This window comes from Nocardioides sp. YJ-D4 (genome assembly GCF_054031495.1).
In genome coordinates this window covers 4,972,501-5,030,171 of the sequence record NZ_CM132932.1, presented here as the reverse complement: position 1 = coordinate 5,030,171, position 57,671 = coordinate 4,972,501, and the positions used below count along the sequence as shown (strand labels likewise).

Below are 57,671 nucleotides of genomic sequence, written 5' to 3'. Positions count from 1 at the left end.
GGGGGCGGCGACGAGCGCGAGCTTGGGAACCGCCCGGGCGACGGCATCCGGCGTCGGGGCGAGCCCCATCAGGACACCGGCTTCCCGACGTACGGCATCGAGGCGGGCCAGGAGGCCGGGCACCAGATCGAGGTCGGCGATGTCCTCCTCGCCGCGCACACCGAAGTCGGCAGCGTTGGCCGCGACGACCGGCGCGCCCGCGTCGATGAGCGTGACGGTCACCCCGCCCACGGTCTCCGGCAGGACATCGCGCTGATGACCCGTCGGGAAGAGCTGTCCGGTGCTCCGACCCGCCGGATCGACGAAGCCCATCCGCACCGGCGCGCCGAGGAAGGGAACGCCGGGGATCGCCTCGGAGGCCTCCTCGTCGAGTACGCCTCCGGGGGTCGGCACGCGCTGCACGATGAGCTGGTCGGTGTTGGTGTTGAGGACCCGGACGGCCGTCTCCGGCGTGCCCGTGCTCACCCATCCTTCGCGGATCGCGAACGACGCGACCACCGCGGAGCAGTTGCCGCAGTTGCTCCCCCAGTCGACCTTGGCCTCCTCGATGCCGACCTGGGCGAACGTGTACTCCACATCCACCCCGGGCGTCGCCGAGGGCGCGAGGATGACCGCCTTGCTCGTGGTGGACGTACCGCCGCCGACGCCATCGACCTGGCGATGGTCAGGGCTGCCGTAGATCCTCAGCAGCACCTCGTCGACGGACAGGTCCGGGACGTTCAGGTCGTCGCGACGGAAGACCCAGCACTTGCTGGTGCCACCCCGCATCCATGTCGCGGCGATCTCGCGCATATTGCCTCCTCAGCCGAGTCGTCCGGGCTGTCCGGACTCACACAGACTGGAGCGAGGTGACTTGTAGCACAATCACGAGTTCGAACATCATCGTGAAGCAAAACTGCACGCTCAGCAGACGGCTCCGGGACGCCTTCGCGTCCCGCCGCGCGTCGTCGCGGCTGAAGCAGCACTGCACGGCCCTACATGGCCATGTAGCACGACTTCATGCAGACTGGGGCCGTGCTCGACATCAAACGGCTGCAGATCCTGTTGGCGATCGTGGAGGAAGGGTCCGTGACCAGCGCGGCCGCGGCGCTGGGCTACACGCCTTCGGCGATCTCGCAGCAGCTGCTCAGGCTCGAGCGCGAGGCCGGACAGCCGCTCCTCGACCGCCACGCCCGGGGCATGACCCCGACCGACGCGGGCCTGGTGCTCGCCACCCACGCGCGCAAGGTCCTGCGCCAGCTGGCGGCCGCCGAGTCGGACCTCGCCGACATCGCCGGCGTACGTCGCGGCAGCGTCACCCTGGGCACCTTCCCCACCATCGGCAGCTCGTTCCTACCCCTGGCGGTGCGGCGCTACAAGGAGCTCTACCCCAACATCGCGCTGACCATCCACAGCGGCCGCGAGGACGATCTCGTACGCATGCTGGAGGAGGGCAAGGTCGCCATGTCCCTGCTGTGGGACTACGCCTGGGAGCGGGTCGACAACGACGAGCTGGTGCTGACCGAGCTCTTCACCGACCCCACCGTGCTCCTCGTCGGCGCCACCCACCGCCTGGCCCGGCGGCGTACGGTCCGGATGGCCGACCTCGCCGAGGAGCCGTGGATCATCCGCGCGGGAGGCCACCCGGTCGTCGAGGTCCTGCAGCGCAGCGCCGTCGCCGCCGGCTTCACGCCGACCATCGCGTTCCAGGCCAACGACTATCAGGAGGCCCAGGCCATGGTCAGCGTCGGACTGGGCATCGCGCTCGCTCCCCGAACGGCCACCGTCAACCAGCACCCCGACGTACGCGTCATCTCCCTGGGCGACTCCGCGCCGCCCCGGCGCGTCCTCGTCGCGCACCGGACGGGCCGGGTCCGCAGCGCTGCCGAGCTCGCCCTGCACGACGTGCTCGTGGAGACCTCGTCGACCTACTCCTGAGGACGAGCGGGGGGTCAGGCTTGATCGCCCTCCCAGACGAGCGGCTCTCCGATCCGAAGCGGCGCGGTGAAGCCGACGCGGCGGACCGGGTCGAACTCGGTCTCGGTCACGGGGTCGTCGGTGTGGACCCGGTCGGGGCCGCCGGAGTGGCTGACCGAGGTCTCAGGAAGGGGAACGTCGTGGTGGAGGACCTCGATGGTCCCGTCGAAGTAGCCCCGCGGTGAGACGTCCTGTCGTCCGGCGATGTTCCGACCTGCCATGCGCTTCATGATGGCACTGCGCGATCTGGTGCCGCACCGATTTCACCGAGGAAGCGGGATGATCACCCCATCATGGGACGCAGGCCGATCTCGGTCAGTCGCCGGCCCCGCCGCCGGAGCAGGTCCTGGAAGGCGGCGGCGAGCGTCGAGGGACGGCGGTCGAGCCAGCAGGCACCGATGTGACGTACGGCCTCGGGGTTCGTCAACGGGACCTCGACGCAGCCCGTGGCCCCGTGCGGGTCGCGGGGTGCCAGGCTCACCCCGAGGCCGGCCGAGACGAGCCCCCGGAGCGTGGCCAGGTCGTCGCCCTCGAACCCGATCGTCGGCGTGACGCCGCTGGCCTGAGCCAGACCCTCGAGGAGCGTCCGCATTCCATAGCCGCGCTTCATGCAGATGAACGTCTCCGCGCCGGCCTCCTCGAAGCCCACCCGGGCACGTGTCGCCAGGCGGTGTCCGGGCGGTACGACCAGGACCAGCGGCTCGGTGTGCAGCCGCCACCGGCGCATGTCGGAGCGATCGTCGAGCGGCGAGATCAGCGCGACCTCGGCGGTGCCGTCGGTGACCGCCTCGAGGCACCGCGGACGCGAGGTCTGGATCAGGTCGACCGATGTGCCCGGATGCTCCTGCAGGAACGCCTTGACCAGCGCCGGCACGACCCTCTCGCCGAGCGTGCTCTGGAACGCGAGGGCGATACGTCCGCGGGCGCCTGACTCCTGGGCCTGCACCGCCTCGATGCCCGCGGTGGCCGCCGCGACCGCGGCGGCGGCGTGCGGGGCCAGCGCCTCCCCCGCCCTGGTGAGCCGCAGACCTCGCCCGTGTCTCTCGACCACGTCCACGCCGAGCTCACGACCGAGGCGCGCGAGCATGCGGCTCACCGTGGGCTGCGGCATCTGCAGCAGATCAGCGGCGGCATGCGTCTGCCCCGTCTCGGCCAGGGCCGCGAGGGCCGGGAGCATCGGCAGGACGTTTCGCGCGGTGGCATCCACACCCGACATCGTATGCGAATCCGCATTGTTGGTGCGTCACCGATGCATTGGACGCACGGTTTCGGGCTCCTTAGCGTGACAAGGGTGAGCGATCAGGCTGCGACCGACCCGGGACATCGACGCGTGCTGGTCGCGCTGGTCGCGATCGGGATGACGACGTTCGTGCAGCTCTACTACCCCCAGGCGCTGATCCCTGCGATCAGCCGCGACTTCGCCGTCGACCCCTCCCAGGCCGCCCTGACCGTCTCCGGGGCGACGATCGGTCTCGCCGTCGCCGCGCTCGGCTGGTCGTGGATCGCCGACCGCATCGGCCGGGCCAGGGCGATGACGATCGCCATCGTCGGCGCCGCAGCCATCGGCCTGGCTCTCCCGCTCGTGACCTCGTTCCCCCTCCTCGTCCTCCTCCGCGTCGCCCAGGGCATCGCACTGGGCGGCACCCCCGCGCTCGCCCTCGCCTACCTCGGCGAGCAGGTCAGCCGACGCGACGCGATGGCCGCGGGCGCGACGTACATCTCCGGCACCGTCCTCGGCGGCGTGGCCGGACGGCTGATCGCCGCGCCGATCGCCGACGTGAGCGACTGGCGTGTGGCGGCGTTCGTCGCAGGATGCGTCAGCGCGCTCGGCGCCGCCGTCGCGGTCACCGCACTCCCGCCCGAGCGCCCCCGCCCAGCGACGACTTCACGCCCGGCCGGCGTGCGAGCCGGGATGGTCGCCAACCTCACCAACCCCGGCCAGCTGGCGCTCTACGCACAGGCGTTCTTCCTGATGGGCGCACAGGTGGCCGTCTTCAACTACCTCGGCTACCGGCTCGAGCTGGAGCCGTTCTCCCTGCCGGCGGCGCTGACCGCGGTGATCTTCCTGGCCGGGCTCTCCGGCGCGGTGTCGGCCCGGCTGGCGGCGACGTTCGCGGATCGCCTCGGCCGCCGACGCGTACTCCTGGTGTCGTCCCTGACCATGGCCACCGGAGCCGCGCTGACGATCCCCGACCGGCTGCCGACCATCCTGATCGGGCTGCTGCTGTTCGCGACGGCGTACTTCGCCGCGCACTCGACCGCATCGGGCTGGGTGGGCCCGACGGCGACCAGCGGGATCGCCCAGGCCACCTCGCTCTACACGCTGTTCTACTACGCCGGCTCCAGCCTCTTCGGCTGGCTCGGCGGCCTCGCCTTCGCAGCCGGCTGGACCGGCACCGCAAGCATGGTCATCGCGATCACCCTCATCGCCTTCGCCGCCGCCCGCGCGCTCCTGCCCCAGACCTCGGTTACGCGATCACCATACTGAAGATGCCGATCGAGAGGCTGACAACGTAAGCGCGAAGGCCAGTACGAGCGCTCCCTCAAGGACGCGGGCGACCGGTCGCCAACGTCCTGCCACGTCGGATAGCAGCGCGCGGAGCCGTTTGACGCCCCATCGCATGGCAAAGAGGAGTCCAACGAGAGCGCATGCGGTGACGAGGCCAAGCAACCATTCGGGCACGGTCGGCATCAAGGGCGAGGTCTCGGACATGGGCGGAACGCTAGCGGCTCCGTGCAGTCGAGGTCGGAGCAACGGATGATCGTGAGTCCCGCGAACTACTCAGGACCCGGCCGAACCCACTCGAGAGTGGCGAAGCCCACCGGCTGCAGCGCACCCAGACCAGTCGCACCGGTCCCACACCCACCGACCGAACCGATCCGGGTTCAACGCCGTGAGTCGAACGGCCGGCTGGATCCTGGTCGCCGGGCAGAAGGTCGCCCTGGGACAGGAGCACCGGCACCAGGACGTGACCGCGCACGTATCCGACACGACCCTGGTGGTGCACCGCACGACCGCTCAGCCGGTACGCAGCGTCACGGGCCAGCGACCGCGAGCCAGCAACACGCCTGCAGTGTCAGCGGAATCGGAGCTATAGCCCGGGCCCCGGGGCCGGTTCCGGGCGTGGCGTGCCGAGGTCTCGTGGTGACCAAGCGCCGAGCACGATGCAGTAGTGCCGGACGGTGTCCGGTGTCGGACCATCCGCCCACACGGAGGCGGGATAGTTGCCGGGGCGAATCGGAACCGTGCGGTGCTCCTCACCGGCCGCAAGCCAGACCTGATCACCGAAGATCAACTCCGTCGCGAAGATCTGCCGCATCGAGGACCCGGCCACGTGATCACTGAGCCGAACCGTCACCGACTCACCCGCCGGCACCACCGCACGGATCAGCAGGCCGGGCCACGGGGCGCCCCCGTAGACCAGTTCCGGCGCGTCCGTAGCGACCCACTGCGTGTCGTCATCCCAGACCGGCCCGCCCTGCCAGGCCGCATCAAGCAACTCGACCTCATCGAGCGGTCCTACGGCTGTAAGGTCGCACTGCCACGTCGAGTCCTGGTCGCGCTGATCCACGACGGCAAGTCTGCCGTCTAGAGCAGCATCGATCACCAGGACCCCATCTAGCATCGTGCCCAGCGGGCCACGGACCGCTGAACGCTGAACGTTCTAGACCACCCGTCGCAGATCAGTTATCGAAGATCTGTCGCACATCCGTTGGCGGATTACACGACCCGACAAGCCTGTGATTCGCTGCTGATGCGCGACAGACCTCCGCCACCTGATCTGAAACTCCTGGACCGCGCTTAGGGTCGCACGTTGCCCCCGCCCTGGTCGCTGGCGTCCTGCCGTGCCTGGCGGCCGGCGCAACGTTCATCGCGGGTCGAGCGGAAACCGTGCGGCACCGCGCGTCCAACTGCTCCTCGACTTCCAAGGTCGGTTGTGTCCTCGAGGTTCGGGGCTCCTACGGTTCGGCATGGACTTGGAGGAACGCAAGCGACTGGCTCCGCGCCTGGAGCCGGGCATGATCTATGAGGACTGCTCCTTTCATCCGTGTCTATGCACGTACGTCGGTGAGGATGGCGAGGTGAACGGGATCTCGCTGATCGACGGCACCGCTCCGCGCGGCTGCGATCTGTACTACTGCGACGTGATCGTGCTGAGCGTCGAGGATGTGCTTGCGATCCGGCACGACTTCGACGGGTACGTGGCTCGGCGTACGGCTGATCTGGACGTGGACGGCTAGCGGGTCGGACCGAACTGTTCGACGGCTTGGGGAGTGAGCGCTTGGTCTACGGGCTGGGCGCTCTTCTTCATTTGCGCGGCACGTAGTGGGACCGGCCGACAAGCCGTACGGCCCCTGGAAGCCGCGCGCGTTGCGGGGGACGCCTTGAGGCAGTAGAGAAAGTCCTCGCGACGCTATGTCAGGAGCGAGGTAACGGCTGAGCCTGCGATGGCGGCGCATGCACCCGCAAGGGTGGCATACACCAATGCACGGCCTTCTGCTCGCGACGCGGCCTCTTCGAGAGACGCACGTACGAGCGAAAGGTCGATATGCTCAACGAGAGCGGTGCCAGGATCGAAGAACTCCTGAAGTTCGCTCAGATCGCCGGTCTCAAGCCTGTCGACGAGCGCGCGATTGTTGGCGACCCAGTCGCCGCGTGCGGCCTCAACCGTCGCGAGGGCGAGCCACAGCCCAGCGATTAACTGGCGGGCCTCTTTGTGGTCGCCACGGTGTTTCCATGCCGTCTTGGTCATCGCGATAACCCGGGGAAACCTGGGCCGGGCTGCCCGATCGTAGGATATTTCGAGAACGGCCGCGGCGTCTCGCCGGGCGCGCCACTCAAGGAAGAGCAGATAATCGGCAAGGGATTGTGTTGACGCGAACGCATTCAATGCCGAGTGAAGCGCGTTGTAGGTTCGAAGCAGGTTCTTTCGGTCATCCGGATCAAATCGGTAGGGCGCTACGACGGTTGACCCGACGGGCGATCGCCGCCCTCCTACATGAAAGTGCTCCCGATGGCGGTGGGCATGATCAAACGTAACGATGTCAGCGTGCATAAATTTGTGCTTGCACCCCGGTGAGCATGCCATGATCTGGACTGGGTACCCGGCTGCGCGTCCGACATCCTCGAGGATGTCGAAGATGACGTGGCCGCCCGATCCAGTCGCCCTGGCGGTTTTCTGCTCCCACTGAATCGCCAGAGAGACTCCGTCCCATACGACGAGATACTCGTCAGACGGGACGTCGTCCATGCTCCGGTACTTTGGTTGGTTCTTTGCTGGGACGCGTACACGGAATGAGATCAGCGCGTTGAGACGAAGGGCCTCAAAGTCATCAATGGCTTTGACGAAATCCGCCTCATGGTACTTGGGGTCGTAGAACGTCAGGGTACGTGCGTTGTCGATCTCACGGGAGTTTAGGTTTTCAAGGACTTCGCTGACTCGCGTGTCGCTTGAGAGCGCCGACCGCAACTTGCCGTCCACGGTCCGCGCCAACGCGGTTGCTTCAGGCGAGGTGAAGATGGCCTCTTGGCCGGGTGGAAGCCGTATCAGGGCAATGGCTACACGGGTCACGTATATGCGAGACGTTCCCGTATCGGCCGTGTCGCTTGATTCATCTGGAGAGGGGTCGCTTGATTTGGCGACAAGTGTCATTACGGCTCCGCAGGGATGGGTCAGTCGTCGACAGGGGCATGAAGGTCAAGTGGGGAATCACGAGCTCTATCAGGAATCAATCCAGTTGGTCGCAGATCCGACCCTGGCCGTGGTGCTCGGCGTTCCGTCGTTAAACATTCGGAGGTGTCACCAATTTTGGCGAGTCGTTTGACTCACACAGCTCAGGCGACCGTCGGACGTGCCAGCCGCGCTATGGGCCCTTACGGAAAGGCACACCCGCGTCGGTGGCGCCAGCGCAAGAGGCTGCAAGTTCATCGGGGTCCCGTAGCCCAAAAGCATCGACCCTCGCAGCGGCGGGCCTCTGAGCGAGGCCAACTGGAAGCGGTCGGTCGACTGGGCCGAGGCGATCAAGGCCATCGGTCGCCCGACGCTGCGGGTTCACGATCTCCGCCACACCTGCGCCTCGCTCTGGCTGGGGGCCGGCGCTGATCCGAAGGTCCTGCAGCGCATCCTGGGGCACGCTTCCGCAGCCATGACGATGGACCTCTACGGCCACCTGATCGATGACGACCTCTGGGACTCGGCTAAGCGGCTCTGGGGCATCCTGGGGGCATCTGAGGCCGACGAGGAGCTGGGAGAGGACGAGGACGATGACGAAACAGGGTCCTGACCTGGCGGAACAAGGTGGTGGACGCAGAGGGACTCGAACCCCCGACATCCTCCTTGTAAGGGAGGCGCTCTACCAACTGAGCTATGCGTCCGAAGCGCCCCAAGAGTACGCGATCAGGGGCGGGCCGGACTAACCGGGCCTGCGTACCAACCCTGAAATGGAAGTTGAGCCGCTGACGTCTCGGGTCATCAGCGGCTCAACACCTCAAGAGTAGATCCCACCCAGGGCATAGGAAAAGCCATGTAACCAGGCTGTTAACGGACCTTTGATGACCCGTAAACTACTTCCTCACGTCGCCGCGTGGAGATGCCGGAGATGCTCCTCGAGGTCGCGGCCGTCGGCGTTGTCGTTGTGCACGGCCCACCGCACGACGCCCGACTTGTCGATGATGTAGGAGGATCGCCGCGGGGCACCGGTGCGGTCGTTGAAGACGTCGTAGGCCTGGGCGACCGCGCCGTGCGGCCAGAAGTCGGAGAGCACCGAGAAGTTGAGTCGGTCGGTGTCGGCGAACTGCCGCAGGGCGTAAACCGGGTCGCAGGAGATCGCCAGGACCTCGGTGTCGAAGGTGACGAACTCGTCGAGCCGGTCACGCAGTCCGCTCATCTCACCCGTGCACACGCCGGAGAAGGCGAAGGGGAAGAAGAAGATCGCCACGGCCTTCTTGCCCTGGTAGTCCGAGAGGGTGACGTCGGCGCCGAACTGGTCGCGGAGCGTGAAGTCCGGAGCCGGACCACCGATCTCAAGTCCACTCACTGCCCTGCCGCCCTCTCGCCGTTCGATTCTGCCGCCTCGATGTCCCAGGTGGCCAGCTCGCGACGGAGCACCTTGCCGGTCGCGTTACGCGGCAGAGCGTCGGTCACGACGATCTCGCGCGGCACCTTGAAGCGAGCCAGATTCTCCTTGACCCAGTCCTTCAACACCGCATCGACGTCGCCTTCGGCGCCGGGAGCCAGGACCACGAACCCGCGCAGCCGCTTGCCGAAGTCGGCGTCGTCGACCCCGACACAGGCAGCATCGGCGACGAAAGGATGGCGGATGAGGCAGTCCTCGACCTCCTGCGGGAAGACGTTCTCGCCACCGGAGACGATCATGTCGTCGTCGCGGCCCTCGACGTACAGCCGGCCGTCGGGCCCGAACCGCCCGACGTCCCCGGTCGCCATCAGACCGTCGACGACCTCCTTGCCGCCGCCGCTGGTGTAGCCCTCGAAGAGGAGACCGTTGCCGACGAAGATCCGACCGGCCTCACCGTCGGGCACCGGGACGCCGTCGCCGTCGAGGATCTTCATTCGGGTTCCCCACGGCACCTTGCCGGCCGAGGTCGGGGCCTCGCGCAGGTCGACGGGGTCGGCGATCGAGGCGTAGGAGACCTCGGTCGAGCCGTAGACGTTGTAGAGGCTGTCGCCGAACCGGTCCATCCACTCCAGCGCGAGGTCGCCGGGCAGCGCCGAGCCGGAGGACGCGACGGCCTTGAGCCGGGAGGCGATCCCCTCGAGGTCGTACGCAGCCAGCGTCTCCTCCGGGAGCGACAGGATCCGCTGCATCATGACCGGGATGACCACGAACGAGTCGGCCTTGGTCTCCGCGAGGGTCGCCAGCGCATCCTCCGGGTCGAACCGGCGGCGCAGGATCATGGTGGTGCCGAGCAACTCGGCGAAGAGCAGGTGGGCGATCCCCCAGGTGTGGAAGAGCGGCGCGGCGATGAAGCAGCGCCAGCCGTCCTTCATCGGCATCCGCGACATCAGCGCGATCGCCGCGTCGACGCCGGCCTCCTGACGCGGCGCCGACTTGGGCGCTCCCGTCGTGCCGGAGGTGAGGATCACGATCCGCCCGTGCCGCTTCGGCGGCGCTACCGGCCGCGCATCGCCGGAGACCAGCGACTCGAGAGTCTCGCCAGGATCCGAGGAGTCGACCCAGGCGACCAGCCTCGTGGCCGAGGTCGCCGAGGACAGCAGCCCGGTGAACTCCTCGTCGTGGATGATCAGGGCGGGCTTGTCCCGCTCCAGCACCCCGACGAGCTGCGGACCGGCGAAGGCGGTGTTGAGGTAGAGCGCGTCGGCGCCCAGCTTCGCCACCGCCAGGGTCGCGTCGACGAACCCGCGATGGTTGCGGCACATGATCGCGACCCCGTCGCCCTCACCGACCCCCCGGGCCGCCAGGGCCCGGGCGATCGCGTTGGAGCGCCGGTCGAGCTCGGCGTATGTCAACGATCCGAGCTCGTCGATGAGCGCGGTGCGTCGCGGGTAACGGTGGGCGAGGCCGATGAACCCTCCGGCCGGCCCGGTGCCCCAGCGCGCCAGCGCCAGGCCGGTCCGTGCGAGCCCGAGGGGGTTGACCGGCCGGACGATGCCCGAGCCGGCCAGGATCTTCGCCGCGGATCCGGCGGTGCGCGCCTTGGCAGCCGTAGTCGAGAACACCGTTGGGAGTGTAGCCACGCTCACGCTAGGTCTCCTGTGGGTGTCCAGCGATCCCGAGAATCGCGGCCATCAGACAGGAGTCTTCGGCGCCAGCAGACGCGTCGCGGCCCAGTCCTTGCTCACAGATGCGGTGGTGGTCTGGGACAGTCCGGCGATCGGCGCGGCCTCGGCGATGTCGGCCGGGTCGACCGCACCAGGGCGGCCCACCTTCGGCGTCAGCAACCAGATGACGCCGCCACCGACGAGGTCGGTCAGCGCGTCGACGAGACCATCGACGAGGTCGCCGTCGTCATCGCGCCACCACAGCAGCACGGCGTCGACCACGTTGCCGTAGTCGCCGTCGACCAAGTCCGCGTCGACGGAATCTTCGATGGCGACCCGCAGCTCGTCATCAGTATCGTTGTCCCAGCCCAGTTCCTGGATGACCATGCCGGACTTGAGGCCCAGCCGGTCCGCAGGCCCTGTGGCTGCGGTCGAGCTCACGTGTCGTTCCTCCAAAAGCTTGATGTCCACGCCGCTTGCATGAACTTGGTTGGTGGTAGTCCAGCGGAGAACGCTGGTCCACGCAACCCCACCCGCCTGTCATTCGCTAGATAACGGCGTGTCGGAGGCCTTTCAGGCCCTCGGATCGAGCAGATGGAGCAGTACGTTGCGATCCTGCGCCGTCCCTGCCGACGGGTGCTCGGCGAGGCGCACCTTCGGTCCCTGCCAGTCGTTGGCGGACAGCTCACGGGAGAGCGAGGCGAGGTGGCTCACCTCCTCGATCGAGCCGCTCCAGCGCGCGGGACCGGCGTGGTCGAGCATCGTGGTGGCGATGGTGAGCACGTCTCCGTCGGAGATCAGCTCGACGATCCGGCCCTGCTGCGGCCAGTCGATCAGGGACGGAGCGGTGACCTCCCACCACGAGCCGCGGGGCTTCACCGACGTACGGTGGGTATGCCCGTTGAGCCAGAGCACGGCGCTCTCATGGCGTGAGACGGTCTGCTCGATCTCGTCGCTGAGCACCCGGCGGCTGCCGCCGGCGCCGCTCATGTCGTTGACCAGCGAGGCCACGTCGTGGTGGCTGGCGATCACCGCGAGCCGCTCGTCGTAGTCGGTGGAAGCGAGCACGGCGTCGAGCCACTCCAGCTGCTCGGCGTCGATCGATCCCTGGAACCCGCCGGCCGGGTTGACCGTGTCGAGGACGACGAAGGTGACCTCGTCGTTGACGTCGTAGCGGTAGTAGGGTTTGCCGCCGGCCTTGAAGCCGTGGCCCGGCGGCTTCGCCTCGTCGTGCACGTGGGAGTCGACGAACTCCTGCAGCGTCGTCTGCCGGCGACGCCGGTCGGAGGTCACCTCGTACGGCTCGAGCTCGGCCAGCATCCCCAGCGCCACCGGGTCACCGGAGATCAGCCCGGCGATGAGCTTCGCCTTGGCCTCGTCGGTCCAGTGCTCGGGCATGGCGATCGCCTTCAGATCACCGACCGCGATCTCACCGATGGCGGAGCTGCCCGGCACGGTGCCCTGCAGCAGCCCATCGTGGTTGCCGTTGACCGCCAGCCACGGCACCTCCAGCCCGGGCGAGTCGATCGCCTTGCGCACCGCCTTCAGCAGCCCGGGGACGAGCGGGAAGCCGTGGTCCCCGCGGCGCATGTCGTACGTCTCGCCCTGGGGGTGCCAGAAACGCTTGTCCGGCAGCGTGGCGACGCCTTCGTAGTGCAGCATGTCGCCGGAGTCGGGGGTAAGCCGGCCGCCATCGAGCAGCGTCAGATACCAGTCGAGCTCGTTGTACTGCCCGTTGTCGGTGTTGTCGCCGGTCGCGATCGCCAGATCGAGCGGGCCACCACCGACGGGACCCTCGGTGATCTCGTTGACCGCCTCGACCATCGCCGCGCCGACCTGTGCGGTCAGCAGCTCCTGGGCCCGGTACGTCCCGATCTCGTCGATCAGCTCACGGGTCGCGGTGTCGGGGTCCATGAGCCGGTCCAGGACCTCGACCCGAGCCGGCGACTGGTGGTCGCAGATGTGCATGTCGGACAGGTGCGCGACGGTCAGCACCGGGTCGCCCAGCTCCTCGGGCTTCCGCGCCAGTTCGGTGCGCGAGATGTGGCGCTCCTGCGGCCCTTCGGCCAGACGTACGTAGGTGCCCTTCCGGCCACCCGCGACGATCCGCCCGCTCTCGCTCGTGACACCCATCTAAGCCGCCTCTTCTCCCTCACGACCGGCCGCCGCGGTTCGTGCGCGAACGATACTCCCCCTGGCCTGATCGGCGCGGCTCCGGTGGACCCGCTCCGACCTCACTACCTGAATGTCTGCGCGGCAAGGTCCAGGCTGAGCGAAGCCAGACCTTCGACAGGCTTGAATCCGAGCCTCCGGTAGAGACCGAGCGCAGCGTGGTTGTCCGGCTCTGTCACGAGGGACAGTCGTGTAGCGCCCGCCGTCAATGCCGCCCCGCAGACTGCATCGACCAGCGCAGCGGCCACTCCTTGGCGACGAGAACCGGGGAGCACGAATAGGTCGCGCAGTTGCCAGAACTGTCCCATGACCAACGATGCGGGCATCGCATGGCTGGTTGCCAGGCCGATTGGAGGTGCGTGCGCCGGCGAGTCCCCGGGCACCGCCGTGTAGAGCGTGAGCATGTTCGACCGAACCATGTCGGTGAGCCAGCCGAGGGTGCGATCGTCCCCGTCTGGCTGACCGTAATGGCGCCGGTACTGGTTGAACAGGACGCTGGCCGCTGCGAGGGTCTCCGCGGTGTCGCAGGTCAACACCCGCAGCGTGCCTCGAAGGGTCGTCACACGTCGATGATCGCAGGGATCCGCACGCCCCGAACAGGATCAGCCGCGCACGGTGCTCGAGACGTTCGTCATGCGGCGAGGGTGAGGGGTGGGTCGAGGTCGTTGCTGACATCGACCGTGCCGGTCGGGGTGACGAGGTACTGGTAGCCGTGGGGGCTGTGCCATCTGTAGACGCCCACTCTGAGGCGGTGGTAGCGCCAGCCGTGGTGGGTCTTCATCCGGTGGTGTTGTCGGCACAGCGGGGTGAGGTTGCGGCTGCTGGTCGGGCCGCCAGCGGCGTACGCCACGCGGTGGTCGAGGTCGCAGTGCTCGGCGCGGGCTTCGCAGTAGGGGAAGGAGCACTTCTGGTGGAGCAGCTCGGCCTGGCGCCGCTGCCGCGCGGTCGGGACGTAGCCGGCGGCTTCGATGTCCTCGGCCAGGTCGACCACGATGATCGGCTTGATCACGGTGCCCGGGGTGGTGGCCCACTCCTCGAGGCGCTCGATGCTGGCCAGGCCACGGGTGTTGGCGAGACGTACCAGGCCGGTGCCCGCGAGTTCGCGGGTGTCGGTGTGGATGACCAGCTCGACCACCCGAGCGACACCGGGGACTCCGTCGAGGGAGCCGGAGTTGTAGGCCCTCCCGAGGACCCCGAGCGCGGCCGCGCGTCGTACGTCCAGGCTCGCGGTCGCGTAGTCGTCCTGGTCGAGGAGCCCGTGGGCGATCGCTGCGACCGCGTTCTCCAGATCCAGGGCGTCCGCGGCGTCGAGCACGCCGTCGAGATACCCCAACGCGAGTACGGCTTGGCCTTGTTCGGCACCGGTGGCAGCGAATGGGGTGGTCTCGGTGGTGGTGATCGTGACGGAACGGTGCTCGACCGCATCGTGCTCGGCGATCGCGGCAGCCGCATCGGGTTCGAACAGGGCGGCGGCCTGGGTGATCATCCGCTCTAGCTGCCGGGTGCCGACCTGGTGGGCATGGGCCCCGATCTGCTGGTCGACCCATGCGGCGGCATCGGCATCCAGGTCCCTGGTCAGGTCCGCGATCCGACGGGCACGCCAGGCCAGCAGGGACCCGTCCAGGATCCGCGCCCACACGTGCTTGAGCCGGTAACGCAGCTCGACCGCGTCCCCGAGAAACTTCTTCCCCACCTGGGTGGAACGCCCCAACACTGCCGCGAACTCCACGGCGGCCGCCTCGGAGACCAGTGGTGCCCCGGGCCCGGCCAGGGGCAGCATCCGATCTCCAAAGGTGTCCCCGTCCAGCCGCGCAGACTCCTCCGTCGTGTCGACCGAATGCAGCGCCGCGAACCGTGCGGCGGCGATCAGCACGTCCCGGTCAGCCTGCTCCGCGACCGCCCGCGACGTACGCACCGCAGCCAGCAGACTGCTGGTGGTGTCGTCGGGGTCCAAGAGTGCTTCCATGCCCCATATTTTACCAGGCCCCGCCGACAGGATTCGACTCATTTTCCCTGGTCAGATCGCATATTGACGCCAACCTCAGGCCTCGGCACAGGCACCAGATGCGCCACTCACTGATAGGCGTGGCCCGAGCCCGTCGAAGGCCGCTACTAACCCAACCGAAGCTCGACGTGGCTGGCCGCCGACCCCAACTTGGGGGATTCCGATTCTCCGGCGACCATTCACCGACGCCGATTCCAACATCCTCCGCACGTGAGTTCTCTTTGGACGACATTGATTGCCGTTTTGGTTCCTGTGGTTGTTGTCGCTGCAAGTGGGATGGCCAGATACATGGCACCGCGAGCTCGAGCCCTGCGTGCGCTTGACGCGGAGATCGCCACACTCAACAGCTTGCCTTCGGATAGCGTCGCGTACGCCGAGATGGAGGTCGTCGTTCGTCGGCGTGCGAGCGAGTATGCGAGAGCAGCCACTCACAGCCGTCACTGGACCCGCGCGCAGGCAAAAGCGCTGAATCGCGGCCTGCTCATCGGCCTGATCGGCACGATCGGCGGCGCGACAGCAACCTCGTCCGTCGCGTATCGGGTCGGCCAAGACAATTCGGCTCCGGTATACGTGGCTGCGCTTCTCACATTCGTCCTGTGCACCGGATTCGGCGTTGTGATGCTGACCCTGGCCGTCCTGGGCGCCGCCAATCGTGCGGCCGCGGTTGCATGGGCCGAGCTAACGTCCGAGGGGCACAGCCATGTCGACGATGCGAAGGGTGAACGGGAGGCGCAGGACGCAAGTTCCTAACCGTGCCGGACTGGTCCGCTTCCTGATCAAACTGTCAGCATCGTCGGTATCAGGGACTCGGCACGGCCACCGACGCTGATTCGGACCGCACTCCTTCTTCGCAACGTCGTGGCGCGCATCAGGCCGGTTGCGAAGAAGGAGCGGTCATCAGGGGCATAGCCGACAATCACCTCACCAACGGGTAGCGCCCCTGATGTGGCTCAGCCGGTGTAGACGGTCGCCTTGCCGTACAGGTTGCGGGTGACGGTGGAGAGATAGACACTCGCGTCGGACGAGCCCAGGTTGTAGGTGTTGAACACCCCGTACCCCTGAGAGACCGTGCGAGAGGCGAGCGAAGCGGCGGTCGAGGCGGACGTGCCCTGAATGTTGATGGCAGCCGGAGCCAGCGACGCCTTGCCGAGCCCAGGCACGTCAGGCACACCCCAGGTCCCGTAGTAGGGGTTCCAGGCGTAGTCGAGCAGGTCACCGGCGTTGACCCCGCCGTACGAGAGCCGCGAAGCGGACGGCCCGATGAAGTAGAGCGTGATCAGCTTGTCGGGGATCCGCGAGCGCAGCGCTTCGAGGAGGTAGACGAAGGAGAAGTCGTTGGGCTGGCCGGTCCCGTTGGCACCGTAGTTGGACCACTCGTCGTCGAAGTCGATCCCGTCCAGGCCGTACCGGGTCACCACCGAAGCGAGCTGGTCGGCGAACGCCTCGGCGGCGGCGCGGTCGGGGAAGTTGGCGAACCCGGCGCCCTGGTGGTTGCCGAGCACCGAGAGCAGGATCTTGATGCCCTTGGCCTGGGCCGGGCGGATGTGTACGTCGGCGGCGTCGAGCTGCGCCTGCACCTGCGAATTGTTGTAGAGATAGGCCCGCTGGCCGTCGTAGTTGATGTTGGCGGCGAAGATCAGGCCGATGTCGAAGACGTTGCCGCCTCCGGCGAGCTCGTACTTGGCGACGTTGCCGACGCTGTAGTTGTTGACCTCGACATAGCCGGTCATCAGCGTCGGCGACGCGAGCGGGCGTGCCGCGTTCGCCGCCGTGGCCAGACCGGTGACCGCACCGGTGGCACCGATGGCGGCCGCTCCGGCACCGAGGAGCATGCGTCGGCGTGAGATGTGGGGAACTGACATGGCTGATCTCCTTTAGTTGCGGTGGAACCTCAGGGTGCGGACCTCGAAGGCACCGAGACTGAGCGCGACGACACCGCCGTCAGCACTCACCTCCGCGATCGGGTCCTCCACGAGCGAGATCTCTTCGACCCGCCCGAAGCTCTCTTCGACGCGCAGCTCCCCCTGCGTACGCGCGCCGGTGGACTCGTAGACACGCACGACCAGGTCGCCGGAGCGGTCGGCGGCGAGCTTCACGCTCGAGACCACCAGGCCCTCCCCGGAGACGGTCACCAGCGGCTCGACCGCACGGGCTCCCGTTACCGAACGGGGAGGCGTGTTCAGCGCAGCGCCCGCCTCGGTCGCGGCCGCGACCGAGGCGCCGATGACCAGGCCGTAGCGGTGGGTCTGCACGCCCTGGTCGGTCTCCGGGTCGGGGAAGCGCGGCGCGCGCAGCAGCGAGAGCCGCACCTCCGTGGTCAGGGCCGAAGGACGGGTGACGTCGAAGCCGTACGTCGAGTCGTTGACCAGCGCGACGCCAAAGCCGGGCTCCTCGGCCAGCACCCAGCGGTGCATCGAGGTCTCGAACTTCGCCGCCTCCCAGGAGGTGTTGGTGTGGGTCGGGCGGCGGTGGTAGCCGAACTGCGTCTCGGCGAGCGTCTGCTCGGCCTTGACGTCGAGCGGGAAGGCGACCTTGAGGAACTTCTCGGTCTCGTGCCATTCGGTGCTCTGCGAGATCTCCAGCACGCGCGACGCCGGCGCCAGCGACAGCACCTGCGTGGTCGAGGAGTCGGCCGAGATGGGCCGCTCGATGACCAGCCCGTCGGGCGTCACCGAGATCGAGGTGACCTCGCGCAGGTCGGTGACCCGGTTGCGGTAGAACCGGTCCACGTCCCAGGCGTCCCACATGTTCGGGAAGTCCTGGTGGAGCTGGAGCAGGTTGGCCTCGGCCCCGGCCGGGATCGCGTCGCGCCCGGTCGCCAGATCGAGCGCCGAGGTGATCAGTCCCTCGGTGGAGACGGTGACCCGGACGATGCCGTTGTCCAAGACGTACGTCCCGTCCTGCTCGACCACAGAGACCGCCGCCACGGGCTCGGCCATCGTGACCGCACCCGAGCGCCCGTCGGCACGCAGCGGGACCGTGCCTTCGCCGGCGAGGGCGGTGAGCGCCCGGTCGATGAGGGCGGTGGCCGCCTCCGCGACCCTGGCATACTGGGCAGCTGCCTCGCGGTGGACCCAGGCGATCGAGGTGCCCGGCAGGATGTCGTGGAACTGCTGCAGCAGGATCTGCTGCCACAGCGCGTCCAGCTCGTCGTAGGGGTAGTCGACCAGGCCACGCAGAGCGGCAGTGGCCGACCACAGCTCGGCCTCGACGAGCAGGTGCTCGCAGCGCCGGTTGCCCTGCTTGGTGAGGTGCTGGGAGGTGAGGGTGGCGCGGTGAAGCTCGAGGTAGAGCTCGCCGACCCACACCGGCGGGTCGGTCAGCTCCTCCCGGGCCGAAGCGAAGAAGTCGTCGGGGTGGCGCCAGGACACCTGGGCGGAGCCCTCCAGATCACGGAGCCGGCGGGCCTTGCCCGCCATCTCGCGGGTGGTGCCGCCACCGCCGTCGCCCCAGCCGACCGGGGCGATCGACCCGGTGGCGAGCCGGTTCTCGCGGAACTGGCGCGACGCCTTGGCGACCTCCTCGCCGGAGAGCCGGGAGTTGTAAGTGTCCATCGGCGGGAAGTGGCTCAGGATGCGGGATCCGTCGATGCCCTCCCACTCGAAGGTGTGGTGGGGGAACTTGTTGACCTGGTTCCAGGAGATCTTCTGGGTGAAGAACCACTCGAACCCGGCCCGCTTCATCAGCTGCGGCAGGGCCGGCGAGTAGCCGAAGGAGTCCGGCAGCCAGACGCCCTTGCAGCGGATCCCGAACTCGGCCTCGAAGAAACGCTGGCCGTAGAGGAACTGCCGCACCAGCGACTCCCCCGACGGCATCGTGGTGTCGGACTCGACCCACATGCCACCCAGCGGGATGAAGCGACCCTCCGCGACCGCGGCCTTGACCTTGGCGTAGACCTCGGGACGGTGCTCCTTGAGCCACGCATACTGCTGGGCGCTCGACATCCCGTAACGGAAGTCGGGGTCCTCGCCGAGCAGCTCGGTCATCGAGGAGGTGGTACGGGCGACCTTGCGGATCGTCTCGCGCACCGGCCACAGCCAGGCCGAGTCGATGTGGGCGTGGCCGATCGCGGCGATCTGGTGGGCGGAGTCGTGCGAGGTCGCCTCGAGCACTCCGGTCAGCACCGAGCGAGCCGAGGCCGCCGTCTCCGCGATGCGCTGCAGGTCGACCCGGTCGAGGGCGTCGTCGATTGCCTGCAGGATGCGGAATTTGCGCGGCCCCTCGGGCAGCTCGACCTGCAGCTCGTGGAGTGTCTCCAGGTCGAGGCAGAGCTCGAAGACGTCCTGCTCGAAGACGGCCAGCTCGATCCGCCGGGTCGTGTAGAGCTTCTTGGGCGAGGACGTCTGGATGTCCCCTTCCTGGGTGGGCAGGAAGGGGTGGTAGTCGAGCAGCACCGGGTTGGCCGCGGCCTCCAGGAAGAGCTCGACCTCCTCACCACCGACGGCCTCCGACGCCACCAGCACCCACTGGTTGCGCGGGTTGAGGCTCTTGATCGGCTCGCCATCGGGTGTGTAGGCCAGCCCCTCGCACTGGAAGCCGGGCATGTTGACGTCGAAGCCGAGATCGCAGACCAGCTCCACCCGGCGTCCGGCCCACTCAGCCGGGACCGTTCCGGTGATCCGGAACCAGGTCGTTCCCCAGGCCGGACCCCAGTCGCTGCCGACCTCGAAGGGCTCGTAGGTCAGGCCCAGCCCGTCCGCGGGAGCGATCGGCTCCCCCGGAAGCTCGTGCCACTCGACGCTCACGGGCGCCGCGGTGGTGTGGACCGCCGGCCACAGGCGCTCCTTGAGGACCCGGCTCACGCGGCCTTCGGTGAGGTGTACGTCGTCGTGCATCAGTGCTCGTCCTGTCTGTTATCGAGGTCGTCTTCGATGAGCTCCAGCTGCGTGAGCACGCAGTCGGACAACGCGGTGAACCGTACGGCGCCCGCCACGACCGGGTCGCCGCGCCTGATCCGGAAAACCCTGGTCTGACCAGCCCAGACGTACGTCTCGCCAGCCCGCTCCTCGCGGGCGACCGTCACGCCGCCGGCATCGAGGTACTCCAGCTCCCAGCCGATCTCGCCCGTCAGGGCCGAGGTGACGGTGTAGAGCGACAGCCTCCGCTCGCCGGCCAGCGTCACCTCCACCTGTTCCCCGGCCGACAAGGCCACCTCGGTCTCGCCCAGGTCGTCCACCAGCGCCGAAACCGCACTTGTTGCGGCCGAATCGGTAGTTGTGGGCGACGAAAGTAGAGCTTCGTCCCCCACAGCTGCGGACTCGGCCACCAGTTCTGCAGATTCGGCGAGATCGACGATCGGCTGACACGTTCCGGAGACCACCGAGGCTGAGGGTGGGCGGGAATCCTTCGCCCAGCCGCACGGCACCTCGGAGAGCTCGATGACCAGGTGGCCCCCTTCGACCAGCCTGGCGTGCGGGATCGAGATCTCGTCCCAGGGCGCGCCGTCGAGCATGACCGAGCGGATGTGTCCCCCGGTCCCGACCGCCTCGATCACGATCTCCTTGCCGCCGACCGGCCGCAGCACGGTGCGTCGCACCGACGGCGGCACGATCACGTACGAGGCCGTGCCGGGCACCAGCGGGTAGAGGCCGATGGTGGCGAAGACGTACCAGGCCGACATCTCGCCGTTGTCCTCGTCACCGGGATAGCCCTGGCCGAGGTCGGAGCCGACGAAGAGGCGGGTGAGGCACTCGCGGACGATCCGGTGGGCGTCGTCGTGGCGCCCGGCGAACATGTACATGAACGGGATGTGGTGGGCCGGCTGGTTGGAGAGGCCGAGCATCCCCATCCGTACGTCCCGGGCCTCCGTCATCTCGTGGATCGCGAACCCGTAGTGACCCGAGAGCGATGCCGAGCCGGTCTCGGGACGCGCGAAGAAGGCGTCCAGCTTCGCGCCGAGAGCCGCCTCGCCGCCGTGCAGCTCGGCCAGGCCGGCGCCATCGTGGGGCGCGGTGAACGCGGTCCCCCAGCCGTTGGTCTCGGTGTAGTCGTGACCCCACTCGTCGGGATCGAAGCTCTCGCGCCAGCCGCCGGCGGACGTTCTCCCGATGAAGAACCCGCGAGAGGTGTCGAAGACGTGGCGATAGCCCAGCGCGCGGCGCGCGAAGTAGATCTCCTCGGCGGCAAGGTCCTCATCCGCCCGGTCCGGGTTCAGGACACCTGCCAGGCGCGAGATCGACCAGTCGTTGATCGCGTTGTCCAGGGTCCACGACATTCCCTCGTGGGTCTCGGTGTCCACGTACCCACGGAAGATCGCGCGCCGCAGACCCTTGCGCCCGACTCGTACGTCATCGGCGGGCAAGGTCGCGTTCTTCAGCGCCGAGGCGTACGCGGTCTCCAGGTCGATCCCGGGGACGCCCCGCAGCGCCAGGTCGGCGAGGACCGTGTCGAAGGTCGTGCCGGTCATGCAGTCCTCGGCGGCCGGAGCGCTCCAGCGCGGAGTCCAGCCACGGTCGCGGAAGTGCTCGACGAAACCTTCGGCGAGCGAGCCGGCGCCGGCCGGGTCGAGCAGCGCGAGCAGCGGCCAGGCGGTGCGGTAGGTGTCCCAGAATCCGTGGGTGACCGTCATCGGCGCGTGCCTGACCGTGGTCAGGTCGTAGGGCGAGGTGTGCGCGTGCGTGGGCCCCTCGCCGTAGCGGTTCGGGTAGAGGAAGAGCCGGTAGAGGCCGGAGCGGATCGAGACCAGCTGGTCCTCGCTCGCCCCCTCGACCTCGACGGTCGCCAGCGCCTGCTCCCAGGCCGCGCGTGCCCGCGCCGCCATCTCGTCGAAGCTCCCGGCAGCCTCGAGGTTGGCTGCCGCCTGCTCGTCGCTGACGGTCGAGATCCCCAGACGTACGTCGACTGCCCCGGCACCATTCAGCGCGATGTGGCCACGGAGCCGGCCGGCACCCAGACGCAGCTGGGAGGTCCCGGCGACGCGGAGGTGGATGTGCTGGGCAGGCTTGCCCTCGCGATCGGCGAGGAGAGCGCGCACGATCGCCTCTCCCCGGTCGTTCTCGCAGGTCAGCGTGCGGATCTCACCGTGGTGGTCGAACACCAGCGACCGGGCACCGGTGAACCGCATCCCGAGCGCGAAGTCACCGGGGACGAGCTCGGCGGTGACCCCACCGTCGAGCGTGACCGCGTAGCGGTGCGGCCCTGCCTCCTCGTCGGCGTGGTCGAACCCCAGCGCTCGCGCGCGCCGGTCGTCGTCGGGCTCGGCGAGCGGACTCGGCATCAGCTGGAAGACCCCGTGGTCGCCCATCCACGGGCTCGGGATGTGCGAGGTCGCGAACGCCTCGATCGCGGGCCGGTTCGGTCCGCCGGTGGTGTCGCGGTTGTGCGCGTGCCACGCGTAGGGCCAGTTGCCCGCAGCGGCATCGGTCATCGGCAGACCGAAGACGCCCCCGTGCGGCAGCCCGACCAGCGGCGCGTTGTTGCCGCGCGAGAACCGGTCGCTGGAGTGGGTCCCCCGGCGGATGTCGACCAGGTCGAGCGGCGCCGCCGGGAAGGCGCGGACGGGACGTACGCCGATGTCGTCGACCCACACCCGCAGCGGCACCTCCGCGGCACGGACCACGACCAGGAGCCGTTCGATCCGTCGCCCGGCCAGCCCGGTCAGCGCCACCCGCCGCAGGTTCCACTGGTCGACCCACGCCCGCTTCCCCTCCCCCTGCGCAGCCGGCGTCAGCGCCTGGCTGTACTGGTCGACCAGCCCGACCTCGCTGAGCCGCCGCCCGTCATCGAGCAGCCCGTCCACACAGACGTACGTCGAGTCCCACCGCCGCTCATCCGTCGACGCCGACTCGGGCAGGACGACAAAGCACAGTTCGTCCCACTCGGCCACCTCGATGGCCGCCTCCAGAGGGAGCTCGGCCTCGACGTCACCACCGCCGGGCGCCACCTCGAGAAGCCAGGCGTCCTCCGACGAGTAGCCGACCCCGGCCCGGGCGGCGACGGGATCCCGAGGACCGGTCACACCGAACCCTCGACCAGCGAGACGGCCGCACCGACGAAGCTCGCGCCCACTGGAAGCAGGGGCAGAATCACCGTCTGGTAGGCGTGGTAGACGTCCGGCTTGCCCGGCCAGACTGTCGCGGAGGGCCGGTTGGACGGATCCAGCTCGTGATGCCACGAACCACCCTCTCGGTCGACCAGATGCTCCTCGCAGTAGGCCCACCAGCGGCGTAGGTCCGCCAAAGCCTCAGCAGAACCGGTGTCACGGAAGAGCGTCCAGGCCGCCGCGACCGCCTCGGCGGCGACCCAGTGCATCCGCTCGCGCCCCACGGGCTGGTCGGCGAAGTCGGTCGTGTAGACGAAGCCGGGCGCCCCGTCGACCGACCACCCGCGCGAGGCCGCCGCGGCGAGCAGCGACTGCGCATCCTCGAGCAGCCACGACGGAGCCTCCGCCCCGAGCAGGGTGCGCGCATGCAGCGCCAGCCGCGCCCACTCGAAGAGATGCCCGATGGTGACCCCGTACGGCCGGAACGGATGTCCCGGCTCGTCGATGTTGTAGTCCAGCTCCACGGTCCATGCCGGGGAGAAGTGCTCCGGCAGCCGCCAGTCGTGCTCGCGCGCGAAGCCGTGCACGACCCGCTCCAGGATCCGCAGCGCACGCTCGAGCCAGACCCGGCGCCCGGTGACCTCGGCGACCGCGAGGAACGCCTCGACCGCGTGCATGTTGGCGTTCACGCCGCGATAGCCGTCCAAGGTGGACCAGTCGGCGCTCCACACGTCGAGGATCATGCCGTCGTCCTCGCGCCAGAACCGCTCCTCCATCACGCTCAACGCCTCCTGGAGCAGCGCCGAGGCCCCGGGGTGACCGGCGGCGTACGCGGTGGTGGCGGCGAGCACGACGAAGGCGTGGGCGTAGCCCTCCTTCACGGTGCTCATCACCTCGCCGGTCTCCGGGCAGACCGCGGAGTGCCAGCCGCCGTTGTCGTCGTCGTGGAGCAGCCCGGTCAGGGCGGCGACCCCGTGCTCGACGTACGCCGAGGCCCACCCCTCACCGCGCAGCTGCGCGAGCCCGAAGACGTGCGTCATCCGGCAGGTGATCCAGGTCTCGACGGGCCGGTCGGGAGAGAGCCGGCCGTGCTCGTCGAGCCAGCCGAAGCCGCCGCCCTCGTGACGGGACCCCCGCGCGAAGGCCAGCAGGCGCGAAGCCTCCTCCTCGAAGCGGGCGATCTCGGCGGTGGTCAGTTGCAGGTCGGTCATCCCTTGATGGCCCCTTCCTCGACCCCGCGGAAGAAGTAGCGCTGCAGCACCGCGAAGACGATCACGATCGGGACGAACGAGATCATCGTGCCTGCCGCGATCAGGCGGGGGTTGTTGGTGAATGTGCCCGACAGATACTGCAGGCCGACGGTCAGCGTGAGGTTCTCCGGGTCGGTCAGCACGATCAGCGGCCACAGGAAGTCGTCCCAGGCCCCGATGAACGCGAAGATCGAGATGACGCTGAGCATGCCGCGTACGCCGGGGAGGTTGACGTGGATCAGCCGCTGCCAGGCGTTGGCACCGTCCACCTTGGCGGCCATCTCGAGCTCGTCGGGGATCGCGGTGAACGCAGCCCGCATCAGCAGGACGTTGATCATCCCGATCATGCCCGGCAGCGCGACGCCCAACAGGGTGTCGGTGAGCCCGAGCGAGCGGACCGTGACGTACTGGGCGATGATCGTCGCCTCGCCCGGCAGGATCAGGGTGGCCAGCAGCGCACCGAGCACCAGCCGGCTCCCACGGAAGCGCAGCTTCGCCAGCGCGTAGCCCGCCATCGTGGCCCCGATGACGTTGCCACCCACGACCAGGATCGCGACGATGATCGAGTTCATCGCGTAGTCGACGACCGGGACGACCTCGGCGACCTTGGTGTAGTTGGCGAACGTCGGATCCTCCGGGATGAACCGCGGCGTCGCCGTGTAGATGTTCTCGTCGATCCCCTTCAGCGACGTCGACAGCTGCCAGAGGAACGGCAGGATCGTGATGACGAGCACCACCGCCAGCAGCGCGTAGCGCAGCACGACCTCGCCCATCGACATCCGGTGGAAGGCGTACGCCTTCTGCTTCGCAGCCATCGACTCAGCCGTCCTTCCTGTTGAGACGGACCAGCAGCACCATCGGGACCAGGGTGAGGACGAAGAGCAGCAGGCTCAGCGCGGAGGCGTAGCCGAGGTGGCCGGTGAAGCCGGTGGAGTACATCTGGATCAGCATCACCACGGAGCTGACCCGGCCTCCCGGTCCGCCGGTGCCGCCGGTCATCACGTAGAGCTCGGAGAAGACCCGCAGCGAGGAGACCGTGATCAGGATGGTGATCAGCAGCATCGTGCCGCGTACGCCGGGCACGGTGATGCTCCAGAACCGGCGCACCGGGCCGGCGCCGTCGACGGCGGCGGCCTCGTGCAGCTCCTTGCCGACGTTCCCGAGCGCGGAGAGGTAGATGATCATGTAGTAGCCCAGGCCCTTCCACACCGTCAGGCTGATTGCGCTGAACAGCAGCAGCCAGCGGTCGGTGAGGAACGGCAGCGGCTCCTGGACCACCTGCAGCGCCTGCAGGATCGCGTTGATGGCGCCGCGGTCGTCGAGCATCCAGTTCCAGATCAGCGCGACGACCACCGCCGAGGCGACGACCGGGGTGTAGAACGCCACCCGGAAGAAGGTCAGGCCGGGGAGCTTCTTCTCCACCAGCACCGCCAGCAGCAGCGGCAGCATGGTGAGCAGAGGTACGCAGACCAGCATGTAGAGGACCGAGTTCGTCAGGGCGTAGACGAGCTGGTCGTCGTCGAGCATCCGCTCGAAGTTGGCGAGCCCGACGAAGTCTCCTCCGCCGAGCGGCTTCTTGTCGGTGAAGGCCATGTAGACCGTGTTCAGCGCCGGATAGAGGTTGAACACGCACAGCCACAGGGTCGCGGGCGCGACGAGCAACCAGGGCGTGAACCACTTGTGTTCACGCACCCGGCGGCTCATCCCGGTGGAGTCGGGCACGGTGGAGACCGTCACTGCGCCAGCAGCTTGTTGCACTCCTCGACGGCGTTGTCGAGGGCTTCCTGTGGCGTCGCGTCACCGCTGATGGCGAGGCCGATCTGCTGGTCGATGATGGTCGCCATCGCCGGCGAGACCTTCGGGTTGTTCGGGATGGCGGTGGTCAGGGTCTTCAGGCCGGTGACCTTCGCCTTGGCGGCGACGGTGCCGTCGTCCTCGGTGAAGTAGGGGTCCTCCTGCGAGGCGACGGTGCTCGGGTAGACACCCGGGGCCAGCTTGGCGAACTCGCGCTGGTTGTCCGGGTTGGTCACGAACTGGGCCAGCGCGTTCGCAACGGCGAGGTTCTTGCTGTTGGCGTTCACCGAGAGGCCTTGGACGTAGAGCGGGCCGTCGCCGAAGGCCGGCGAGATCTCGGTGCCCTTCGCGAGGGTCGGGTTGGCCTCCTCGAGGCCGGAGATGTTGGAGCTGCCCGTGGTCCAGGCGGCCTTCTCCTGGTTGTAGAGCTCCGCGTTGCCCTGGAAGGTGTCGGTGAGGATGTCCTTCGGCAGCAGCCCGTCCGCATAGGCGTCGGCGTACTTCTGGACGAGCTCGACGGCCTCGGAGGTGTTGAAGGTGAGCTCGGTGCCGTCCTCGTTGAAGATCGGTACGTCGGCCTGCTGGAGGTCGTTGAGGCCGGGCTTGCGGGTCATCAGGTAGACCTTGCCGCCGGACTTCTCCTTGAGCGTCCGGGCCTGCTCGATCAGCGAGTCGAGGTCGGTGGGCAGGTCGGCCGGGTCGAGCCCGTTCTCGGCCAGCATGTCCTTGTTCCAGTAGTTCACGTCGGTGCCGAGGTACCACGGGTAGCCATAGGTACCGTCGAGGCCGTCGTACCGGTAACCCTGCAGGCCACCTTCGACGAAGGTCCCCTCCAGGTCGACGTCGGTCTTCTCCAGGTCGAGGAGCTGGTCCTGCTGGGCGAGCGGAAGAGCGAAGTCCGGCGGCAGGTTGGTGACATCGGGGAGGTCGCCGGAGGACGCCTGGGTCAGGACCTTCTGGTCGTAGCCGTCGCCGGGCTGATCGAGCCAGGTGACCTCGACGCCGGGGTTCTCCTTCTCGAAGTCGGCGATCACGCCTTCGACGTAGTCGGTGAACTTGGGCTTCAGCGCCCAGGTCTGGATCGAGACCTTGCCCTCGATCTTGCCTTCGAGGTCACCGGCGGACGGCTCGTCACCGGCCCCGCAACCCGTCATCGCAGTGATGCCCATGGCCAACCCAGCGGCGACCCCCACCAACCGGCGTACGCTCATTTCTGGCTCCTTGCTGAAAGCTTTAGATAAAGCGGTTAAGTTCGGGCCGTACTATTCACCGAACGAGGTGTGCCGTCAAGGCATCCGTGTGAGGGGCGCCACAATCGCCTCCGGCCTCGCCCCAGGAAGGACTTGTCGATGGCACGACCCACGATCGCGGACATCGCAGAGCGCGCCGGCGTCTCCAAGGGCGCGGTCTCGTTCGCACTCAACGGGCGGCCGGGGGTCAGCGAGGAGACCCGGCGGCGCATCCTCGCCGTCGCCGACGAGATGAACTGGCGCCCCCATCGCGCGGCCAGGTCCCTCGGCAACGCGCGCGCCGGAGCGGTCGGCCTGATCCTGTCCCGCCCCGCACGTACGCTCGGCCTCGAGCCGTTCTTCGGCCAGATCGTCTCCGGCCTGCAGGCCGGCCTGGCCGAGGACGGCACCGCGCTGCAACTGCTCGTGGTCGAGGACCCGGAGGCCGAGATGGCGGCCTACCGGAACTGGACCGCCGAGAGGCGCGTCGACGGCTTCGTGCTCCTCGACCCGCTCATCGACGATCCCCGGTTCGCGGCGCTGGAGGCGCTCGAGGTCCCGGTGATGGTGCTCGGCGGGCCGCTCGAAGACACGTCGCTGAGCTTCACCTGGGCCGACGACAGCGAGGCCATGCACGAGGCGGTCGACTACCTCGCCGCGCTCGGCCACCGCCACGTCGTCCACGTCGCCGGCATGCCGCAGTTCCTGCACACCAAGCGCCGGATGGACGTGCTCACCGAGGCCAAGGAGCGCCACGAGCTGGCCGAGGTGGTCTCGATCCCGACCGACTACAGCGACTCCGAAGGGGCGGTCATCACCCGTCGGGTGCTGTCCCGGCGGGATCGGCCGACCGCGATCGTCTACGACAGCGACGTGATGGCCGTGGCCGGTCTGGGCGTCGCCCTGGAGATGGGCGTACGGGTGCCGCAGGACCTCTCCATCCTCTCCTTCGACGACTCGCTGCTGGCCCGGCTCACCCATCCTTCGCTGACCGCACTGACGCGGGACACCCAGGGATGGGCCGCCGAGGCCGCCCGCGGGCTGCTCCGGCTGATCGCTGACCCGACCCTCGCCGTCCGGCATCAGTCGAGCACCCCGGTGCTCGTCCCGCGGGAGAGCACGGCTCCGCCCGCCGGACACTGATTGCCCCGGTTTACTTAATCGGTTTATATTGCGCGGGTGCCAGCTCTCCCGACGCCCTCCGCCCCTGCCCCGTTGCGCTTCGGCGCCAACCACGTGCCCTCATCCGGCTGGTTCTACTCCTGGCTCGACTTCGACGCCGACCAGATCGCCCGCGACTTCGACGACCTCGCAGGTCTCGGCCTCGACCACGTACGCATCTTCCCGGTCTGGCCGTGGATCCAGCCCAACCGCTCGCTGATCCGGTCCGCGGCGGTCGACGACGTGCTCACCACCATCGACCTGGCCGCCGCCCGCGGGCTCGACGTCTGCGTGGACCTGATCCAGGGCCATCTGTCCAGCTTCGACTTCCTGCCCTCGTGGGTGCTCACCCACCACCAGCGCTCGCTCTTCAGCCACCCCGAGGTGCGCGCGGGCCTGCGCACCTACGTCGACGCGCTCGCCGGCGCGGTCGCCACCCGCGACAACGTCTTCGCACTGACTCTCGGCAACGAGGTCAACAACCTGTGGCCGTCCAACCCGACCACCATCGCCGAGTCCCGCTCCTGGGCCCAGGAACTCCTCGAGACCGCACGCAAGGCCGCCCCCGGACTGCTCTGCCTCCACTCGCTCTTCGACGACGCGTTCTACGCGCCCGACCACCCTTTCGGGCCCGCGGACGTCACCACGCTCGGCGACCTCAGCACCGTGCACTCCTGGGTCTTCAACGGCGTCGGCGCGATCGACGCGCCTCTGGGTCCGGCCACGCTCACGCATGCCGACTACCTGGTCGAGCTCGCCGCGGCGTACGCCGCCGAGCCCGGGCGCCCGGTCTGGCTCCAGGAGATCGGCGCTCCCCTGCCGGAGATCGGTCCTGACAGCGTGCGCGAGTTCGTCACCGGCACCGTCGACCACGTCGTCCAGAACCCGGCCCTGTACGGCATCACCTGGTGGTGCTCCCACGACCTGGACCGATCGCTGGTCGACTTTCCCGATCGTGAGTACGACCTCGGGCTCTTCACCGTCGACCACCGCCGCAAGCCTGTCGCCGAGGCGCTGGCGGAGGCGATCGCGGCGCACAGCGGTCCCCGCGCCGAGCCGGTCCGCCGTCAGCGGATCGAATGCCCTGTAGACCTGATCCGCGAACCCGAGCGCCGCGCCGAGGTCGCTCCCGGCAGCGACTTCCACCGCGCCTGGGTCGCCGCCCGCGTCGACGGTCCGGTCGAGATCGTCCCGCCCGCCCCCTCCTCCTGACCTCCGCCGGGGGTCTTCGTCAAGACCCCTTGACACGGCGCGTGACATTGATCACACTCTAGTCACTCCAGTGTCGAACCGGTTCGAAAGTCAGGTAGCGAGTTGGCCACCATCCAAGACGTAGCGCGGCACGCGGGCGTCTCGCGGAGCACCGTCTCCTACGCCCTCTCCGGCAAGCGCACGATCTCGACCGAGACGCGAGAGCGGATCGAGCAGGCCATCCGCGAGCTCGGCTTCACACCGAACGCCGGCGCACGCGCACTGGCCACCTCGCAGACGATGGTGCTCGGGCTGCTGCTCCAGTTCCACGAGGACGAGTTCGCGCCGGCCATGCTGCAGTACGTCCTGCCGATCTCCATGCGAGCCCGTGAGCTCGGTTACGACATCCTGATGGTGACCGACCCCGACGGCCCCGCCGCGATCCACCGGATCGCGGACTCCCGCATGGTCGACGGCATCGTGCTCCTCGACGTGACCGCCGAGGACCCCCGCCTCGAGGCGCTGAGAGCGGTCCGCAAGCCCGGCGTGCTGCTCGGCCTCGCCCGCGACACCGCCGGCCTGGACTTCGTCGACCTCGACTTCGGCGAGGCGGCCAGGATGCTCGTCGACCATCTGCACGAGCGCGATCACCGCGAGCTGATCCTGATCGCGCCGCCACACCACGTGGTCGAACGCGGTGGGACGTACGCCTGGCGGTTCCGCGACGCGGCCGTCGAGCGCGCGGCGCGACACGGCATCCAGATCCACTGCTACCACGGCGAGTCGCGTCAGCCCGCGATCGGCGAATCGGTCAACCGCATCCTCGACGCACACCCGACCGCGACCGGCCTGATCGTCCACAACGACGCGACGGTCGCCGCGCTGCCCTCGATCCTGAGCGACCGCGGGGTTCGGGTCCCCGAGGACCTCAGCGTGGTCAGCCTCTACTCGCGGGACTTCGGCGAGGAGTTCTCGCTCCCCTACACAGCCGTGGACTCGGCCGCGGACGAACTCGGACGCCAGGCGGTGTCCCGGCTGATCGGCCGGGTCACCGACCCGGCCACGGCCGGACCACCGATCGTCCGGTTCGTCACCCCGGTGCTCCGCGACCGCGGCAGCACCAGCTGACACCACCGCCGGGATCGTACGGAGCGCCTCGTCACGCCCACTGTCGAACCGGTTCAACAACTCCACGCAATGATGCGAAAGGACACGAGATGAACAGCACCCCCCACCAAGGCCGCCCCCACGGTCGTACGGCCGCCCTCCTCACCGCGGCTGCCCTGACCATGTCTCTGGCGGCGTGCGGCTCCTCGGACGAGTCGGGCGAGGTCACCGAGATCGGGTTCTGGGACCCCTACCCGCAGTACGACGACAGCTCGGACTGGGCCAAGTACGTCCAGTCGTGCGCGCCGGAGGGCACCACCATCAAGCGCACCGCCGCTCCGAACACCGACCTGATCAACAACCTCACGACGGCTGTCCGCGAGGACAACGCACCCAACGTGGTGTTCCTCGACAACCCGGCGATGCCCGAGGCCTCGGCCTCCGGCCTGCTGGTCCCCATCGACGAGGTCGGCCTCGAGGCGACCGACGCCGATGCCAACCTCGCCGGCCCCGGCACCGTCGACGGCGAGACGTACGGCGTCCCCGTCGGCGCCAACACCCTCGGCCTCTACTACAACGAGAAGGTCCTCGCCGACGCCGGCGTCGACCCGGCGAGCATCACCGACTGGGCGAGCCTGAACGCCGCGCTGAAGAAGGTGACTGGGGCCGGTCACCAGGGCATCACGTTCGCGGGCGTCCCCGGCGAGGAGGGCACCTTCCAGTTCCTGCCCTGGTTCTGGGGATCCGGCGCCGACCTGTCCGACCTCGGCTCTGCCGACGCCATCGAGGCGGGCCAGCTCGTCTCGGACTGGATCGGCCAGGGGTACGCCCCCAAGTCGGCCATCACCGACAACCAGTCCGCGTCCTGGGACCTGTTTCTCACCGGCGACTACGCGTTCGCCGAGAACGGCTCCTGGTTCGCCCAGGCAGCGACCGAGCAGAAGTTCCCCGTCAAGATGATGCCCATCCCGAGCCAGGACGGCGGCGCAGCGCCGGTGCCGACCGGCGGCGAGTTCGGCGTGGTGCCGCTGCACAAGGAGAACAGCGACGCCCACTACGCCGCCGCGAAGGAGGTGCTCGACTGCCTGCTCAGCTCGGAGACGCAGGTCGAGACCGACGACATGCTCGGCTACTTCACCGCCGCCGAGACCACTCGCGAGCAGCAGATCGCCTCCACGGAGCACTACCAGCCGTGGGCGGAGGCCATCTCCAGCGCACAGGGCCGGACCACCGACCTCGGCACCGGCTACCTCGCGACGTCTGCCGCGTTGTCGAAGGCCGAGCAGGCCGCGCTCAACGCCGCCGGCGACGCCGGTGAGGTCGAGGACGCGTTCGCGACCGCGGCACAGGAAGCCCAGGGCAACTGACCCGCGCCCGGATCCCGGAGAACGGACAGAGAACAGTGACCAGGATTCCCGCAGTCTCGACGTTGGAGCGCCGGACGGCACCGGAGACGGTGCCGGCCGCGGCGCCCCCGCCCCGACGCCGACATCACCGCAGCCGCTGGGCCGGCGTGGCGTTCGTCGCGCCGCTGGTGACGTACCTTGTGGTCTTCTACGCCTACCCGCTGGTCGAGAACGTGTCGATGAGCCTGCACCGCTTCACCCGGGCGACGTACGTCACCGGCGAAGCGCCCTTCGCCGGGACCGACATCTACCGCGAGGTGCTCACCGCGCCGCAGTTCTGGCCGATCATGCAGCAGACCGCGATCTTCGTGGTCGGCTCCCTGGTCTTCCAGTACGTCATCGGGCTGGCGCTCGCGACGTACTTCCATCGCCACTTCCCGCTGTCGGTGCTCCTGCGTGGGCTCTTCCTGGTCCCGTGGCTGCTCCCGATCATCGTCTCGGCGACGACATGGCAGTGGATGATGGACGCGGACTCGGGCATCGTCAACCGGTTCCTCGGCGCTTTCGGCATCGACTCGGTCTGGTGGCTGAGCGCCGACAACTCGCTGTGGGCCGTGATGATCGCGAACATCTGGCTCGGGATCCCGTTCAACCTGGTCATCCTCTACTCCGGGCTGCAGAACATATCGGCCGAACTCTACGAGGCGGCAGCTCTCGACGGCGCCGGCCCGTGGCGCCGGTTCTGGTCGATCACGTTCCCGCTGCTGCGGCCGGTCAGCGCGATCACGCTGCTTCTCGGCTTCGTCTACACGCTCAAGGTCGTCGACATCATCTGGATCATGACCGCCGGCGCCGGGTCGTCCCAGACGCTGGCGACCTGGGCGTACGGGATGGCGTTCGGGAAGGGCACCTCGGCAGTCATCGAGTACTCCCAGGCGTCCGTCGTCGGCACGATCCTGCTGCTCGTCGCCCTGCTCATGGGTCTCGTCTATCTCGCCGTGCAGCGCAAGGAGGAGGCCTGAGATGCACACCTCGACTCCGACAGCACGGACCGCCTCGGCCTGGGTGAAGACCGTCATCGGCCTCGTCCTCACCGCACTGATGCTGTTCCCGCTCTACTGGATGGTCAACGTCTCGCTGACCCAGCGCGACGCCATCCGCAGCGGCGGCCTGTTCCCGAAGTCGTTCACCCTCGACCACTACCGGGTGGTGCTGCAGGATCAGCTGCCGTATCTCGGGACGAGCCTGATCATCGGCATCGGGACGGTCGCGCTCACGCTGCTCGTCTCAGCCCCGGCGGGCTACGCGATGTCGTCGCTGTTCGTCCCGGGCCGGCGGGTGCTCAACTTCTGCCTCATCGTGGCGCAGATGGTCCCCGGCGTCGTGATGGCGCTGGGCTTCTACACCGTCTACACCGACCTCGGGATCCTCGACACCGTGCCCGGCCTGATCGTCGCCGACTCCACGATCGCGATCCCGTTCGGCGTCATGCTGTTCTCCGCGTTCATGGCCGGCATCCCACGGGACCTCCTCCACGCCGCGGCCATCGACGGTGCGAGCCCCTGGAAGACCTTCACCCAGGTCGTCCTGCCGATCTCGCGCAACTCGGCGGTGACCGTCTCGCTGTTCGCCTTCCTGTGGGCGTGGTCGGACTTCATCTTCGCCTCCACCCTCAACCGCGAGGGCGGCTCGCTGCGCCCGATCACGATGGGGCTCTACGACTACATCGGCTCCCAGAACCAGGAGTGGGGCCCGCTGATGGCGACCGCTGTCGTCGCCTCGATCCCCACCGCCATCCTGCTCGTCGTCGCCCAGCGGTACGTCGCCGCCGGCGTGACGGCGGGCGCCGTCAAGGACTGAAGGACACCCCACGCATGCCGCTGCACGACACCTCGACCGAGGCCGCCTTCGACCTCCGGGAGATCCCGTTCTCCCGGCGCGGCTCCTGGCTCGACCTCTCCCCCGTTGTCGCCCTGCACACCCGCACCGACACGATCCACCTCGTCTCCCACCGCAACGGGTTCCACGGCGTGCTCGCGCTGCGTCCGGAGCGCGACGGCCTGCCGGCCGAGACGACCTGGTCCGCGGACCCCGCGGTCCTGACCTGGGCGCGCGAGGACGGCCGAGTCGAGGCGGCCTTCGCCGGCCCGGACGCCGTACGCCTCCGCGGCTCCGGCCTCGCGCTGCGGCTCGGCGATGCCGCTGCCGGGCTCACCCCGTTCACCGGAACCTATCTGTTCACCGACCCGAGCGACGGCGCCGCCGTCTTCACCAGCTACGAGACCGGCCACCGCTACCGCGTCACCGTGCTGCGCGGGGAGCACTCGATCGAGGGCTCCGAGGCACTGGGCGAGGCGACGAGGTCGATCCTGCTCGGAAGCGACGGCGGCGACTGGGAGGCCGAGGTACGCGAGGCGACCTCGCAGCAGACAGCGCCGGCGGAGGCAGCGACCTTCGAGGAGGTCGTCGCGGACTCGACGGCGGATTTCGCCGCCTACCTCGACGACCTCGCCCCGTGGCGTGACGCGCGCACGCCGGCGGCCGCACTGGCGGCGTACGTCCTGTGGTCGGCGACGGTCGCCCCCAGCGGTCTGCTGGGTCGGGAGTCGGTGCTGATGTCCAAGCACTGGATGGACAAGCTGTGGAGCTGGGACCACTGCTTCAACGCGATGGCGCTCGCCCCAGGCCGTCCGGACGCCGCGCTCGACCAGTTCCTCGCCCCGTTCGACCACCAGGACGACCACGGTGCACTGCCCGACTCGGTGACGCACACCGAGGTCCTCTACAACTACGTCAAGCCCCCGATCCACGGCTGGGCGCTGAGCCGGCTGCGCGCGACCTCGGCACGGGCCCTCGACCCCGATGAGCTCGAGCGCATCCACGACGGCCTGGTCCGCTGGAGCAGGTTCTGGCTCGACTCCCGGCGACGGCCGGGCCACGACCTGCCCTACTACCAGCACGGCAACGACAGCGGGTGGGACAACTCCACGACGTTCGACCTCGACCGGGTCGTCGAGTCACCCGACCTCACCGCGTTCCTCGCGGTCCAGCTCGAGGTCCTCGCCGACCTCGCCGACGAGCTCGGCCACCCCTCGGCCAGCTGGCGCAAGATCGGCGACGAGCTCGTCCGTACGCTGGTCGACCAGCTCTGGACGGGCGCCGAGTTCGTCGCCGTGGGGGCGCTCTCGGGCCGCCGGAGCACAGGGTCCAGCCTGCTGAACCTGCTGCCGCTGGTGCTCGGGGACCGGCTCCCGTCCGACATCCGTACGACGATGGCGGACCGGCTCGGCGATCACCTGACCGACTACGGACCCGCCACCGAGCCGGTCTCCTCGCCCAGCTACCAGGACGACGGCTACTGGCGAGGCCCGATCTGGGCGCCGTCGACCGCGCTCATCGAGGACGGCCTGCGCCGAAGCGGGTTCCCGGCCGTCGCCGACGTCGTCAGCGAGCGGTTCAGGGCACTGTGCGAGAAGTCCGGCTTCGCCGAGAACTTCGACGCTCGCACCGGCGCGGGACTGCGTGACCGCGCCTACACCTGGACCGCCGCGGTCTACCTCCTCTTCGCCGCCGATCACGTTCGGCGGTCGTGACCCCACAACAGAAGGAGCTACCGATGAGATCACCCTTCACGTCCACACCACCCAGGACGGCCACCGCGGCCGCGGCCGCCGCGGTCGCCGCCGTCGCGCTGGCAGCACCCGGCGTGGTCCCACGCGCCGGTGCCGCCGAGGTCACCGTGCCCGATCCGGTCGTCCACTACGCCTTCGACGACGACCCGGCCGGCGGGACGGTCGCCGACGACTCCGGCAACGGGCTCGACGGCACCTTGGTGAACGGCGGCACCGCCGACACCGTCCCCGGAGACGGCGGCGGCCAGGCTCTTCACCTCCCCGGCGGGCCGTCCACGTCGGACGGCGCCTACGTCACCCTCCCCAAGGGCGTCCTCGAGGGACGCACCGACCTCACGGTCACCGCGCGGGTGAGCTGGGACGGAGGCGGCGGCTCCTGGCAGCGGATCCTCGACCTGGGCAAGGACACCAGTCGCTACCTGTTCCTCACCCCGTCGAACGGGTCGGTGCTGCGTACGGCGGCCGTGGCGGGAGCCGGCGCCGAGGCGACCAACTCGGGCTACGCCCCGCTCCCGGAGAAGTCCTGGCACACCCTCGCCGTCACCCTGGACACCGAGTCGGACCGGCTCACCACCTACCTCGACGGCGCAGCCGTCGCGGCCACCAGCACGAAGATCACCGCCTCCGATCTCGTCGTCGGCGCGTCCACGAGCGGGTTCCTCGGCAGGTCGATGTTCCCCGCCGACAATCTGTTCGGCGGCTCGATCGACGACGTGACGGTCTACGGGGCGGCACTCACCCCGGAGCAGCTCGGCCAGGCCACCGGAGTCACCCCTCCGACGATCGTCGAGCCGACCGAGACGTCCTTCGACGTCTACACCGACGTCGGAACGGAGCCGGACCTGCCGGCCACGGTACGGGCCACGTTCAGTGACAGCTACGACCGCGACGTACCGATCACCTGGGAGGAGGTGGATCCGGCGAAGTACGCGGACCGCGGCAGGTTCACGGTGGCCGGGACCGCCGCCGGGCGGCCGGTCTCGGCCGAGGTGACCGTCCGCTACGAGAACCAGGTCGACATCGACCTGGCCGAGCCCACCGGCGACGTCATGGGTGGCGCGTCCGGGACGCTCTACGGGGTCTACGGCAATGATCTTCCCTCGAGCAACCTGATCGACGGGATCAACCTACGTACGGTGTCGACCAAGGCCCAGGACGGTCCGCAGCACCCGGGCGCGGACGCCCTCGAGGTGCTCGAGCCGCTCGTGGACGGCTCCGGCGGGGACGTCTACATCTACATGACCGACATCTACCGCGGGTTCCCCTACCAGTGGCCGGGCGATACCCCGCAGGCCAAGCTGGACGACTTCAAGGCCAAGATCAGGACCCAGGTCGAGCAGGTCAAGGCGCTGCCGGAGAAGTACCGCAGCCACGTCGTCTTCGTGCCGTTCAACGAGCCCGAGGGCAACATGTTCGGCACCGGCGAGTGGAGCTACAACAGGGTCAGCTGGCTCAACGACCCGCAGCACTACTTCAAGGCCTGGGACGAGGTCCACGCCCTCATCAGGAGCGAGCTCCCCGACGCCCGGATCGCCGGTCCGAACACGAGCATCCTCTACGACCAGGTGCAGGGCTTCATGAAGCACGCGCTGGCCAACGACACGATGCCGGACGTGATCACCTGGCATGAGCTGAGCAACCCGGCCTCGATCCGGACCAACGTGGCTAGGTTCCGCGGGTGGGAGGACACGATCTACCAGGGCACCCCGTACGCGGGGAAGCATCTGCCGATCAACATCAACGAGTACGCGTTCAACTACCACACCTCGGTCCCGGGTCAGATGATCCAGTGGGTCTCGGCGCTCGAGGACAGCAAGGTCGACGGCGACATCGCCTACTGGAACATCGACGGGAACCTGTCCGACTCCGCCGTCGAGGCCAACAAGGCCAACGGGCAGTGGTGGCTGCTGAACGCCTACAGCCAGATGACGGGCCAGACGGTCAAGCTCACCCCGCCGCGCCCGAACGAGAGCTACACGCTGCAGGGCGTCGCGGCCCTCGACCGCGATCGACGACGGGCCGAGGCGATCATCGGGGGCGCCGACGGGGAGTCCTACGTCGACTTCGACGGGGTCGACCCGACGACGTTCGGGTCCAGCGTGCACGTCGCCGTCAAGGAGATCGGCTGGTCGGGTCAGCTCGGCGACAACAGCGGCCCGGCCGAGGTCGCGGAGATGAACCTCCGGGTCAGTGACGGCGGTGTCGGGTTCTGGTTCGGCAAGGACGGCGTCCCCGCCCTCTCGGCCGAGTCCGCCTACCAGATCATCGTCACGCCCGGCGCCAACGCGACGGCCGAGGCCGCGCCGCCGCAGCTGTGGCGAGCGACGTACGAGGCCGAGGACGCCGCGCACTCTGGCTCGGGCTACTCCCGCAACGGGCCCGAGGGCAGCCCCTCCAACCTGGGCGGCTTCTACACGTCGAACTCGTACAACGTCGGCGGCATCCGCACCGACTCGAACGTGAAGCTCGATTTCGCCGTAGACGTGCCGAAGGACGGGACGTACGACCTGAGCGTGTTCGCGAACTCTCTGAACACCTACGGCCTGGTCAAGGACCAGGGTCCGACCAACGCCTTCATCACGGTCGACGGCAAGCAGGAGCAGGAGATCCATCTGCCACTCGGCTACAAGTGGGTCGTGTGGGACCACGCCGACACGACGGTCGACCTGACCGCCGGGAAGCACACGATCTCGATCGCGGCGCGGAGCCTCGACGGCACCGAACGCACCCGAGGAGACGCGATCATCGACAAGATCGACCTCTCCTTGTCGAACCCTGCCGCCACGCAACGCACCTACGAGGGTGAGGACGCGACGCTCACCGACGGAGCACGGGCCGACTACTCGAAGGCCGGGGTGTCCGGGTCCGGCGCCGCAGACCTCGCCCGGGGGACGGCGACGTTCTGGGTCTACTCCCCCGACGACGGCGAGCACCGCCTCCGGTTCGACACCCTCGGGTCCGGGCGGATCCGGCTGGCCCTGAACGGACAGAACCTCGGCGTCGTCACCCGGCCGGTGTCGCGAGACGTGTTCCTCTCCGGCGGCATCAACAAGATCACCCTGACCGCGGAGCAGGGCCGGCTGCTGGTCGACCGGTTCCGTGTCGGTCCGTCGGCGAGCACGCTGAGATCGGTGACCACCCAGGCCGAGGACGGCGCGCTGAACGGCTCGGCGAAGGTCGCGTCCTACTCGCTCGCCGACGGCGGCAAGGCGGTCACCGGTGTCGGCGGCGACCCTGGCAACGGCAACACGCTGACGCTGACCACCACGGCACCTCGGGCCGGGACGTACGCGATCACGGTGCGCTACTCCAACGGCGAGCAGTCACCCGCCTCGCACTACAACCCGGACCCACTGGCCCGGCACGCCGACGTCAGCGTCAACGGCGAGAAGGCCCGCCGGGTCTGGTTCCCGCACAGCTTCCACGACAACGGCTTCTGGACGTTGACGTTCTACGCAGAGCTGAAGGCGGGCGAGAACACGCTGTCCTTCCGCTCCGAGGAGCTGCCGGACTGGAACGGTGAGACCTACATCTCCGACCGCTATCCGGAGCTGGGTCTTCGGTCACCGTGGGCCCCGAACCTCGACCGGATCACGGTGACACCGCTGGCCGCGGACTGAGTACGCCGCGGCCGCCCACCCGGGCGGCCGCGGCTCCGTCTCAGCGGGCTGAGTGTGCGACCTCGCGGTCAGCAGCCTGGCTGCGCTTCCACGTACGGAAGCTGTCCTCGTTGTTCCCGCGGCGCCAGTAGCCGGAGATCGACAGGTCGCCGCGCGGCACTCCGCGATCGCGCAGCAGGTAGGGGCGGATCCGCTGCATCGTGACCTCGGCCTCGCCGTGCACGAAGGCGTGCACCCTGCCGAGCAGCCAGGGCAGCTCGCGGACGACGACCTCCAGAGGCGGGTCGATGGTGGCGTCCAACCAGCGCACCTCGACCCCGGCCGGCGCCTCGACCTGCTGGAGATGCTCCGCGGAGGGCACCTCGATCACGGCAGAGCCGACGGCGTCGGCGGGCAGCGCCGCCAGCGCCGCCCGGATCGCGGGCAGACCGGACTCATCGCCGACGAGCAGGTGCCAGTCGGCGGCCGGGTCCGGAGCGTACGTCCCGCCCGGTCCACGCACGGTGAGCACGTCACCGGGGCCGGCGGTCGCGGCCCACCGGCCGGCGACGCCCTCGTCGCCGTGGTGCACGAAGTCGATGGCCAGAGTGCCCTCGGCGACCGAGGGGTCCAGCGCCGTGTAGGTGCGGCAGACGGTCGAGCCGTCGCCGACCGGGATCTCCAGACGCACGAACCGGTCGGTGCAGACGCTGCCCTCGAACGCGGAGAGGTCCTCGGCGCGGAGGTGGACGCGGGTCATCCCAGCACTGAGACGCCGGGTCGAGGTGACCACGACCCTCGTCTCCGGCTTTGTCTCCGGCTTCACCGCGCGAAACATGAGGGGAGCCTAACCTAATTTCCGAGAAATGCGGATGATGGCCCGCGCACTGCCCTAGAGTTGCGCCGTGCTCTACTCCGCCGGGTTCGAGTTCGAGTATGCCCTGGTGACGGAGTCACCCGACGTAGGCGCGGGCACGTTTCGCGACATGGGCACCTTCCACGACTTCGTGGATCTCGACTTCGACACCCTCCAACGCGCCCTTGCCGACGGCTCCGGGACCACCGACGAGGACCTCGTCCGCGGTGACCTGGGGATCAAGAGCGGCTACTGGTACCTCGAGGGCGACGAGCGGTTCGACGCCGACGGCACCTTCACGACGATGCTGGTCAAGGGGGTGGAGATCCGCACCCCGGTCTGCTCGAGCACCACCGAGGCCGCCGACCGGCTGATCGATCTCCAGGACGACATCTCCAAGCGCCTCGCCTCCATCGGCCTGCAGCTGGGCATCGTCGGCTTCAACCCGGTCCGGGAGGCGTACGTCCTCGACCCGCCGCTCAACGAGTGGGAGCGGACGATGCGGGCCGAGCATCGTGAGTACGACCACGCCGAGGTCTCCAACCTGAGCTACGGCCCCGACATCAACCTCTCCTTTCCCTGGTTCTCTGCGGAGCAGGTCGTCGAGGTGACCCGCCGGCTGACCCACTACAGCCCCTTCATGGTGCCGTTCAGCTTCAGCTCGCCCTTCCACGCCGGCCGGGCGTGGCGCGGCCCCAGCAAGCGCACCTACGAGCGCACCTGGCGACGCGTGGCGGCGCGCTGCTTCGTCGAGCCGCCCGCCGGCGTCGAGCCCACCATGGTCCACCCGCCGCGGATCCCGCGGGAGGAGGGACGCATCGAGTTCAAGGCCTACGACGCCTTCCTCTCCCGAGAGCTGCTGCTCGCCGGCGCGGCACTGACGCTCGGCGTCTGCCTCGCCGACGACCTTCCCGGGCTGGCCGACAAGCCCAGTCGCGACCTCCACCAGCGGGCCGCGACCGCGGGGTTCACCGACCCGGAGATCGCCGCCGGTGCCCGTGAGGTGCTCACCGCGGCCCGCCGGGCGCTCACCGAACGTGCTGGCATGCGGCACGAAGTCGGCCACCTCGCCTGTCTGGACCAGTTGCTCAGCCAGGAACGGACGCCAGCCGATAGCCTTCTGGACGCATATTCGCGTACCGGCCTGATGTACCACCCGGAAGGACTTCGTTGACTGATCTGCCCGCCGACCTGACCGCTGAACATCTCGCAGAGGCCGACGTGGCGATCTGCGGAGCAGGCCCGATCGGCGCCGCGACGGCCATCTTCCTGGCCCGGCCCGGCCTGCGGGTGGTCCTCATCGACCACGACCCCGCCGACGACCCCGCCCATGTCGCGACCTACCGCTATGCGGGCGGCAGCATCCGGTGGACGTGGCCCGACCCGGTCAAGCGGGAGATGACGACCCAGACCGAGCAGTTCATCCGCGGCGCCGCGGACGGCGCGGAGCTGGACATGATCGAGAACACCTACCACCTGCTGCACACCGGAGAGCACATCCCCGCGCTCAACGTCTCCGCGACCGGGCTCGTCGGCATGCTCCGCGACCAGGCGCAGGAAGCGGGAGCGACGTTGGTCGACGCGCTCGTCACCGGCGTACGCCCTGACGGGAGCGGTCATGTGGTCGAGACCTCGCGCGGCGCGATCCGTGCCCGCCGGGTCCTGGGCGCGATGGGCGCGGCGAACGCCTCGGTGTTCCCGCAGGTCAGCGCGGAGGCCGAGAAGCGCCAGCTGTTCGTGCTCGACCTCCCGGTTCCGCCCGAACGGGAGCAGCTGCCTCACACGATCGTGCCGATCGGCGACGGCTTCGGCTACGTCTTCGTGAAGCTCATCGACGGCCGGCTGCGCGTCGTCGTCGGGCAGGAGGACATCGTCGAGGACGAGGACACCTCAGGCCCCGTCGACCACTGGAAGGAGATCCTCGACAGCGGGCTCGCCACGACGCTCCCCTGGCTCCGCGACGCCCGCGTCGACGACATCCTCTGGGGTGTCGACACCGCACAGAAGACGCTGGTGGTCGACGAGCCCAGCCCAGGCGTCCTCGTCGCCAACTGCGGCAGCGCCATCCGCTCCGCGGCCTGGCTGGGACGTACGCTCGCCGAGCGGCTCGCGCTCGAGACCACCTGATCATCGGCCGCGGCCGAGGTGAATCCTTTTGCCCGCTGGACCACTCCTGTCTGCGATAGCCCGCGCCGCGGGCAGAACAGAGAGGAACACACGTGACCGAGGTAGGAAGCACGATCGAGGACACCTCCGTGCGGCTGAGCGACGGCACGGCGGCCGATCTCCTCGGGGAGGGCCTCAGGGGCACGCTCGTCTACTTCATGCGAGCCACCACCTGCATGATGTGCAACGCCCACGTACGAACCCTCACGTCCAACGCCACGGACTTCCGCGACCGGGGCGTACGGGTCCTGATCGCCGTCCCCGAGGAAGCCACCACGGCCCAGGCGTGGGCGGACCGGCGGCAGATCCCGTTCCCTGTCGTCCCCGGCCTCCACGGTGACCTCGGCCTCGCCCGCCGCCTGCTCGGCTCGATGATGCAGTCCGGAACCATCGTCATGGACGCAGCCGGCCGGGTCACGTACGCCGACATCGTCGCGATGCCCACCGGCGGCTACCGTCACCGCGACGTACTCGCCGCGCTCGACGCGCTGCCTCAACGCGCGGGGTGATCATGCCGAAGCAGCAGACGCGCCGCCCGTGGCCAGACACGGACGTCATCCGGTCGGCGCAGGCCGGCGACGTGGCCTCGATCTCGGTGCTCATCGAAGGGGCCCACCCACACGTGCGGCGGTTCGCCACGACGCTGTGCATGAGCGAGCAGGACGCAGAGGATGCCACGCAGGAGGCGCTGGTCATCCTCTATCGCAAGATCGGGACGCTGCGAGCGACCGGAGCGTTGGCGTCATGGATGTTCACCATCGTGCGCAACGAATGCGTTCGTCGCTGGACCATCAGCAGGAGACACGTCCTCGCCGAGGTGACCGATCTGCCCCTTCGAGCGAGCTCGTCGGCGGAGGAGGCCGCCTTGGCGGAGATCGAGGCTCGCCAGGTCTCCGCAGCCATCGCGAGGCTTCCGGCCGACCAACGGCAGGTGCTGCTGTTGCGCGACGTACACGGCTACAGCGGCAGATCGGTCGCGCGGCACCTGGGGCTGAGCCTGCCGGCGATGAAGTCGCGCCTGCATCGAGCCCGAGCAGCGCTCCGGGCCGGCCTCGAAGAGGTGGCCTAGCCGTTCAGCTCGGCACGGGTCGGCGGGTTGGCACCGGCACGCGAGACGGTGACCGCCGCCGCCCGGACGCCGTGGGCGAGCACCTCGCGACGGTCGCGCTCGAAGTCGTCCCAGAGCGCGTCGACGAGACCCGCGGAGAAGGTGTCGCCGGCGCCGATGGTGTCGACGACGGTCACCTTCTCGGCCTCGACGTCGATCCGCTCGGACGCGGTGATCCAGCTGGCGCCGTCGCCGCCGCGGGTCACCGCGACCGCACCGGCACCGAGCTCGAGCAGCCGCGCGGCCGTCTTGTCGAGCCCGATCCCGGGGTAGAGCGTCTCCAGGTCCTCGTCGCTCGCCTTGACCACATCGGCGTACGCCGCCGCCCGCTCGATCCGCGCGACGACCTCCTGGCCGGTTCCGGTCAGCGTCGGCCGCATGTTGATGTCGTAGAGGACCCGGACGGAGTCGGGGAGCCCGTCGAGCAGCTCGAAGACCGTCTCGGCGCCCGGTGAGAGCACCGGCGCGAGCGATCCGATGTGGACGAACCGCGGCGTCCCCACCGCGATCTCGCCGAGCTTCCACTCCAGGTCGAAGACGTAGGTCGCCGACCCGTCGGCCGTGATGGTGGCCTGCGCGGTCGAGGTGCGGGCCAGCACGTGCGGGTCGCATGCCATCACCACACCCGAATCAGCCAGATGAGCAGCCAAGGAGCGACCCCGAGCATCATCGGCGAACGAGGCCGCATACCGCACCGGTCGGCCGAGCCGGCCGAGCGCCACGGCGACGTTGGCGCCGCTCCCGCCGGGGTGGTCCCGGGTAACGCCATCAGCGGTCGTGACCACGTCGACCAGTGCCTCACCTACCACCAAGACGTCGGCAACGGCATTGTCACGATCCAGGCTAGTCACGGCGGCAGATTAGCAACTCGGCGTACGAACGATTTTTCCGGGGTTGACCAGCAGAAACCGCCTACTGTCCAGTAACCCACCGCGGGTGGGCGTCCGCTCTCGACCGCGTGCGACCATTGAGGATGTGACCGAACAATCCACCGAGACGACTGGTGGTCCGCAGGGCCCGACCCCCGCCCAGCCGACCGTAATCCACGAGGGTCTACCGACCCAGCTTCCGGACATCGATCCCGAAGAGACCAGTGAGTGGCTCGGCTCGTTCGACGCGATGCTCGAGTCGAGCGGACGCGAGCGAGCCCGCTACATGATGCTGCGTCTGCTGGAGCGAGCCCGAGAGAAGTCCGTCGGCGTCCCCGCACTGCGCAGCACCGACTACATCAACACCATCCCTTCCGACCGCGAGCCGTGGTTCCCGGGCGATGAGGACATCGAGCGACGCATCCGGGCCTTCATCCGGTGGAACGCCGCCGTCATGGTCTCCTCCGCCAACCGCAAGGGCCTGGAGGTGGGCGGCCACATCGCCACCTACCAGTCCTCCGCGAGCCTCTACGAGGTCGGCTTCAACCACTTCTTCCGCGGCAAGGACCACCCCGGTGGCGGCGACCAGGTCTTCATCCAGGGCCACGCCTCCCCCGGCATCTACGCGCGTGCCTTCCTCGAGGGCCGGCTCAAGGAAGAGCAGCTCTTCCGCTTCCGCCAGGAGGTGCAGCACGGGGTCGGCCAGGGCATCTCCTCCTACCCGCACCCGCGCCTGATGCCCGACTTCTGGGAGTTCCCGACGGTCTCGATGGGCCTGACCGGGATCAACTCGATCTACCAGGCGCGGTTCAACCGCTACCTGCAGAACCGCGGCATCAAGGACACCTCCGACCAGCGCGTGTGGGCCTTCCTCGGCGACGGCGAGATGGGTGAGCCCGAGTCGCTCGGCGCCATCCGGGTCGCCGCCCGCGAGGAGCTCGACAACCTGGTCTGGGTGATCAACTGCAACCTGCAGCAGCTCGACGGCCCGGTGACCGGCAACGGCAAGGTCATCCAGGAGCTGGAGTCCAACTTCCGCGGCGCCGGCTGGAACGTCATCAAGGTCATCTGGGGCCGCGAGTGGGACCAGCTGCTCGCCAAGGACGTCGACGGCGCCCTGGTCAACAAGATGAACTCGACCCCCGACGGCCAGTTCCAGACCTACTCGGTCGAGACCGGTGCGTACGTCCGGGAGAACTTCTTCGGCTCCGACCCGCGCCTGCGCAAGATGGTCGAGCAGATGAGCGACGAGCAGATCCGCAAGCTTCCCCGCGGTGGTCACGACTACCGCAAGGTCTACGCGGCCTTCGACGCGGCCACCAAGACCGTCGGGCAGCCGACCGTCATCCTGGCCCACACCATCAAGGGCTGGACGATCGACGCGCTGGAGGGCAAGAACGCCACCCACCAGATGAAGAAGCTGACCATGGCGGACCTCAAGAAGTTCCGCGACCGTCTGCTCCTGCCGATCTCCGACAAGGAGCTCGAGGCGACCTACGAGCAGACCGGCGCAGCGCCGTTCTTCAACCCGGGTCCCGAGTCGGCCGAGATCGAATACATGATGGAGCGCCGCAAGCAGCTCGGCGGTCCGCTCCCCCAGCGCCGGGTCGAGTTCAAGCCGCTCACCCTGCCCGGCGAGAAGGTCTACGCCGAGCTCAAGCAGGGTTCCGGCAAGAACAAGATCGCCTCCACGATGGCCACCGTCCGGCTCCTCAAGGACTGGATGCGTGACCCGGAGATCGGCAAGCGCATCGTGCCGATCGCACCCGACGAGTACCGCACCTTCGGCATGGACGCGATGTTCCCGAGCGCGAAGGTCTACAACCCCGGCGGCCAGCAGTACGAGAGCGTCGACCGGAAGTTGTTGCTCTCCTACAAGGAGTCCGCGCAGGGCCAGCTCCTGCACGAGGGCATCTCCGAGGCGGGGGCGCTGGCTTCGGCGACCGCTGCCGGCACGGCGTACGCCACCCACGGCGAGCCGATGATCCCGTTCTACATCTTCTACTCGATGTTCGGGTTCCAGCGCACCGGCGACTCGATCTGGGCGATGGCCGACATGATGGGCCGCGGCTTCCTGGTCGGCGCCACCGCCGGTCGCACCACGCTGACCGGTGAGGGTCTCCAGCACGCCGACGGTCACTCGCCGCTGCTGGCGGCGACGAACCCGGCGGTCGTGCACTACGACCCCGCGTTCGCCTACGAGGTCTCGCACATCATGCAGAGCGGCCTCGAGCGGATGTACGGCTCGACCGAGCAGCACCCGAACGGCGAGGACGTCATCTTCTACCTGACCGTCTACAACGAGCCGGTCAGCCAGCCCAAGGAGCCCGACAACGTCGACCTCGAGGGGATCCTGAAGGGCATCCACCAGGTCTCGACCGCCGAGGGAGACGGGCCCAAGGTCCGCCTGCTCGCCTCCGGCGTCGGGTTCCCGTGGGTCGAGGAGGCTGCCCGCATCCTCGAGGAGGACTGGGGCGTCAAGGCCGACACCTGGTCGGTCACCTCGTGGAACGAGCTCGCTCGCGACGCCATCGAGGCCGAGCAGTGGAGCCTCAACCACCCCGGTGAGACCCCGCGCACGCCCTACGTCACCGAGAAGCTCTCGGCGTCCAACGGACCCGTCGTCGCGGTCTCCGACTACATGCGGGCCGTCCCGCTGCAGATCGCCCGCTGGGTGCCCGACGACTACCGCGTCCTGGGTGCCGACGGGTTCGGCTTCGCCGACACCCGCCCGGCGGCGCGTCGCTTCTTCCAGATCGACGCCCAGTCCGTCGTCGTCCAGGCCCTCCAGGCTCTGGCCGAGGCCGGCGAGATCGACGCCGCGTTGGTGAAGAAGGCCTTCGACACCTACCGCATCGACGACCCGACGGCGACGAAGGGCATCATGCAGGAGGGCGGAGACGCCTGAACTCGTGGCGCCGAGTCGGCGCATCTGACCCCGTGTCTGGCGAAGCGAAGCGAGCCAGAGGGGTCGGATGCGCCGACTCGGCATGTCATCAGATGTACTAAGCGCAAGAATGGACAACGTGACCGCAGTAATTCCTCCTACCCGCCGGCGCACCGCGCAGGCGCTGCGGCGCGCGACCGGCCGGCTGGCGACGGCCGCCACCTCGCGCATGGACGACGCGATGCCGTGGTTCAAGGACCTGTCCGCGAAGAACCGCTCCCTCGTCGGCCTGATCGTGCAGGCGGGCATCAAGGAGTTCGTCGGCTGGTACGGCGGCGGCGCCTCCGCCGACACCGCCAAGCCCGACCTGGCCGCGTCGATGTTCGGCGTCGCTCCCCGTGCGCTGACCGGCATCATCACGCTCCAGCAGACCGTGGACCTCGTACGCCTCTCCATCGAGGTGGTCGAGGCCAACATCGACCACCTGCTCGGGCCCGAGGACGCCGCCGACGTCCACGAGGCGATCGGCCGCTACGCCCGCGAGGTCGCCTTCGCCACCGCCGAGGTCTACGCCCGCGCCGCCGAGCAGCGCGGCGCCTGGGACGCCCGGCTCGAGGCGCTCGTGGTCGACGCGGTCCTGCGTGCCGAGACCGACGAGGTCGTCCTCTCCCGGGCCAGCGCGCTCGGCTGGGACGCCGACCTGCCGCTGTGCGCGGTGCTGGGCCACGCTCCCGACGGCGTCCGCCTCGACGCCGCCATGGAGGAGGTACGCCGCCGCGCTCGCGCCCACGACCTGCACACCCTGTGCGCGGTCCAGGGTGACCGCCTCGTCGCCCTGCTCGGTGGCATCGAGGACCCGCTGGAGGCCGCGGAGCGCATCGCCGACCTCTTCGCCGACGGGCCCGTCGTCGTCGGACCGATGGCGGCCGGGCTCGCGACCGCCGCCGAGTCCGCCCGGGCCGCGCTCTCCGCCTACCGGGCCGCGCCCGGCTGGCCCGATGCGCCTCGCCCCGCACGCAGCCAGTCGTTCCTGCCCGAGCGTGCCCTGGCCGGCGACGCGTGGGCCCACCGGTACCTGATCGAGAATCTCTACCGGCCGCTGGTGGAGGCCCGCAGCACCCTGATCGAGACGTTGGCGGCGTACTTCGCCGCCGGAGGCGGCCTCGAGGCCACCGGGCGCACACTGTTCGTGCACCCCAACACCGTGCGCTACCGGCTCAAGCAGGTCGCGGAGCTCACCGGGTTCCTCCCGACCGACTCGCGCGACGCTCTCGCCCTGCAGGTCGCCCTGATTCTCGGCCGGCAACAGGACCATTAGCGCTGGCAGGGACGCAAGTTGTAGAACCCCTACAAGATTGCGGGAGGGATATTCGTTGCCGCTGAAGGTGAACCGACACCCCTCCAGACGGGACTATTCTTGCGTGCTCGTCATTGTCGCCCCAGGACAAGGTGCTCAGACACCAGGATTCCTCACCCCGTGGCTGGAGGACCCCGCTTTCGCCGCTCGTATGGAGTGGCTCTCAACCGTCGCAGGCATCGACCTGATCGACTACGGCACCAATGCCGACGCAGAGACCATCCGCGCCACCGAGATCGCCCAGCCGCTGCTGGTCGCCACCGGCCTGGTTGCGGCGCTCGAGCTCTTCCCGCAGCCCGCGGACGCCTTCGGCAAGATCGGAGCGGTCGCCGGCCACAGCGTCGGTGAGATCACCGCCGCCGCGGGCGCACGGGCGATCAGCGCCGAGCAGGCGATGGTGCTCGTCCGCGAGCGGGGCAAGGCCATGGCCGAGGCCGCCGCGAAGACGCCGACCGGCATGACCGCGGTCCTCGGCGGCGTACGCGAGGAGGTGCTGGCGGCGATCGAGAAGCACGGTCTCACCCCCGCCAACGACAACGGCCCCGGCCAGATCGTCGCCGCGGGCACCCTCGAGCAGCTCGAGGCCTTCGCCGCCGATCCTCCCGCCAAGGCCCGGCTGATGCCGCTCAGCGTCGCCGGCGCCTTCCACACCAAGCACATGGAGCCCGCCGTCGGCCACCTCCGCCGGCTGGCCCAGAGCGTCTCGACCCACGACCCGCGTACGCGCCTGATCAGCAACAAGGACGGCCAGATCGTCCACGACGGCGCCAAGGCGCTGGACCGGATCGTCGGCCAGATCGCCAACCCGGTGCGCTGGGACCTCTGCCTCGACACCATGTCCGACATCGGCGTGACCGGCATCCTGGAGATGCCGCCGGCCGGCACCCTGACCGGGATCGCCAAGCGCGCCCTCAAGGGCGTCGAGACCTTCGCCCTGAAGACTCCCGACCAGCTCGACGACGCCCGCGCGTTCGTCGAGAAGCACGGAGAGGCCAACCCGATCGAGACCACGCCGACCTGGCGCATGGTCGTCTCCCCGTCCAAGGGCACCTTCAAGCTCTCCGAGACCGTGTCCGGGGTCGACGTGATTCCGGCAGGCGCCGAGATCGGCGCCATCGCCAGTCTCCGCGACACGATCGCGATCACGTCCGCCCACGGCGGCGAGGTCATCGAATGGCTCGTCGAGGACGGCGACCTCGTATCCCCCGGTCAGCCGCTGCTCCGGCTGCACCCGACAGGAGTCCAGCACTCGTGATCTCTGCCCCGACAGGTTCCCCGCACGCCCGCATCCTCGGCGTAGGCGGCTATCGCCCCACCCGGGTGGTCCCCAACAGCGAGATCGTCGATCTGATCGACTCCTCCGACGAGTGGATCCGCACCCGTTCCGGCATCACCGAGCGTCGCTGGGCGGGTGAGGAGGAGACCGTACAGATGATGTCGGTCACCGCCTCCCGCAAGGCGCTCGAGCACGCCAAGATCGGCATCGACCAGATCGACTGCGTCATCGTCGCCACCGTCAGCCACATGCGTCAGACGCCCGCAGTAGCCGCGCTGATCGCCGACGAGCTCGGTGCCGACCACCCGGCCGCCTTCGACATCTCGGCGGCCTGTGCCGGCTTCTGTCACGGCATCGCGATGGCGAGCGACTTCATCCGCGGCGGCAGCGCCCGCAACGTACTCGTGATCGGTGTCGAGCGCCTCTCCGACATCACCAACCCGCACGATCGTGGCACCGCCTTCATCTTCGCCGACGGCGCCGGCGCCGCGGTCGTCGGCCCGAGCGACGAGCCCGGGATCGGCCCGGTCGTCTGGGGTTCCTCGGGCGACAAGGCCGACCACATCCAGACCCCCGACTGGTTCGACGCGATCGAGGCGAAGGAGACTCCCTGGCTGACGATGGAGGGCAACCCCGTCTTCCGCTGGGCCTCCTACGCCATGGCCAAGGTCGGTCAGGAGGCGCTCGAGAAGGCCGGCATCACCGCCGACGAGCTCGACTGCTTCGTCCCGCACCAGGCCAACATGCGCATCGTCGACGCCCTGGCCCGCTCCATGAAGCTTCCGGAGTCGGTCAAGATCGCCCGCGACATCGCCACCATGGGCAACACGTCGGCCGCCTCGGTCCCGCTTGCTCTTGAGCGGATGATCGAGGAGGGTCAGGCTGAGTCGGGCGACACCGCCCTGCTCATCGCGTTCGGTGCCGGACTGGTCTACGCAGCCCAGGTCGTCGTCGTTCCGTAGTCTCGCACCACCCAGAGTTTCACCACACAAATCCGAGAGGAAGCACCACATATGGCCACCACCGAAGAGATCCGCTCCGACCTCGCCGAGATCGTCAACGAGGTCGCCGGCATCGATGTCGCCGACGTTCAGCTCGACAAGTCCTTCGTCGATGACCTCGACGTCGACTCGCTGTCCATGGTCGAGGTCGTCGTCGCTGCCGAGGAGAAGTTCGGCGTATCCATCCCCGACGAGCAGGTCAAGAACCTCAAGACCGTTGGCGACGCGGTGAGCTTCATCGAGAAGGCTTCCGCGAACGCCTGACGCGCCCCGGCGGCTCGGCCAACCCTCCCAGGCCGAGCCGCCGGATCTGCTTCACCTGACCCAACGCGCCAACACCTCACACGGAGACCACATGAGCAGCCGCACCCGAGTCGTCGTCACTGGACTGGGCACCACCAACCCGGTAGGCGGAGATGTAGCCACCACCTGGGATGCCTTGATCGCCGGCCGCTCCGGCATCCGCGAGCTCACCGAGGAGTGGGCCCAGGACCTTCCCGTACGCATCGCCGGCCGTGTCGCCGTCGAGCCGTCCGAGGTCCTGGAGAGGGTCAAGGCGCGACGCCTGGACCGCTCCGCGCAGTTCGCCGTGGTCGCCGCGGCCGAGGCCTGGAAGGACGCCGGCTTCGAGGGTACGGCCACCGAGGCCGGCCTCGACGGCGAGCGCCTCGGTGTCGCTGTCGCCACCGGCATCGGCGGCGTCACCACCCTGCTCGACAACTACGACACGCTTCTGGCCAAGGGGCCGCGTCGGGTCAGCCCGCTGGCCGTCCCGATGCTGATGGCCAACGCCTCCGCAGCCAACATCTCGTTGATCTACGGCGCCCGCGCCGCGGCTCAGACCCCGATCTCCGCCTGTGCCTCCGGCTCCGAGGCGATCGCCCTGGCCGCCGACCAGATCCGTCTGGGCCGCGCCGACGTCGTCCTCGCCGGTGGCACCGAGGCAGCGATCCACCCGCTGCCGATGGCCGCGTTCGCCAACATGATGGCACTGTCCAAGACCGCCTCCGGCCCCGATGGTGGCGACCCGACCGCGGTCAGCCGCCCCTGGGACACCGCCCGCGACGGCTTCGTCCTCGGTGAAGGCGCCGGCATCGTCGTGCTCGAGACGCTCGAGCACGCCCAGGCGCGCGGCGCCCGGATCTACGCCGAGGTCCTCGGCGCCGGCGTGACCGCCGACGCCCACGACATCGCCCAGCCCGACCCCGAGGGTCGCGGCGGCAGCCGAGCCATCAAGCGCGCGCTCGAGGACGGCGACATCGACCCGAACACCATCGTCCACGTCAACGCCCACGCGACCTCGACCCCCCAGGGCGACATCGCCGAGGGCCTGATGCTCCACGCCACCCTCGGCAAGCAGGTCGAGAACGTCGTGGTCACCTCGACCAAGTCGATGACCGGCCACCTGCTCGGTGGTGCCGGCGCCCTCGAGACCGTCGCGACCGTCCTGGCGATCCACCACCGCCAGTCGCCGCCGACGATCAACCTCGACAACCTCGACCCCGCGGTCGAGCTCGACATCGCCACCAAGGCACGCGACCTGCCGGTCGGCGACATCGCGGCCCTCAACAACTCCTTCGGTTTCGGTGGCGCGAACGTAGCGGTCGTCTACGGAAGCATCTGATGACCATCACAGCCCCCGCGGCTGTTGCCGCGAGGAAGCAGCAGAAGCTTCCTCGCGACCAGGACCCCCGAAACCCGCTGACCCGGCTCAGGGCGCTCTTCGACGAGGGCACCGTCCAGCTCATCTCCCCCGACGACGACTCCGGCATGCTGGCCGCCGTCGGCGAGGTGGACGGCACCCGGGCGGTCGCCTTCTGCTCGGACGCCACCGTCATGGGCGGCGCGATGGGCGACCTCGGCTGCCGCGTGGTCGTCGACGCCTACCACCGCGCGATGACCGACGGCATCCCGATCATCGGCCTGTGGCACTCCGGCGGCGCTCGGCTGGCCGAGGGCGTACTCTCCCTGCACGCGGTCGGCCGCATCTTCCACGCGATGACGCAGGCCAGCGGCAAGATCCCGCAGATCTCGGTCGTCCTCGGCCCGGCCGCCGGCGGCGCTGCCTACGGTCCCGCCCTCACCGATGTCGTCATCCTCGGCCCCGAGGGTCGCATCTTCGTGACCGGTCCGGACGTCGTACGCTCCGTCACCGGTGAGGACGTCGACATGCTCCGCCTCGGTGGTCCCGAGCCGCACGGCCGCCGATCCGGCGTCGTGCACATCCTCACCGAGTCCGAGCGCGAGGCGCTCGACAAGGCCCGCACGGTCACCGCTCTCCTCGGCTCCCAGGGTGGCCTCGACGTCGCCGCGGTCGAGGACAAGGACCTCTCCGAGCAGCTGCCCGAGTCGAAGAAGCGCGCCTACGACGTGCATCCGCTGGTCGAGAACATCCTCGACGAGGGCACCGCACAGGAGCTGCACGCTCGCTGGGCTCCCAACATCGTCACCGCGCTCGGTCGCTTCGGCGGCCGCACCGTCGGCGTCGTCGCCAACAACCCGCTGCGGCTCGGCGGCTGCCTCGACTCCCTCTCCGCGGAGAAGGCATCCCGGTTCGTACGCCTCTGTGACGCCCTCGGCGTCCCCCTGATCGTCGTCGTCGACGTCCCCGGCTACCTACCGGGCGTCGGCCAGGAGTGGGACGGGGTCGTACGCCGCGGAGCCAAGCTCCTGCACGCCTTCGGGGAGTGCGTGGTCCCTCGGGTCACCCTGGTGACCCGCAAGACCTACGGTGGCGCCTACATCGCCATGAACGCCCGATCCCTCGGTGCGACCAAGGTCTTCGCCTGGCCGGGCGCAGAGGTCGCGGTCATGGGCCCGGTCGCCGCGATCCGCATCCTGCACCGCCGTAAGCTCGCCGAGGTCGCGCCCGACCTCCGTGCCCAGGTCGAGGCGGAGCTCGCGGCCGAGCACGAGCGTCTCGCCGGCGGTGTCGACAAGGCTGTCGAGATCGGTGTCGTGGACGAGGTCATCGAGCCGTCGGCGACCCGCAGCGCGATCGCAGCCGCCTTCGAGGAAGCGATCCAGACCGTCGGCGTACGCCGCGGTGCTCACGGCAACATCCCGCTCTGACCCGAACCAAGTCGAGTCGGCGCGTCCTGACCGAAAACAACGCCGAGTCGGCGCGTCATGACGCGCCGACTCGGCGTTTTCGTGGCCGTGCTCTGCGGCCGACGACGGTCGCTCAGACGACCTGGTGCAGCCAGCGTACGGGCGCGCCCTCCCCCGCGTGACGGAACGTCTCCAGCTCGTCGTCCCACGGCTTGCCGAGGAGCTTGTCGACCTCGAGCTCGAGCGTGGTGTCACCGAGGGCGGCCTTGACCACTGCGGCCTTGAGCCGGTCCTCGGGGATCATGATGTCGCCGTGCATCCCGGTGACGGCGTGGAAGACGCCGAGGTCGGGCGTGAAGGAGTAGCGCGCACCCTCGGAGGTCGACGTACCGTCCTCGGTGACCTCGAAGCGCAGGTGCGTCCATCCCTTCAGCGCCGACGCGATCGCCGCCGCGGAACCGACCGCACCCGACCAGAAGAGCTCGGCTCGGTAGGTGCCGGCCTGGGCGGGCTGTGCCGTCCAGTCGAAGTTCACCGGCGCGCCCAGCACCCCCGCGACGGCCCATTCGATGTGAGGGCAGAGCGCGGAGGGAGCCGAATGCACGAACACAACGCCTCGTGCGATGCCACGCGAGGCGCTCGGGTCCTTGATCTGAGTGGTCACCGATTATCTCCTTCGTTGCGGCGCGAGCTACGCCTTCCCCAGCGGGCTCGATCATGCGTGAAGGAACATTTCGGTGATCACACTGATGTAGTTGTACATCTATTCTTACCTACCGCGCCCAGGATCTCCAGTATCGGAGCAAAACGGCCAGTGGCGACCGGCATAGCTGCCGATCGCCACTGATTGCGCGTTTGAGACGGACCTCAGTCCCTCTCGACCGTCTTCTCGAGGGTCTCGGCGCGCGCCGCGGCGTCGGTGATCTCGTCGGAGTCGATCGCGTAGGTGCGGTGGAACCAGGTCAGCGCGTCCTTGTCCCGACCGGCGTCCTGGAGCGTGTCTGCGTACGCGTAGCGCAGCCGCACGACCCAGGCCTCACGGCTCTTGTTGTTGAGCGGCGACTGCTCGAGGATCCGCAGGGCGGCGTCGAACTGGCCCATGTCCCGGCGAGCGCCGGCCTCGACGATCGTCATCTCGGCCTTCGCCGGCGCCTCGAAGTTCGCCACAGACGGGCTGTGCGCGAGCTTGATCGCCTGCTCGGGCTGGCCGAGCGCGCGGTGGCAGTCCGCCATGATCGGCAGGTACGCCGTCGCGCCGTTCATCCGCTTCGCCGCACGCAGCTCGGCGAGCGCCTCGGAGTAGTGGCCGGCAGCGTACGCAGCCTCGCCCAGCGCCTCGCGGATCACAGCGATCCGCTGCGTACGCGACTTCGCCGCCTTGGCGTGCTGGTAGGCGAGCTCGGGGTCGGAGTCGATGAACATGTCGGCAGCAACCAGGTGGCGGGCGATCCGCGCCGCCAGCTTCTCGGGCAGGCCTCGCAGCTGAGCCGAGATCGCGCGGTCCAGCTCCTTGCCAGTGACCTCCTCCGGCAGTTCCGGACCGTCGTAGATCCGCTGATCCGCCGTGCGCTCCTCACGCGGCTCGTCGAAGCGGCGCTGCGGCTTGCCACCGGGCTTGCCGCCACGGTCCTTGGAGTAGCCACCCTTGCGGTCGCTGCTGCCGCCACGCTTCGGGCCGTCCGAGCGCTTCGGGCCGTCAGAGCGGCCGCCGGCGCGGGGGCCGCTGCGTCCGGTCGACGGCTTGCCGTCGCGGCGCTCGTCGCCTCCGCGGCCACCGTCACGACGCTGGTCGCCTCCGCGACCGCCAGCGGCGCCATCACGGCGATCGCTGCTCCGTCCAGCGCCAGGCCGACCGCCGCTCGGTCGACCAGCGCCCGGCTTGCCGTCACCCGATCGGCCGCCACGGCCACCGGTCGATGAATTCGAGCTCTTCGGACGCCCGGGGCGTCCGGCGGGCTTACCGCCTCTGTTGCTACGGCGCTCGTCAGCCATAGCTGCCTTCCTCACTGCTGCTTCCCGCAGCCGACTTCGAACGATCCGAGGACCATCGCGTTGACAAACTCAGTGCCAGTAAAAGCAGTAGAGGCCGCCCCAAAGGGCGGCCTCTACCTGAAATTTTGTCCGGCGGCGTCCTACTCTCCCACAGCCTCTCGGTTGCAGTACCATCGGCGCTGAAGGGCTTGACTTCCGGGTTCGGGATGGGACCGGGTATTTCCCCTTCGCTATGGCCGCCGTAACTCTATCGACTCACCCCCGCATTCATCTGCTGGCGCTTTCGCTGCCAGGCAGAGTTGCTTGGGGTGGCCAAGCCATTGTTCAGTTCTAGCATGTGTTGCTAGTTGGTGTGGACGCGAACAGTCTCATCAAAGAATCAGTCTTCGATGGTTGTTGTTTTTGTTGAGGGTTTATGAAAGATAAGCCCTCGGCCTATTAGTACCGGTCGGCTGGGCATCACTGCTGTACACCTCCGGCCTATCAACCCCATAGTCTGTAGGGGGCCTTAACCCATAAAGGGTGGGAAACCTCATCTTGAAACGTGCTTCCCGCTTAGATGCGTTCAGCGGTTATCACTTCCGAACGTAGCCAACCAGCCATGCACCTGGCGGTACAACTGGCACACCAGAGGTTCGTCCATCCCGGTCCTCTCGTACTAGGGACAGCCTTTCTCAAGTTTCCTACGCGCGCGGCGGATAGGGACCGAACTGTCTCACGACGTTCTAAACCCAGCTCGCGTGCCGCTTTAATGGGCGAACAGCCCAACCCTTGGGACCTACTCCAGCCCCAGGATGCGACGAGCCGACATCGAGGTGCCAAACCATCCCGTCGATATGGACTCTTGGGGAAGATCAGCCTGTTATCCCCGGGGTACCTTTTATCCGTTGAGTGACCACGCTTCCACATGCCGTGGCCAGATCACTAGTTCCGACTTTCGTCCCTGCTCGACATGTCTGTCTCACAGTCAAGCTCCCTTGTGCACTTACACTCGCCACCTGATTGCCAACCAGGCTGAGGGAACCTTTGAGCGCCTCCGTTACACTTTAGGAGGCAACCGCCCCAGTTAAACTACCCATCAGGCACTGTCCCTGAACCAGATCATGGTCCGAAGTTAGACATCTAGTACGACCAGAGTGGTATTTCAACGATGACTCCACACACACTGGCGTGTGCGCTTCACAGTCTCCCACCTATCCTACACAAGCCGAACCAAACACCAATACCAAACTATAGTAAAGGTCCCGGGGTCTTTCCGTCCTGCCGCGCGTAACGAGCATCTTTACTCGTAGTGCAATTTCGCCGAGTCCACGGTTGAGACAGCGCCCAAGTCGTTACTCCATTCGTGCAGGTCGGAACTTACCCGACAAGGAATTTCGCTACCTTAGGATGGTTATAGTTACCACCGCCGTTTACTGGGGCTTAAATTCTGAGCTTCGCCGTGAGGCTAACCCGTCCTCTTAACCTTCCAGCACCGGGCAGGAGTCAGTCCGTATACATCGTCTTACAACTTCGCACGGACCTGTGTTTTTAGTAAACAGTCGCTTGGGCCTGGTCTCTGCGGCCCTTCACGCTTCCCCCAGCTAGTGGGTTCACGATCCGGGCCCCCCTTCTCCCGAAGTTACGGGGGCATTTTGCCGAGTTCCTTAACCATGGTTCGCTCGATCGCCTCGGTATTCTCTACCTGATCACCTGAGTCGGTTTGGGGTACGGGCGGCTCATGACTCGCTAGAGGTTTTTCTCGACAGCATAGGATCATCGACTTCCCCAAACGGGTCCGTATCACGTCTCAGGCACACAGTGTGCGGATTTGCCTACACACAGCCCTACACGCTTACCCGTAGACAACCATCGCTACGGTTCGACTACCTTCCTGCGTCACCCCATCACTTGACTACTACACACTTGGGTCCCATGTTCCACACACACGCCTCACCCCGAAGG

Annotated in this window: 47 protein-coding genes, 1 tRNA gene and 2 rRNA genes (2 of these 50 only partly in view); 25 read left to right on the top strand and 25 right to left on the bottom strand. The window is 68.5% G+C overall.

Annotation, left to right across the window (positions count from 1 at the left end):
- Positions 1–792 carry the 5' portion of a PrpF domain-containing protein gene (locus ACW14X_RS24045; RefSeq protein WP_457163569.1) on the bottom strand. The gene continues 318 nt to the left of window position 1, outside the view, so the window shows 792 of its 1,110 coding nt (coding positions 1–792); its start codon is at positions 790–792; its stop codon lies beyond the left edge, outside the window.
- 207 nt (positions 793–999) lie between these two features.
- On the opposite strand from ACW14X_RS24045, the gene ACW14X_RS24040 reads away from it, so the two are divergent.
- Positions 1,000–1,917, top strand: a complete 918-nt coding sequence (locus ACW14X_RS24040; protein ID WP_350842179.1) for a LysR family transcriptional regulator — start codon at positions 1,000–1,002, stop codon at positions 1,915–1,917.
- A 14-nt stretch (positions 1,918–1,931) separates the two neighbouring features.
- Here the strand turns inward: ACW14X_RS24040 and ACW14X_RS24035 are convergent, their stop codons facing one another.
- The gene (locus tag ACW14X_RS24035) at positions 1,932–2,177 is read right to left on the bottom strand and encodes a hypothetical protein (protein ID WP_457163568.1); all 246 of its coding nucleotides are present in this window, start codon (positions 2,175–2,177) and stop codon (positions 1,932–1,934) included.
- A gap of 62 nt (positions 2,178–2,239) precedes the next feature.
- Positions 2,240–3,172: a LysR family transcriptional regulator gene (locus ACW14X_RS24030; protein WP_457163567.1), complete on the bottom strand. Its 933-nt coding sequence runs from the start codon at positions 3,170–3,172 to the stop codon at positions 2,240–2,242.
- Positions 3,173–3,247: 75 nt separating this feature from the next.
- On the opposite strand from ACW14X_RS24030, the gene ACW14X_RS24025 reads away from it, so the two are divergent.
- Positions 3,248–4,444 carry an MFS transporter gene (locus ACW14X_RS24025; RefSeq protein ID WP_457163566.1) on the top strand — a complete coding sequence of 399 codons (1,197 nt, stop codon included), beginning with the start codon at positions 3,248–3,250 and terminating at the stop codon, positions 4,442–4,444.
- Between the two features lie 406 nt (positions 4,445–4,850).
- The gene (locus ACW14X_RS24020) at positions 4,851–5,054 is read left to right on the top strand and encodes a hypothetical protein (RefSeq protein ID WP_457163565.1); all 204 of its coding nucleotides are present in this window, start codon (positions 4,851–4,853) and stop codon (positions 5,052–5,054) included.
- Here ACW14X_RS24020 and ACW14X_RS24015 read toward each other — a convergent pair.
- Positions 5,049–5,528: a hypothetical protein gene (locus tag ACW14X_RS24015; RefSeq protein ID WP_457163564.1), complete on the bottom strand. Its 480-nt coding sequence runs from the start codon at positions 5,526–5,528 to the stop codon at positions 5,049–5,051. The genes ACW14X_RS24020 and ACW14X_RS24015 overlap by 6 nt on opposite strands.
- A 511-nt stretch (positions 5,529–6,039) precedes the next feature.
- Between ACW14X_RS24015 and ACW14X_RS24010 the strand changes: the two genes are divergently transcribed.
- Positions 6,040–6,198: a hypothetical protein gene (locus ACW14X_RS24010; protein WP_457163563.1), complete on the top strand. Its 159-nt coding sequence runs from the start codon at positions 6,040–6,042 to the stop codon at positions 6,196–6,198.
- A 173-nt stretch (positions 6,199–6,371) separates the two neighbouring features.
- Here the strand turns inward: ACW14X_RS24010 and ACW14X_RS24005 are convergent, their stop codons facing one another.
- The gene (locus ACW14X_RS24005) at positions 6,372–7,610 is read right to left on the bottom strand and encodes a hypothetical protein (protein ID WP_457163562.1); all 1,239 of its coding nucleotides are present in this window, start codon (positions 7,608–7,610) and stop codon (positions 6,372–6,374) included.
- Positions 7,611–7,908: 298 nt separating this feature from the next.
- Between ACW14X_RS24005 and ACW14X_RS24000 the strand changes: the two genes are divergently transcribed.
- The gene (locus ACW14X_RS24000) at positions 7,909–8,241 is read left to right on the top strand and encodes a tyrosine-type recombinase/integrase (protein WP_457166084.1); all 333 of its coding nucleotides are present in this window, start codon (positions 7,909–7,911) and stop codon (positions 8,239–8,241) included.
- 15 nt (positions 8,242–8,256) lie between these two features.
- Here the strand turns inward: ACW14X_RS24000 and ACW14X_RS23995 are convergent.
- From ACW14X_RS23995 to ACW14X_RS23965, 7 genes are all read right to left on the bottom strand, one after another.
- A tRNA-Val gene (locus ACW14X_RS23995) sits at positions 8,257–8,332 on the bottom strand.
- Positions 8,333–8,529: 197 nt separating this feature from the next.
- Positions 8,530–8,994, bottom strand: a complete 465-nt coding sequence (locus ACW14X_RS23990; RefSeq protein WP_457163561.1) for a peroxiredoxin — start codon at positions 8,992–8,994, stop codon at positions 8,530–8,532.
- On the bottom strand, positions 8,991–10,655 hold the full coding sequence (locus tag ACW14X_RS23985) for an AMP-binding protein (protein ID WP_457163560.1): 1,665 nt from the start codon (positions 10,653–10,655) through the stop codon (positions 8,991–8,993). The genes ACW14X_RS23990 and ACW14X_RS23985 overlap by 4 nt, the downstream gene beginning before the upstream one ends.
- Before the next feature lie 69 nt (positions 10,656–10,724).
- Positions 10,725–11,138, bottom strand: a complete 414-nt coding sequence (locus ACW14X_RS23980) for a DUF3052 domain-containing protein (RefSeq protein WP_008358178.1) — start codon at positions 11,136–11,138, stop codon at positions 10,725–10,727.
- 132 nt (positions 11,139–11,270) lie between these two features.
- A complete protein-coding gene (locus ACW14X_RS23975) occupies positions 11,271–12,830 on the bottom strand; it encodes a TIGR03767 family metallophosphoesterase (protein WP_457163559.1) in 1,560 nt (519 codons plus the stop codon).
- A 104-nt stretch (positions 12,831–12,934) separates the two neighbouring features.
- Positions 12,935–13,432 carry a GNAT family N-acetyltransferase gene (locus ACW14X_RS23970; RefSeq protein ID WP_457163558.1) on the bottom strand — a complete coding sequence of 166 codons (498 nt, stop codon included), beginning with the start codon at positions 13,430–13,432 and terminating at the stop codon, positions 12,935–12,937.
- A gap of 68 nt (positions 13,433–13,500) precedes the next feature.
- On the bottom strand, positions 13,501–14,835 hold the full coding sequence (locus ACW14X_RS23965; RefSeq protein ID WP_457163557.1) for an HNH endonuclease signature motif containing protein: 1,335 nt from the start codon (positions 14,833–14,835) through the stop codon (positions 13,501–13,503).
- A 249-nt stretch (positions 14,836–15,084) separates the two neighbouring features.
- Here ACW14X_RS23965 and ACW14X_RS23960 point away from each other — a divergent pair, with 249 nt between their 5' ends.
- Complete coding sequence (locus ACW14X_RS23960) at positions 15,085–15,624, top strand: hypothetical protein (protein WP_160028602.1); 540 nt, start codon at positions 15,085–15,087, stop codon at positions 15,622–15,624.
- A 200-nt stretch (positions 15,625–15,824) separates the two neighbouring features.
- Here ACW14X_RS23960 and ACW14X_RS23955 read toward each other — a convergent pair whose 3' ends face one another.
- From ACW14X_RS23955 to ACW14X_RS23925, 7 genes are all read right to left on the bottom strand, one after another.
- Positions 15,825–16,604 (bottom strand): endo-beta-N-acetylglucosaminidase H, encoded by a 780-nt coding sequence (locus tag ACW14X_RS23955; RefSeq protein ID WP_457166083.1) that lies wholly within the window; start codon positions 16,602–16,604, stop codon positions 15,825–15,827.
- Positions 16,605–16,748: 144 nt separating this feature from the next.
- Positions 16,749–19,709 (bottom strand): alpha-mannosidase, encoded by a 2,961-nt coding sequence (locus ACW14X_RS23950; RefSeq protein WP_457163556.1) that lies wholly within the window; start codon positions 19,707–19,709, stop codon positions 16,749–16,751.
- On the bottom strand, positions 19,709–22,831 hold the full coding sequence (locus ACW14X_RS23945; protein ID WP_457163555.1) for a GH92 family glycosyl hydrolase: 3,123 nt from the start codon (positions 22,829–22,831) through the stop codon (positions 19,709–19,711). Before ACW14X_RS23945 ends, ACW14X_RS23950 begins: the two co-directional genes overlap by 1 nt.
- A complete protein-coding gene (locus tag ACW14X_RS23940; RefSeq protein WP_457163554.1) occupies positions 22,828–24,066 on the bottom strand; it encodes an AGE family epimerase/isomerase in 1,239 nt (412 codons plus the stop codon). Before ACW14X_RS23940 ends, ACW14X_RS23945 begins: the two co-directional genes overlap by 4 nt.
- Positions 24,063–24,920 (bottom strand): carbohydrate ABC transporter permease, encoded by an 858-nt coding sequence (locus ACW14X_RS23935; protein ID WP_201451281.1) that lies wholly within the window; start codon positions 24,918–24,920, stop codon positions 24,063–24,065. The genes ACW14X_RS23940 and ACW14X_RS23935 overlap by 4 nt, the downstream gene beginning before the upstream one ends.
- A gap of 4 nt (positions 24,921–24,924) precedes the next feature.
- Complete coding sequence (locus ACW14X_RS23930; protein WP_457163553.1) at positions 24,925–25,842, bottom strand: carbohydrate ABC transporter permease; 918 nt, start codon at positions 25,840–25,842, stop codon at positions 24,925–24,927.
- A complete protein-coding gene (locus ACW14X_RS23925) occupies positions 25,839–27,110 on the bottom strand; it encodes an ABC transporter substrate-binding protein (protein ID WP_457163552.1) in 1,272 nt (423 codons plus the stop codon). The genes ACW14X_RS23930 and ACW14X_RS23925 overlap by 4 nt, the downstream gene beginning before the upstream one ends.
- 138 nt (positions 27,111–27,248) lie before the next feature.
- Here ACW14X_RS23925 and ACW14X_RS23920 point away from each other — a divergent pair, with 138 nt between their 5' ends.
- The 8 genes from ACW14X_RS23920 to ACW14X_RS23885 all read left to right on the top strand — a co-directional run bounded on the left by ACW14X_RS23920 (position 27,249) and on the right by ACW14X_RS23885 (position 39,185).
- On the top strand, positions 27,249–28,271 hold the full coding sequence (locus tag ACW14X_RS23920; RefSeq protein WP_457163551.1) for a LacI family DNA-binding transcriptional regulator: 1,023 nt from the start codon (positions 27,249–27,251) through the stop codon (positions 28,269–28,271).
- Between the two features lie 36 nt (positions 28,272–28,307).
- Positions 28,308–29,501 (top strand): glycoside hydrolase 5 family protein, encoded by a 1,194-nt coding sequence (locus tag ACW14X_RS23915; RefSeq protein WP_457163550.1) that lies wholly within the window; start codon positions 28,308–28,310, stop codon positions 29,499–29,501.
- 102 nt (positions 29,502–29,603) lie between these two features.
- Entirely contained in the window at positions 29,604–30,608 is a 1,005-nt protein-coding gene (locus ACW14X_RS23910) for a LacI family DNA-binding transcriptional regulator (RefSeq protein WP_160028586.1), read from the top strand.
- Positions 30,609–30,697: 89 nt separating this feature from the next.
- Positions 30,698–31,954 carry an ABC transporter substrate-binding protein gene (locus ACW14X_RS23905; protein ID WP_457163549.1) on the top strand — a complete coding sequence of 419 codons (1,257 nt, stop codon included), beginning with the start codon at positions 30,698–30,700 and terminating at the stop codon, positions 31,952–31,954.
- 35 nt (positions 31,955–31,989) lie between these two features.
- On the top strand, positions 31,990–32,955 hold the full coding sequence (locus ACW14X_RS23900) for a carbohydrate ABC transporter permease (RefSeq protein ID WP_350842215.1): 966 nt from the start codon (positions 31,990–31,992) through the stop codon (positions 32,953–32,955).
- Between the two features lies 1 nt (position 32,956).
- Positions 32,957–33,793: a carbohydrate ABC transporter permease gene (locus tag ACW14X_RS23895; protein ID WP_457163548.1), complete on the top strand. Its 837-nt coding sequence runs from the start codon at positions 32,957–32,959 to the stop codon at positions 33,791–33,793.
- A gap of 14 nt (positions 33,794–33,807) precedes the next feature.
- On the top strand, positions 33,808–35,526 hold the full coding sequence (locus tag ACW14X_RS23890) for an amylo-alpha-1,6-glucosidase (RefSeq protein WP_457163547.1): 1,719 nt from the start codon (positions 33,808–33,810) through the stop codon (positions 35,524–35,526).
- 23 nt (positions 35,527–35,549) lie between these two features.
- Positions 35,550–39,185 (top strand): LamG-like jellyroll fold domain-containing protein, encoded by a 3,636-nt coding sequence (locus ACW14X_RS23885; protein WP_457163546.1) that lies wholly within the window; start codon positions 35,550–35,552, stop codon positions 39,183–39,185.
- 40 nt (positions 39,186–39,225) lie between these two features.
- On the opposite strand, the gene ACW14X_RS23880 is transcribed toward ACW14X_RS23885, so the two are convergent.
- Positions 39,226–39,990, bottom strand: coding sequence for a siderophore-interacting protein (locus ACW14X_RS23880; RefSeq protein WP_457163545.1), 765 nt, complete (start codon positions 39,988–39,990; stop codon positions 39,226–39,228).
- Between the two features lie 79 nt (positions 39,991–40,069).
- Here ACW14X_RS23880 and ACW14X_RS23875 point away from each other — a divergent pair, with 79 nt between their 5' ends.
- The 4 genes from ACW14X_RS23875 to ACW14X_RS23860 all read left to right on the top strand — a co-directional run bounded on the left by ACW14X_RS23875 (position 40,070) and on the right by ACW14X_RS23860 (position 43,255).
- On the top strand, positions 40,070–41,194 hold the full coding sequence (locus tag ACW14X_RS23875) for a glutamate-cysteine ligase family protein (protein ID WP_457163544.1): 1,125 nt from the start codon (positions 40,070–40,072) through the stop codon (positions 41,192–41,194).
- Positions 41,191–42,147 (top strand): NAD(P)/FAD-dependent oxidoreductase, encoded by a 957-nt coding sequence (locus ACW14X_RS23870; RefSeq protein WP_457163543.1) that lies wholly within the window; start codon positions 41,191–41,193, stop codon positions 42,145–42,147. The genes ACW14X_RS23875 and ACW14X_RS23870 overlap by 4 nt, the downstream gene beginning before the upstream one ends.
- 92 nt (positions 42,148–42,239) lie before the next feature.
- Positions 42,240–42,695, top strand: a complete 456-nt coding sequence (locus tag ACW14X_RS23865) for a peroxiredoxin family protein (RefSeq protein WP_457163542.1) — start codon at positions 42,240–42,242, stop codon at positions 42,693–42,695.
- 2 nt (positions 42,696–42,697) lie between these two features.
- Positions 42,698–43,255, top strand: a complete 558-nt coding sequence (locus ACW14X_RS23860) for an RNA polymerase sigma factor (RefSeq protein ID WP_457163541.1) — start codon at positions 42,698–42,700, stop codon at positions 43,253–43,255.
- On the opposite strand, the gene ACW14X_RS23855 is transcribed toward ACW14X_RS23860, so the two are convergent.
- Entirely contained in the window at positions 43,252–44,145 is an 894-nt protein-coding gene (locus ACW14X_RS23855) for a carbohydrate kinase family protein (RefSeq protein WP_457163540.1), read from the bottom strand. The two genes, ACW14X_RS23860 and ACW14X_RS23855, sit on opposite strands and share 4 nt — an antisense overlap.
- A 190-nt stretch (positions 44,146–44,335) precedes the next feature.
- Here ACW14X_RS23855 and aceE point away from each other — a divergent pair, with 190 nt between their 5' ends.
- The 7 genes from aceE to ACW14X_RS23820 all read left to right on the top strand — a co-directional run bounded on the left by aceE (position 44,336) and on the right by ACW14X_RS23820 (position 53,756).
- A complete protein-coding gene (gene aceE, locus ACW14X_RS23850; RefSeq protein ID WP_457166082.1) occupies positions 44,336–47,071 on the top strand; it encodes a pyruvate dehydrogenase (acetyl-transferring), homodimeric type in 2,736 nt (911 codons plus the stop codon).
- A 109-nt stretch (positions 47,072–47,180) separates the two neighbouring features.
- Positions 47,181–48,368: a PucR family transcriptional regulator gene (locus ACW14X_RS23845; protein ID WP_160028568.1), complete on the top strand. Its 1,188-nt coding sequence runs from the start codon at positions 47,181–47,183 to the stop codon at positions 48,366–48,368.
- A 103-nt stretch (positions 48,369–48,471) separates the two neighbouring features.
- Positions 48,472–49,662, top strand: a complete 1,191-nt coding sequence (locus ACW14X_RS23840) for an acyltransferase domain-containing protein (RefSeq protein WP_160028566.1) — start codon at positions 48,472–48,474, stop codon at positions 49,660–49,662.
- Entirely contained in the window at positions 49,659–50,645 is a 987-nt protein-coding gene (locus tag ACW14X_RS23835) for a beta-ketoacyl-ACP synthase III (RefSeq protein ID WP_160028564.1), read from the top strand. The genes ACW14X_RS23840 and ACW14X_RS23835 overlap by 4 nt, the downstream gene beginning before the upstream one ends.
- A 51-nt stretch (positions 50,646–50,696) precedes the next feature.
- On the top strand, positions 50,697–50,948 hold the full coding sequence (locus ACW14X_RS23830; protein ID WP_091051955.1) for an acyl carrier protein: 252 nt from the start codon (positions 50,697–50,699) through the stop codon (positions 50,946–50,948).
- Between the two features lie 91 nt (positions 50,949–51,039).
- Entirely contained in the window at positions 51,040–52,308 is a 1,269-nt protein-coding gene (locus ACW14X_RS23825) for a beta-ketoacyl-[acyl-carrier-protein] synthase family protein (protein ID WP_160028562.1), read from the top strand.
- Entirely contained in the window at positions 52,308–53,756 is a 1,449-nt protein-coding gene (locus ACW14X_RS23820) for an acyl-CoA carboxylase subunit beta (protein ID WP_400470331.1), read from the top strand. Before ACW14X_RS23825 ends, ACW14X_RS23820 begins: the two co-directional genes overlap by 1 nt.
- Before the next feature lie 112 nt (positions 53,757–53,868).
- On the opposite strand, the gene ACW14X_RS23815 is transcribed toward ACW14X_RS23820, so the two are convergent.
- The 4 genes from ACW14X_RS23815 to ACW14X_RS23800 form a co-directional block, all read right to left on the bottom strand.
- Complete coding sequence (locus ACW14X_RS23815) at positions 53,869–54,399, bottom strand: DUF3145 domain-containing protein (RefSeq protein ID WP_160028558.1); 531 nt, start codon at positions 54,397–54,399, stop codon at positions 53,869–53,871.
- Positions 54,400–54,602: 203 nt separating this feature from the next.
- Entirely contained in the window at positions 54,603–55,727 is a 1,125-nt protein-coding gene (locus ACW14X_RS23810; protein WP_457163539.1) for a tetratricopeptide repeat protein, read from the bottom strand.
- A gap of 127 nt (positions 55,728–55,854) precedes the next feature.
- A 5S ribosomal RNA gene (rrf, locus tag ACW14X_RS23805) occupies positions 55,855–55,971 on the bottom strand.
- Positions 55,972–56,145: 174 nt separating this feature from the next.
- Positions 56,146–57,671 (bottom strand): 23S ribosomal RNA (locus ACW14X_RS23800) (it continues 1,567 nt past the right edge of the window).

Coding starts and splice junctions, on each gene's coding strand:
- ACW14X_RS24040 (WP_350842179.1), top strand. CDS start 1,000: ATGCAGACTGGGGCCGTGCTCGACATCAAACGGCTGCAGATCCTGTTG.
- ACW14X_RS24035 (WP_457163568.1), bottom strand. CDS start 2,177: ATGGCAGGTCGGAACATCGCCGGACGACAGGACGTCTCACCGCGGGGC.
- ACW14X_RS24030 (WP_457163567.1), bottom strand. CDS start 3,172: ATGTCGGGTGTGGATGCCACCGCGCGAAACGTCCTGCCGATGCTCCCG.
- ACW14X_RS24005 (WP_457163562.1), bottom strand. CDS start 7,610: ATGACACTTGTCGCCAAATCAAGCGACCCCTCTCCAGATGAATCAAGC.
- ACW14X_RS23975 (WP_457163559.1), bottom strand. CDS start 12,830: ATGGGTGTCACGAGCGAGAGCGGGCGGATCGTCGCGGGTGGCCGGAAG.
- ACW14X_RS23965 (WP_457163557.1), bottom strand. CDS start 14,835: ATGGAAGCACTCTTGGACCCCGACGACACCACCAGCAGTCTGCTGGCT.
- ACW14X_RS23955 (WP_457166083.1), bottom strand. CDS start 16,604: ATGACCGGCTATGTCGAGGTCAACAACTACAGCGTCGGCAACGTCGCC.
- ACW14X_RS23950 (WP_457163556.1), bottom strand. CDS start 19,709: ATGCACGACGACGTACACCTCACCGAAGGCCGCGTGAGCCGGGTCCTC.
- ACW14X_RS23940 (WP_457163554.1), bottom strand. CDS start 24,066: ATGACCGACCTGCAACTGACCACCGCCGAGATCGCCCGCTTCGAGGAG.
- ACW14X_RS23935 (WP_201451281.1), bottom strand. CDS start 24,920: ATGGCTGCGAAGCAGAAGGCGTACGCCTTCCACCGGATGTCGATGGGC.
- ACW14X_RS23925 (WP_457163552.1), bottom strand. CDS start 27,110: ATGAGCGTACGCCGGTTGGTGGGGGTCGCCGCTGGGTTGGCCATGGGC.
- ACW14X_RS23920 (WP_457163551.1), top strand. CDS start 27,249: ATGGCACGACCCACGATCGCGGACATCGCAGAGCGCGCCGGCGTCTCC.
- ACW14X_RS23905 (WP_457163549.1), top strand. CDS start 30,698: ATGAACAGCACCCCCCACCAAGGCCGCCCCCACGGTCGTACGGCCGCC.
- ACW14X_RS23895 (WP_457163548.1), top strand. CDS start 32,957: ATGCACACCTCGACTCCGACAGCACGGACCGCCTCGGCCTGGGTGAAG.
- ACW14X_RS23890 (WP_457163547.1), top strand. CDS start 33,808: ATGCCGCTGCACGACACCTCGACCGAGGCCGCCTTCGACCTCCGGGAG.
- ACW14X_RS23885 (WP_457163546.1), top strand. CDS start 35,550: ATGAGATCACCCTTCACGTCCACACCACCCAGGACGGCCACCGCGGCC.
- ACW14X_RS23860 (WP_457163541.1), top strand. CDS start 42,698: ATGCCGAAGCAGCAGACGCGCCGCCCGTGGCCAGACACGGACGTCATC.
- ACW14X_RS23845 (WP_160028568.1), top strand. CDS start 47,181: ATGGACAACGTGACCGCAGTAATTCCTCCTACCCGCCGGCGCACCGCG.
- ACW14X_RS23830 (WP_091051955.1), top strand. CDS start 50,697: ATGGCCACCACCGAAGAGATCCGCTCCGACCTCGCCGAGATCGTCAAC.
- ACW14X_RS23825 (WP_160028562.1), top strand. CDS start 51,040: ATGAGCAGCCGCACCCGAGTCGTCGTCACTGGACTGGGCACCACCAAC.
- ACW14X_RS23820 (WP_400470331.1), top strand. CDS start 52,308: ATGACCATCACAGCCCCCGCGGCTGTTGCCGCGAGGAAGCAGCAGAAG.
- ACW14X_RS23810 (WP_457163539.1), bottom strand. CDS start 55,727: ATGGCTGACGAGCGCCGTAGCAACAGAGGCGGTAAGCCCGCCGGACGC.